Consider the following 55830-nt stretch of genomic DNA (forward strand, 5'->3'; position numbering starts at 1 on the left):
GCGCCCGCCCCCCCCCCCCGGGGGGGCCGGGGGGGGGGGGGGGGGCCCCCCGGGGGGGGGGGGGGGGGGGGGGGGGGGGGGGGGGGGGGGGGCGGGGGGGGGGGGGGGGGGGGGGGGGGGGGGGCCCCCCCCCCCCCCCCCACCACCCCACCCGTGCACAACTCAGGCACCACAGGATTCAGTGGAGGGAGGACGCACCGATGACGGACGTCGAGCGGGTCGGGGTCGTGGGCTGCGGACTGATGGGTTCCGGTATCGCCGAGGTCTGCGCCCGCGCCGGACGGGACGTCGTGGTGGTCGAGACGGGCCGGACGGCCGCGGCCGCCGGCCGGGAGCGGATCGCCCGTTCCCTGGAACGCGCCGCGGCGTCGGGAAAGCTGACGGCCGCCCAACGGGACGCCGCCGTCGGCCGGATCACGGTGAGCACGGAGATGGAGCGGCTGGCGGACCGTGACCTCGTCGTCGAGGCGGTGGCCGAGGACGAGCGGGCGAAGCTGGAGGTCTTCGCCGCGCTCGACCGGACGGTGGAGCGGCGCGACGCCGTCCTGGCGACGAACACCTCCTCCATCCCGGTCATCCGCCTGGCGGCCGCCACCTCGCGGCCGGCGCAGGTCGTCGGCCTCCACTTCTTCAATCCGGTGCCGGTGCTTCCCCTGGTCGAGCTGGTGCCGTCCCTGCTCACCGGCGAGGAGACGGTCCGGCGGGCGCGGACGTTCGCCGTCGAGGTCCTGGGCAAGGAGGTCGTCCGCGCCCAGGACCGGGCGGGGTTCGTCGTGAACGCCCTCCTCGTGCCGTATCTGCTGGCCGCCGTACGCATGGCCGAGTGCGGGACGGCGTCGGCCGAGGACATCGACCGCGGCATGACCCTGGGCTGCGCGCATCCCCTGGGTCCGCTCGCCCTGGCCGATCTCATCGGTCTGGACACGGTGCAGGCCATCGCGCGGTCGATGTACGCGGAGTACCGGGAACACCTCTACGCCCCGCCGCCGCTCCTCGCCCGCATGGTCGACGCCGGCCTGCTGGGCCGCAAGACGGGCCGGGGCTTCCACACCTACGGCGGTCCGGGAGGCGCGATGCGCGAGAATGACGGAGTGCCGGCCCGGGCGACCGGGCCCACCCGCCCGGTCCACGGGCACCGACACGGGGAGCAGCCGACGTGACCAAGGCCGATCGCGCACTGGAGACGCGAGAGCGCATCCTCAGGGCCGCGTGCGAAGTCATCGCCGACATCGGCTTCGAGAACGTCAGCATGCGCAAGGTCGCCGAGCACGCCGGAGTCTCGAAGGCCCTGCTGCACTATCACTTCGACACGCGGGAGAAGCTCTTCGCCGACGCGATGACGCACTCCTTCGCCCAGACCGGTACGGAGGCCGACGACGAAGCCGACACGGTCCCGGCGGCCGTCGCCCTGGCCCGCATCCTGCGGAGCATGCTGCCGACGGACGCGGAGCTGCGCCAGGACTGGAAGCTCTGGCAGGAGCTGTGGGTACGGTCCCTGCGCGACACGGCGGCGCGCGATCTGGCCGTCGACCTGTACGACCAGCTGCACGTGTGGGTGGGCGGGGCGGTGCAACGGGGCGTCGAGTCCGGAGAGTTCGCCGACTGCGACGTCGACGCGCTGAGCACCCAGGTGCTGGCCCTCTGCGACGGCCTCGGCATCCGTCTGATGCTGGACGACCCCCGCGTGGACCTCGCGACGGCCCGCTCGACGATCTGGGGCACGATCGCCCCGACGCTCGGCATCGACCCCGCGTTCCCGGAGGTCTGACGGTTCAGCCCGCCGGGTCGGTAGTGAGGGCGGCCGGGTCGGTCGTGAGGGCCGGGTCGGTCGTGAGGGCCGGGTCGGTGGTGAGGGCGGCCGCCGCCGCGAAGAGGCGGGCGCAGCGGCGGGTCATGGCCTCGGGGGACTCGTCGGGGTGCTTGACCCACCAGCGCACGAGGGTGGCGACCAGGTCGCGCCAGACGTACCGGAGCGCGTCCGCGTCGAGCGGGTCGGTCGATCCGGCCGCGCGCAGCAGGTCGGCGGTGCCGCCGGCCGCGAGCCGGTCGATGGCCGTCCAGTACTCGGCGGCCCGGCGCGCCGCCGCGCCGCCGGGCGGCAGTGAGGTGTCGTAGAGCACGAACCACGCCTCCCGCTGTCCTTCCAGCGCGGCGAAGATGCTCTCCAGCACGCGCAGGGGCGTCCGCCCGGTGGTGCCGTGCTCTCCCATCGCGGTGCGGATGGTGTCCAGGAGCCGGTCCCCGACCGGTACGAGACAGGCGAGGTACAGGTCCTCCTTCGTACCGAAGTACTGGTGCAGCAGCGTCTTCGTGACGCCGACGCGCTCCGCGATCGCGGCGAGCGAGGCTGCCGCGTAGCCGCGCGTGCCGAACTCCTCCGTGGCGGCGTCCAGCATCTGCTGCTGACGGTGGTGCCGCGGAACTCCCTTGGTGCCTGCCTTCGAGCGAGGGGTTGCCATGCGCCGATATTATCAGTAAGTAATTTACCGCTAGGTAAATTCACCCCGCGACCTCGGGAGCGCACCCATGTCCGGCACGACGACGCAGCCTGTTCCTCACCCGCGCACCCGCTCCTGGTGGGGGTGGGGGTGGGAGGACGCGCATCCCGACGACGCGGAGTGCGCCGCGATGGGCGCCCTGCTCCCCGGCACCCTCGCCCGCCCGCTCCCCGTTCCGCGCGTCGGTGACCTGCGCATCGAGGACCCTGCCGTCGAGCCGCCCGCGAGCCTCGCCCACCTGATCGACACCGACCCCCGGCAGCGCGCGTCGCACGCCATGGGCAAGGCGTACCGCGATGTCGCACGCACCCTGCGCGGGCGCCCCGGCCGCATCCCCGACCTCGTCGCCCGCCCGACGGACGACCGGGAGGTGGCCGACCTGCTGGACTGGGCCGGCGAGCGGCAGGTCGCGGTCGTCCCGTACGGCGGCGGGTCCTCCGTCTCGGGCGGTGTGGAGTACCGCGGTGACGCCCACCGCGCCGTGATGTCCCTCGATCTGACCGCCATGGACCGCGTCCTGGAGGTCGACGCCCGGGGCCGGGCCGCACGCATCCAGGCCGGCACCCTCGGTCCGAGCCTGGAGGACCAGTTGCGGCCGCACGGCCTGACGTTGCGGCACTTCCCGCAGAGCTTCGAGTTCTCGACCCTGGGCGGCTGGCTCGCCACCCGGGCCGGCGGCCACTACGCGACCGGCCGCACGCACATCGACGACTTCGTCCAGTCCCTGCGCGTGGTCACCCCCGCGGGCACCGGCACCTCCTGGCGGCTGCCCGCGTCGGGCGCCGGGCCCTCCCCCGACCGGCTGTTCCTCGGCTCCGAGGGAGCGCTCGGCGTCATCACGGAGGCGTGGGTGCGGCTGCAGGAGCGCCCCGCCCACAAGGCGTCCGCGTCGCTCTCGTTCACCGACTTCCACGCCGCCCTCGAAGCCGTACGCGCCCTTGCCCAGTCGGACCTCGCCCCGGCCAACTGCCGGCTCCTGGACTCCGGTGAGGCCGCGCTGTCCGGGGCCGCGCACGACGGCTCCGCCGTACTCGTCCTGGGATTCGAGTCGGCGGACGGACCGGTCACCTCCCGTCTGGAACAGGCCGTCGACCTCGCCCGCTCCCACGGCGGCCGGCGGGCGGCCGCCTCGTCCTCGGCGGACGGCGCGCCCGCCGACGCCGCCGTGAGCGCCTGGCGCGCGGCCTTCCTGCGGATGCCCTATCTCCGCGACGGTCTGGCCAGGATGGGAGCCGTGGCGGAGACCTTCGAGACGGCGGCGACTTGGGACCGGATCCCCGCTCTGATCGAAGCGGTACGCACGGAGGTCGGCGAGGCCGCGCTGAAGGCCACCGGTCACCCGGCCACCGTCAACTGCCGCCTCACCCACGTCTATCCGGACGGCGCGGCACCGTACTTCACCGTCCTGGCCGCCGGCCGCCCCGGCGACGAGGTCGCCTTCTGGGACGACCTGAAGGCCGTGGCGAGCGATGTGCTGCACCGCCACCACGCCACGATCACCCATCACCACGCAGTGGGCCGCGACCACCGGCCGGGCTACGACCGCCAGCGTCCGGAGCCCTTCGCCCTCGCGCTGCGTGCCGCGAAGGGAGCGCTGGACCCCCGGGGCATCCTCAACCCCGGCGTGCTCGTCGACTGAGCGCCGCGGGGAAAAGATGACCGAACCGCTCGGGGTGAGGTACGAAGTGCTCTGTGAACGATCAGAACCATTCCTCGACCATTCGGGTGTTCGTCGCGCTCGCCCCTCCGGACGACGCCAAGGACGAGCTGGCGCGGGCGCTGGGGCCCGCCTACGAGGCGTACCCGGACCTGCGGTGGAACCGGATCGAGGACTGGCACATCACGCTGGCGTTCCTCGGGGAGCTCCCGGCGGCGACCGTGCCGCTCCTGCGGCCGCCGCTGGCCGGACTCGCGGCTGCCCGCCGCCCTCTGGAACTGGCGCTGAGCGGCGGCGGACACTTCGACGAGCGGGTGCTCTGGAGCGGGATCGAAGGGGACCTCGACGGTCTGCACCTGCTCGCCTCCGAGGTACGGGCCGTGGTCCGCTCGTGCGGTGTCGCCTTCGAGGACCGGCCGCTCCGCCCGCACCTCACGCTCGCCCGAGCCCGCCGCAACGAGACCGCTCCCGTGGTGGAGACCGCCGCCGGACTCACCGCGTTCACCGGCCGCCCCTGGGCGGCCGGGCGACTGCACCTGGTCGGCAGCAACTTCGGCCGCGGTCCCGGTCCCATCCACTACCGCGACATCGAGGCCTGGAGCTTCGGCGGCGTCGCTTCGGCGTCGTGACAGGGGACGCCTCCTCATGTGGTCATCCGCGGTCTGGCCGCCGGGCCGCGGGCGCGTGAGAATGCCCCCATGACCGACACCCCAGCTGCCTCGGCCGACCCGGTGGCCCCTGCCGTACGTGTGGAGAGGGACGGGCCGGTGACGACGGTGGTGCTGTCGCGGCCCGCCTCCCGCAACGCGGTGGACGGGCCGACGGCCCGGCAACTCGCCGATGCCTTCCGGGCGTTCGAGACCGACGACGAGGCGTCGGTGGCGGTGCTGTGGGGTGAGGGCGGGACGTTCTGCGCGGGCGCCGACCTCAAGGCCATCGGCACGGACGACGGGAACCGGGTGGAGCCGGACGGCGACGGCCCGATGGGCCCGACCCGCCTGCGCCTGACCAAGCCGGTCATCGCGGCCGTCGCCGGCCATGCCGTGGCCGGCGGGCTCGAACTGGCCCTCTGGTGCGATCTGCGCGTGGTCGAGGAGGACGCGGTCCTCGGGGTGTTCTGCCGGCGATGGGGCGTTCCGCTGATCGACGGCGGTACGGTCCGGCTGCCCCGGCTGATCGGCGAGAGCCGCGCCATGGACCTGATCCTGACCGGCCGCCCGGTCCCGGCCACCGAGGCGTACGAGATCGGCCTCGCCAACCGTCTCGTACCCCCGGGGCGGTCCCGACGGGCGGCCGAGGAACTCGCCCGCGAGATCGCCGCGTTCCCGCAGCTCTGTCTGCGCCACGACCGGCTCTCGGTACGGGAACAGCACGGGCTCCCCGAAGCCGAGGCACTGGCGGCCGAGCTGCGTCACGGCATGGTTCCGCTGTCGGCCGGCGAAACGCTCTCGGGCGCCGCACGCTTCGCGCACGGGGCGGGCCGCCACGGGTCCTTCACGGACTGACGGCAGCGGTCCGGTGCATGGCGGGGCCGCGGTCCGGTGCGTGGCGGGCCACGGTCCTGCCCACGGCAAACCGCGGTCCGGTGCGTGGCGGGCCGCGGTCCGGCGTACGGCAGACCGTGCTCGGTCACCCGCGGCGCCGGCCACGGGTGACGCGTTCAGCGCTGGTACGTCCCGAGGAGCGTGCCGGAGGCCAGCTCCCGGCCCTTCAGCGCGCCGTGCACGTCCTCGACGCCCGGGTTGCCCTGGAGGGGAAGCGACTCGGACAGGGCGTACAGGCGGAAGAAGTAGCGGTGGGGACCGTGGCCGGGCGGAGGCATGGGCCCTCCCCACCCCATGCGTCCGAAGCCGTTGGGCCAGGGCAGCCCGCCCTGCGGCTTCGTGTCCTCCGGCACCCCGGTGGTCCCCGGATCGATGCCGGTCACCAGCCAGTGCAGGAACGTCTTCCCCGGTGCGTCCGGGTCCTCGCAGAGAAGCACCAGTTCCGTGGCCTCCTCGGGCACTCCGGACCAGGTCAGGGGCGGCGAGACGTTCTCCCCCTCCCCGCTGTACCGACGGGGGATGGTGGTGTTGTCGTCGAATGCGGTGCTGCTGAGTTCCATTCCGCTCATGCGCGCCGCCCTACCCGCCGTGGCGACCCGGGTACCGGTCCGCGCCCGGAAACCCCCGTTCGGCGGAGGAGCCCGCGTGCCGGCCCGCACCGGGCCCCGCGCTCAGCCCTGCGGCGGGACGACCCGGTGACGGCGGGCTCGCAGCGCGCGCGAGAGGCGCGTGATCCCGTAGCCGAGCAGCCAGGGCAGCACGGTGATGCCGAAGACGTAGACCGCGAGATAGCCGGTGAGGTCCTCCCGCCAGGTCTCCTCCTTCAGGCGGATCAGGCCGGAAATCAGGACGGAGCCCGAGATCCCCACCGGTACGGCCGGCACCAGCACCGACCAGAGGCGCGGAACCCAGCCCGGCCGCCGGGCGCACCACACACCGAAGCCCGCCATGAGGAAGGGCCCGAGCGGCACCCAGAACACCACCGGAACGAACAGCAGCGCCATCCAGTCGTCCGAGTAACCGAACATCATGCGGCATCCCCCCTGACATCAGCCGCCCCGCGGGCTTCCTGCCCCGGTGGCCACGGCCGAACCACGGCCGCCACCCGATGTGCCCGACGTCACGGGGGGCGGACTCGGCCGTCGTCCTCAACCGTCGCGCCCCGCACCGCGTCTGGCTTCCTGGAGGCCCACCCCACGGCCCGTACGCTCCCGGCTCGGACGTACATTGATGCCTCCTCCCGCCCGGGGCGGACCCCGGCCGCCGACCGGCACGGCACGACGACGAGGAGCACGCGTGGCCACCACCACAGAGTCCGCCCCGCCCACCGACCCCGCACCACGGGACCGGTCCGCGAGCGGTGAGCCGGCCGGACCGGCCACGCCCGCCTGGCGCATGCTCCTGGGGTACGTCCGGCCGCACCGCTGGACGCTGCTCCTCGGGGCTGTGCTGTCCCTGGTCACCGGAGCCACCGGACTCGCGCTGCCGCTGGTGGCCAAGTTCCTGATCGACGCGCTCTCCGACGACCGTCCGATCGCCGGCGCGCTGCTGCTGATGTCGGTCCTGGTCGTCGCCAACGCGGCCATCGGCGCGCTCGGCGGGTACGTCCTGCAGCGCACCGCGGAGTCGGTCGTCCTCGGCGCGCGGCGCACCCTGTCGTCGTACCTGCTGCGCCTTCGCATCGCGGCCGTCGACCGCGGTGAGCCCGGCGATCTGATGGCGCGGGTCACCTCGGACACGACCCTGCTGCGCGAGGTCACCACCGATTCGCTGGTGGGTCTCGGAACCGGCGGGCTGACGCTCGTCGCGACGCTGGTGATGATGGGCGTGGTCGACCCGGTGCTGCTCGCGGTCACACTCGGCGTCGTGCTGGGCGCGGGCACGGTGATCGGTGTCTTCGTGCCCCGTATCCACAAGGCCAGCAGGCAGGCGCAGGACGCCGTCGGGGCGATGGGGGCGTCGCTCGAACGCATCCTCGGCGCGCTGCGTACCGTCAAGGCGTCCGGCGCCGAGCACCGTGAGGAGCAGGCCGTGCACGCGGCGGCCGAGGAGTCCTGGCGGCAGAGCCTCCGGGCCGCGAAGTGGTCCGCGCTGGCCGGGAACACCGCCGGCCTCTCCATGCAGATCGCCTTCATCACCGTGCTCGCGGTCGGCGGAGCCCGGGTGGCCACGGGCGCGATCGACGTCGGCACGCTCGTCGCCTTCCTGCTGTACGTCTTCTACCTGATGTCGCCCATCCAGCAGGTCGTCGGCGCCGTCACCCAGTACCAGGCCGGGGCCGGCGCCCTGGCCCGGATCCGCGAGGCCCTGCAGCTCCCGGCCGAGCCCCCGGCCGGGCCCGCGCCACTGCCCGCGCCCGGCGCGGAGCCCGCCGCGCTGGCCTTCGAGGACGTCCGGTTCCGGTACGCCGACGACCTGCCGCACGTCCACCACGGCGTGACCTTCTCCGTACCGCAGCGCGGCATGACCGCCTTCGTCGGCCCGTCCGGCGCGGGCAAGACCACCGTCTTCTCGCTCATCGAGCGGTTCTACGACCCGGAGGCCGGACGGATCACCCTCGACGGCCGCGACCTGGACACCTGGGAGATCCCCCGGCTCCGCGCCGCGATCGGGTACGTGGAGCAGGACGCTCCGGTCCTCTCCGGGACCCTGCGCGACAACCTGCTGCTCGGCAACCCCGACGCCGCCGAGGACGACGTACTGCGGGTGCTCGGGACCACCCGGCTCGACGGTCTCGTCGAACGGCTTCCCAAGGGCCTGGACACCCTCGTGGGCCACCGCGGCACCAAGCTCTCCGGCGGCGAACGCCAGCGCGTCGCGATCGCCCGCGCGCTGCTCCGCCGCCCCCGGCTGCTCCTGCTCGACGAGGCCACGAGCCAGCTCGACGCCGTGAACGAGGCCGCGCTGCGCGACACCGTGGCGGATGTCGCGCGCACCACGACCGTGATGGTCGTCGCCCACCGGCTGTCGACGGTCACCATGGCCGACCGCATCGTCGTCATGGACGCGGGCCGGGTGCGGGCCGTGGGCACGCACCGCGAACTCGTCGCCGTGGACCCGCTGTACGCGGAGCTCGCCGCGACCCAGTTCCTGGCCACGGCCGAGAGCTGAGGTACGGGATTGCCCCTGGGGCCCCCGGTTCCTGTGGGACTCAGGGGGCGCCAACCGCTGTTCCGCGCCAAAAGGAGGGCCGTTCGCAGGGGGATTGTTGGCCGGGCACCCCCCTGCCCCGCCGTACCCGGGCGCCTAGCATTCGACCACCCCCCGCCCACACCGGCGGGGAGCCCCAGGCATGCGTCTGACATGTACATGATAGTTCAACCGTTGCCGGTTGGACCACCCCCGTGGCGCCAGCGAACCACCGGATGGGAGAAATCATGAGAGTCCCCCTGCTCGTGAGCGGAGCGGTCGCCGCTCTGTTCGCCTCGGCCCTGCCGACGCAGGCGAGCCCGTCGTCGATCGTCGATCCGCCCCCGGACAGGATCGTCATCGACATCGCGACGGTGAACGGCTCCGGCTGTCCTCTGGGCACCGCGGCCATCGCCGTATCCGAGGACAACACCGCCTTCACCGTCACGTACAGCGAGTACCTGGCGCAGGTGGGCGGCGACTCCGCGCCCACGGCGGCCCGCAGGAACTGTCAGCTCAACCTCCTGGTGCACGTACCCCAGGGCTTCACCTACGCGATCGCCAGCGCCGACTACCGCGGCTACGCGTCACTCCGGCCCGGCGCGAGCAGCACGGAGAAGGCGTCGTACTACTTCCAGGGCTCGCCGAACACCGCGTCGCGGACCCACACCTTCCGGGGGCCGTACGAGGACAACTGGCAGGCCACCGACAACACCGACTGGGCGCAGCTCGTGTGGGCGCCCTGCGGTGTGCAGCGGAACTTCAACATCAACACCGAGCTCCGGGTGAACGCCGGCACGTCGAACCCTGCCACCACCAGCTACATGACCATGGACTCCACCGACGGCGACATCAGCACCGTCTACCACCTCGCCTGGAAGGAGTGCCCGACGAACTGACACGGTGGAACCCCCGGCCGGGCCCCCCGTCCCGGCCGGGGGCGGCCGCGCTCCCGGTGAACAACTCACGGCTCTTGACGGCCACTTAACTTACTTCTTAAATCATGGAGGCGACTAAGGCATGTCATGCGCATGCCCATCACGGTCTCCACCCGCCCCTGCCCCCACCTCCACCCCCACATCCGACGGAAGTGAGAGCCATGCACTCCTCCCGCCCATCTCGCCGCCCCCTGCGGACGGCCCTGTCCGCCCTGGCGGGCGCCGCTCTGCTGCTCGGCATCGCCGGCACCGTTCCCGGAAGCGCCACCGGAGGCGCCGACGACGGCAGGCGCGCGGTGCCCGCCGCCGAGGCGGCCGCCGCCACCTTCGCGGAGGAGTTCGACGGCCCCGCCGGCTCCGCCGTCAATGCCGGCCGCTGGCAGCTCGAGACCGGCGACAACGTCAACAACCACGAGCGGCAGTACTACACGGCCGGAACCGCCAACGCCGCGCTCGACGGCCAGGGCCATCTCGTGATCACCGCGCGCCGCGAGAACCCCGGCAACTACAGCTGCTGGTACGGCCGGTGCGAGTACACCTCGGCACGGCTCAACACCGCCGGCCGCTTCACCGCCCAGTACGGCCGGGTGGAGGCCCGGATGAAGGTGCCCCGCGGCCAGGGCATGTGGCCGGCGTTCTGGATGCTCGGCAACGACCTCGGCCAGGTCGGATGGCCGAACTCGGGCGAGATCGACGTCATGGAGAACGTGGGCTTCGAGCCCTCCACCGTCCACGGCACCCTCCACGGTCCGGGCTACTCCGGCTCGGGCGGCATCGGCGCCGGCTACACGCTGCCCGGCGGGCAGGCGTTCGCCGACGCGTTCCACACGTTCGCCGTCGACTGGGCCCCCGACCGGATCACGTGGTCGGTGGACGGAACCGTGTACCAGACCCGTACACCGGCCGATCTCGGCGGCCGGGCCTGGGTCTTCAACAAGCCCTTCTTCCTCATCCTGAACCTCGCCGTGGGCGGCTACTGGCCCGGCGACCCCGACGGCTCGACCGTCTTCCCGCAGCAGCTCGTCGTGGACCACGTCCGCGTCACCACGGGCGACGGACCGACCACCGGCGGCCGGATCACCGGACTCGGCGGCAAGTGCGTGGACGTCGCCGGCGCGAACACGGCCAACGGCACCCCGGTGCAGCTCTACGACTGCAACGGCAGCGCCGCACAGCAGTGGACGGTCGGTGCGGACGGCACGATCCGCGCCCTGGGCAAGTGCCTCGACGCGGCTTCCGGCGGCACGGCCGACGGCACCCTCGTCCAGCTCTGGGAGTGCAACGGCACCCCGGCCCAACGCTGGGTCGCCAACGCGGCACGGGACATCGTCAACCCCCAGGCGAACAAGTGTCTCGACGCCACCGGCAACAGCTCCGCCAACAACACCCGCCTCCAACTGTGGACGTGCGCCGGAACGGCGAACCAGAAGTGGACGGTCGCCTGAGCAGCGGACCACTCAGCTCCTGGTCGGAGTTCCCTCCGGCGTGAACGAGTGGGCGAAGGCGAACGCGTGCGGCGCGGAGCCGTGATCGTGGAGGTGTTCCAGCCGACGGACCCCGTCCTGCCAGGTGGGTGTCACCCCGTCGGCGACCCACCAGACCACGTGAGTCGGGTGCCCCGCCCTCTCGAACCAGTCGTGACGCCTGTTCAGCGCCCCACGGTGCAGACCGGTGTAGACGGCGTCGAAGGCGGGGCGCAGACCGGTCCAGAGGGAGAGGGTCGTGGCCAGGGCGGTGGTCTCCACCGTCCGGCCCTTGCCGTACCACGCCGGCACGGCGAACTCTCCCCACGCACCCCAGTCCGCCTCGAACAGCACGCCCCGGTCGCCGTCCACCGCTTCAGCCCGCGCGAGGTAGCCGGGCTGCTGACTGATCTTCCGGTAGACGGCCTCACCGATGTCGTAGAACTCGCGCGTGGCAGGTGCGGGATCGGCGAGAGGCGACTTCAGGACGCCGAACGTGTACAGCGCAAGTCGGGGCACGCGTATCTCCCTGGTGCGGTTGCCTGGTCCGGTGACCAGGTGAAGGTAACCGCCTCCAGGGGTCATGTCGAAGTTGCGTTTTCCCTGTTCAAGTGGCCTCTTGACCAACCGGGACGCGCGATCGGAGCGTGTCCCCGAAGGCCGGCGGGTCAGCCGGGCCAGGTTCCGGTCACGCGACGGATCGCGGTGGCTCCGGAGATCATGCCGGTGGCGGCGCCCAGGGCGAGGCCGACCGGCTTGTAGACGACCTTCGAGGCCTTCATCGACGTGCCTTCCTGCGTCGGCGCATCACCGCCACGGCCAGCAGCCCGGCCCCGGCGGCGGCGATCAGCGCGACGCGGTTCTCCCTCGCCTTGTGGGTGGCCTGATCAGCCCGCTGCCTCAAGGGTTCGGGGGCCTTCTCCTGCACCAGGTGCCCTGCGTGGGCGGCCTTGTCCCGCACCTGGTGCCCGGCGTGGGCGGCCTTCTCCTGCACCAAGTGCCCTGCGTGGGCGGCCTTCTCCTGCACCAGGTGCCCGGCGTGGGCGGTCTTGTCCCGCACCTCGGTCGCGACGTGGCCCGCCCGGCCCTTCACGGCGGCAGCCGTGTCGTGCGCCGTCGACCTGATGTCCGCCTTCGCGGCGATCGCGTCGACCGTCGCTCCGAGCTGCTCGCGGGTCTGCTGCACCTTCTCGCGCCGCTTTTCGGTCTCTTCGGCGCCCGTGTCGTGCGGTTCGTGCCGGGACGGGGTCATCGCTTCCACCCTCCTTGTCGATCTGTCCTGCGCGGTCTTCTGCCCTCCTTGTCGCTGCGCGTACCCGGCCTGGCCCGGTCCACACGGCCCGGAACCGTCACGGACAGGCACTCCTGTCGCTCACCACGTACGCTCGAAACAGGCTCCCGAAGGGGATGGCGCGTATGTGTCGCTGGCTCGCGTACTCAGGTACGCCCATGCTGCTCGACACCGTGCTCTACCGTCCCGAACACTCCTTGATCAACCAGAGTCTCCACGCCAGGATGGGTGTCGAGACGACCAACGGCGACGGATGCGGCCTCGGGTGGTACAGCACGGACGGGGACGGGACACCTGCCGTGTTCCGCGATGTCGGGCCGGCCTGGAACAACCGCAACCTGCGCGAACTCGCGGCGCACGTCCGCTCGCCCCTGTTCTTCGCCCATGTCCGGGCCTCGACCGGCTCAGCGGTCCAGCAGACCAACTGCCATCCGTTCCGCCACGGCCGGTGGATGTGGATGCACAACGGAGCCATAGCCGACTTCCCCCGGCTGCAGCGCGATCTCTGCATGGCGGTCGACCCGGCGCTCTTCGCCTCCATCGAGGGATCGACGGACTCCGAAGTGATGTTCTACCTGGCCGTCACCTTCGGCCTCGACCAGGACGTCCCGGGCGCGGTGGCCCGCATGGCGGGCACGGTGGAGCACCTCGGCAGAGAACACGGCGTGCCCGATCCGATGCAGATGACGGTGGCGGTGAGCGACGGGGAGCGCGTCTGGGCGTTCCGGCATTCAAGTCAGGGAAAGTCCCGCTCGCTCTTCTACAGCAGCAGGGCCGAAGCGGTCCGGGGCCTTCACCCTGAGATCCACTATCTCAGCGAGATCTCCGACGACACCCGCATCGTCGTCTCCGAGCCCCTGGGCGATCTGCCGGGCGTGTGGAACGAACTGCCGGAGTCCAGTTATGCCGTGATCCCGTCCGGTCCGGACACCGACTACCTTCCGTTCGTACCGGAACTGCCCTAGGGATCGGCGGCGGCCGTGGGATGCTCCTCGGCCGTCCGTCGACTTGTCCGGCGGTCCGTCGGCTTGTCCGCGGCGGTCCGTGGGCTTGTCCGCGGCCGCGCGGGGCAGACGGGACGCATGACTGTGCCCAAGACCAGTGTCCTCGTCCTCGACAGCAGCGATCCCGAGCCCCTCGCACACTTCTACGCGACCCTGCTGGCCGCCACCGTGGAGCCGGCCGACGGGGATCCCGATCTGCTGCTCGTCTCCGGTGACACCGGAGTGGTCCTCGGGATCCGCCGCGATCTCGGACAGACGCCACCGAGCTGGCCCCGCCCCGAGGACTCGCTCCAGGCCCACCTGCAGTTCTTCGTGGCCCCTGACGCGCTCGACGCGGCGGAGCGCGAGGCAGTGTCGCTCGGTGCCCGGCCGGTCGCGGCGGTGCGCGACGGTACGCGCTCCGACCGGCGCACCGACCTGCGCCGCTACACCGACCCGGCCGGGCACTCCTTCGTCCTGGCCGCCCGATCCGCCGACGGCTCTCGTCAGCCGGTGTGAACTCCCCCTGTCGGTCCGGTGGTTCCGCGCGGCGGACGTGCGGGTCAGAGGCGGACGACGACGAGGGCGATGTCGTCGCGGGCGCCTCCGGCGACTCCCAGCCGTTCGAGCAGTTCGTCGGCCAGCCGCTCCGGGTCAAGGCCGTTGATGTCGCCGAGCGCGGCGGTGAGCCGGTCCAGGCCGTGGTCGATGTCCTCGTCGCGGCGTTCGATCAGCCCGTCCGTGTAGAGGACGAGCGTGTCTCCCGGGCGGTAGGCGGTGCCGGACTGCGGCCGGAGAACGTGCTCCGGCCGGGCTCCCAGCGGCGGGTCCGTGGCCTGATCCAGCAGCTCGCAGGTGCCGTCCGCGTGCAGAAGCACCGGTGGCGGGTGCCCGGCGCTCGAGTAGACGACCAGCTGGGACCGGGTGTCCACGAACGCCATCACCGCGGTGGCGGCGAGCGCCCCCTCGATGGAGCGGGCGTACATCCCCAGCACCTCCAGGGCCTGGGCGGGCCCCGCGACCGACCGGCTGGCGGCGGACAGGGCGCTGCGGAGCATGCCCATGACCGTGGCGGCTTCCAGGCCGTGGCCGACGACGTCGCCCACGGCGACCGTGAAGCGTCCTTCGGCCAGGTCGACGGTGTCGTACCAGTCGCCGCACACGTTCAGCGAGCCGATGGCCGGCAGGTACCGGACGGCGACGTCCGTGTGCCGGGCCAGGTCCGGGGAGTGGAGCATCGCCTCCTGCAACGCGAGCGCGATCTCGCGTTCGCGTGCATGCGCCCGGCGTAGCTCCTCGTTCAGCAGCTGCAGTTCCCGCGCCCGGGCATACAGCTCGGCCTCCACCCCGTCCTCGCTCTGGTTCTCGTTTCCGTTGCCGTTGCCGTTGCCGTTCTCGTTCTCGTCCCCGCTCCCGTTGCCGCCCTCGCCCTCGTCCCCGTCCCCGTTCTCGTTCGCGTTCCGGTGCTCGTTTTCGTTGCCGTTCCCGCTCCCGGGCAGCTGCTCACCCTCGCCGTGACGGGGGAACCGGCGGGCGCGGACGAACGAGGTCACGTCCTCCACCCGGTGAATGATCAAGGCCACCTGCCCGTCCGGGCGGGTGACGGGGGCGTTGACCGGGGACCACCAGCGTTCCTCGAACACTCCGGGCCGCCCGGCCACGGGGATGTCGTACTTCTGCAGCGCCATGATGTCCGTCTGGCCCGTGGCCAGCACCCGCCCCAGCGACGCCCCCAGGTTGCTCACGCCGTCCGCGGTGGGGTCTGCGGGATTGTCGGGGAAGGCCTCGAACAGGGGCTGGCCCAGCAGATCCTCGCGGCTACGTCCCGTCGCCCGCAGATACGCCTCGTTGACATCCACGATCACCAGTTCCGGCGACAGCACCAGGTACGGGCTCGGTGTCGCGGTGAACAACGCCCTGTAATCGATCTCCGGATTCACGGCCCACCGGCTCCTCTTCCCGGGGATGCCTCTGTCGCCAACCTACTCAGCCCTCCGGCCATCCGCGCGCCGGCACAACGTGCCGCCGCAGCTCGTGAAGGTCCCGACACGACCGGTGACGAAACGCTCAGCTGCGGGTCTCCGCGTGGTTCACGGTGGCGAGACGGCGGCTGTACTGGATCACGTCGTACTTCTGGTCCCCGGTGACCACGACCTCCGCGCGCGTGGGTGTGGCGGGGAAGAAGTCGTCGGCGCCCACCGGGGTGCGGGCCGCCACGTACGCCTGCCCCTGGGGGAACGCGTACATGGTGAACCGCGTCTGGTCCGACACGACCACTCCCCGGGGGTACTCGTCGGCGCGGGGGTAGGCCGTCGTGTGGACGGAGACCGACTTCGCCCCGCTCGCCGGGCGGACGATCCGCGCGTCCGGGACGGGACGGGTGTGCGCACCCGCCGGGTTGTGGATCCATCCCTTCTGCCCGCCGAACCAGATGGCCGTCCAGTCCCCTCGCACGTCGGCGACCACGAACTCCTGTCCCCACATCGCGGTGGCTCCCCAGTCGTCGATGCGCTCGGTTCCCGCCGCTCCGTCCGGATGGAGGGCGGGATCGGAGACGAGCGGGGCGTCGACGCGCGGCGCCGTGCGGACGTAGAGGAAGTTCGAAGGCTGTTTCTGGGTACGGCACTTGGGATCGCACACCTGGACCGCCTGCGTGTTCCCGCCGTACTCCGGGGCGATCGCGACCGCTCGCCCGATCTCGATGTTCCCGCCGCCCGCTCCCCCCTCGGCCCCGGGTTCCCCGCGGTCGTCGGTACCGAGGAGAGCCATGAACTTCTCCCAGTCCCAGTAGGGGCCGGGGTCCCAATGGGCGTCGGGCGCGCGGGCCGGACGCGGCGGAAGGACGTTGTCGTGCCCGACGATGTGCTTGCGGTCGAGCGGGACGTCGAAGCGCCGAGCCAGGTAGGACACCAGCGCGGCCGTCGCCCTGTACTGGGCCGGGGTGAACCAGGTGGGCCCCTGCGCTGCGTACCCCTCCATCTCGATGCCGACGCCGTGCAGATTGACCCAGTAGTTCCCTGCGTGGAAGGCGATGTCCTTGGTGGCGACCATCTGGGTCGCCGCGCTGCCGTCGGCCTTCATCACATAGTGCGCGGAGACCCCGCTGGACGGGTCCTGGAACCAGCTGATGCCCGCGTCGTAGGGCCCTTCGATGTCATGAATGACGATGTAGTCGACGTCGATGCCGTTGGAATTCCGCGCGGACACCTGATAGTTCGAGGCGGCGGCAGGGACGAACCGGCAGTTCAGCTCGGTGGGGCACTCCGGCACCGCCGCCGCGGGGAGCGTCCGCAGCCTCAGGGACGCGAGTTGTGACGTCGCCGGCCGAACGGCCGGCCTCTTCGCCAGCGACACCGTCTGGCCGTCCGCGCGCACGCGCTGCCCGCCGTTGCGGATCACGGTGAACACGCCGTCGGCGAACCGGGCGGCCGTCGCGGTGTCGGCGGCCTGGCTGTAGCGCGCCACGGCGCCGTACCAGTTGCCTGGATCCGGTGAGATCTCCCGGGTGATCTGCCGTTGGTACGCGGCGAGGAGGGCAGCACCACCCCGGAGGTTCTGCAGTTCGTCGCTCTTGAGCCTCCGAGGTGCGACGCCGGTCAACGCGGCGGCGGCCTGCACGGTGTGCTCGGAGGGATCGTCGGTGCCGGTGGCGTCCACGGGCCCTTCGCCCGGGCGGTGGGCGTACGTCTTCCCGGACGTCGTGTCCGTCAGGTGCATCGGCCCGTAGCCGCCCTTGGTGCTCGGGCGGCCCTGGTTGCCCTCCCACCAGGAGGACTCGTGGCTGACGCCGAGAAGCACGTCCTTCGGCACACCGAACTCGGCGGCCGCCTGCTCGGCCGCGCGCTCGAAATCCCCCGGCGTCGCATCGGACGGCCGGGCGGTCCCGGCGGCGGCGCCGCCCAGGACAAGTGCCACCGCCACACCCGTTGCGCCGAGACGCCGCTGCCCCCTGTGTCTTCTGGCCACACCACAATCCTTGGGGCGGCAGCCTCCCGTTCCGACCGACACGCCGAACTCGCGCGGGCCCGTCACCGCACCGGAGCAGTTGCCGGCCACGACGTGACGAGTCCCGCGGGGGCGCCGAGGTGGAGCGGGGGGTCAGAGCCCGGCGATGTCCCGCGCCTTCTTGAGTACGGAGTCGAGCGCGTCCACTCCGGCGTTGCGCCGCCGTGCCTCGGCCGCCCGGTCCGCCGGGACGAGCCGCGCGGCGACCTGCACGGCGTGGGCGTCCGGGTCACCGAAGGCGGCCCGCGGGTGTTCTCCCGTCTCCGCGCAGTGCGCCGTCACCTCCTTGACCGCCTGCAGCACGACGGCCCGGTCCACGCCCGGCTGCCTGACCAGCCGGACCTGGAAACGCGCCATCCACTTCTCGCGATCCTTCTCCGCCGCCACGTCCGTCGTCTCGTTCTTCTTCGCCACGTGCTCTCCCGGGTGTGATCGGCAGCCGCCCTTCGCAGGACGAGACGTCAGAACGTCCGGGCGGGTTGCCCGGGCCCCGCCTGTCAGGCGAGGTCCAGGAGCTGCTCGTAGAAGCCTCCGAAACCCTGCTCCCGGTTGACGAAGTGCAGTTCGAGGATCCAGTGACAGGGGCGGCCGGACCGGTCGGTGCGGCGCAGCGGAGTGGTGTTCTCGGGCGTGATGTACGACTCCGCCTTCGCCCCGTCGTTGGTCTCGTGCGGGAACTCGCCGACCAGGTGGCCCGCGTGCCAGATGCCGATCTCCCAGCCCGCGTCGGCGGCCAGGCGCTCGACCTCGGCGTACAGCTGCGCTCCGGTGATGTGCTCGTGCGCCTGGAAGGCGGCGCGGCCGGCGTCGAAGACGCGCGGGAGGTCGGTCAGGAGCCGGTGCTTGTCGGGGTCGTCGCCCAGGACATAGGTGCGGCCGAAGTCGGCTTCGTACTCCTCGAAGATCGGGCCGAAGTCGGCGAAGGCCACGTCGTCCTCGCCGATGACGCGGTCCGGCGGGTTCTCCTGATAGGGCAGGAGGGTGTTGGGCCCGGAGCGGATGATCCGTTTGTGCCAGTGCTTGGTGGTGCCGAACATGTCGTTCGCCAGGTCGCGGATCGCGTCGCTCACCTCCCGCTCGCCACGCCCGGGCGCAACGAGACCACGCGCTTCCACCTCGGCGAACAGCGCGATCGCCTTCTCCTGCGCGGCGATGAGACCGGCGACCCGGGCCTTCTCCTCGTCTGCCATGACCGTCCCCCTCCTGTGGCACATGTGCCAACTCCCTTGATCACCCAGGGTTGCACACCCTCGGACCCCCATGTCGGTCGACTGTGACCTGAAGGGTGTGGCGAGGGTGATCAGGCGGAGGCGAGGGAGATCTCGGTCGACTCGCTGGGCCTGTACCTCGCACTCGCGTCGCCCTGGAACCGCATCAGCAAGACCCCATCACATCCTTGACTTGCAGATGTACACCAAAGGGGCGACTCTCCCTCTTGGATGATCAACTGTACTGACACCCCCGAGCAGTGCCGCTTTCTGTGGCTGGATCCAATCGCCCCGGCGGGGGCAGGCCTGTTTGACTGGCTCGTACCGGCCCGGCGCGGTGGAGTGGCTCTCGCCGCGACGGGGGAACCGGCCAGGAGGGCCCTGCGCGTCGTTCCGCGATGTCGGCGCGCAGGGGCTCGCCGCACACCCACCTCTTCACGCGCGGGTACGCCATCACGTCTCAGCACAGGAGACGGTCTGGCATATGCGAACCACACAGCGCATTCTTGCAACGAATGCCACCTGGAATTCCCAGGATGGGTTGCATGCGAGGAGGTTTCCATGGCAGTGGTCGTGGTGCGGGACCCGGCGACGGAGACTCCAGCCGCCCTGAGCACGGCACTCTCCGACGCCGGTCTGGCCATCCGGTCCGTCACGCCCGCCGCCGGCGGAGCCTCACCCTCCGACCTCGACGGCGTCGAAGGCATCGTCGTCCTGGTCACGCCTCGGGCCGACGCCACGGCCGAGCACGCGCTGCTTCAGGACGCCCTTACGGCGGAGGTACCCCTGCTGGCCCTCGGTCCTGGCACAGAGTTGCTGGCAGAAGCCGATGCGGTCGCCGCGGACCGCGGCCCGTCGCAACCGTCCGGCCCCGGAGAGATCATCCTGACCCCGGCGGCCGACACCGACCCCCTCTTCGCAGGCAGCGCACCCCTTCCGCCGGGCCTGCTCCCGGCCGGCGAACCGTTCGCGCCACCCGCCGAGGCTGTCGTCCTGGCCGCATGCGACGGGCACCCGCAGCAGGCGTTCCGGCTCGGTGCCGGCACCTGGGGCGTACGTTTCCTGACGGGCGCCCGGCTCGACGCCTGGGGGGGAGCGCCTGCTGCGCCGGTTCGCCGCACTGGTGGCCGCCCGGGCCGAACACACCGCCACCCGGGCCTTCTTCACGCACCGCGCAGACGACTGGGAGGAGCGGTTCACCTACCAGGCGCCCGCCTACGGGTCGGCTGTCGCGCGGATGCGACTGGAGCCGGGCAGCCGGGCGCTCGACCTCGGGTGCGGCACCGGGCGGGCCATGCCGGCGCTCCGGTCTCAGGTCGGTCCCGCGGGTCACGTGCGGATCGCGCGGCCGTCACAGCCGAGGCGACCGATCAGATCGCCGACGCGCCGGCCTTCCGTCCGCAATCGCTGTTCCTGCTCACAAGGCGAGGTAAGGCAGATGACGACACGTTCGCACGACGGCAGCGCCGGCGACGTCGACCACGGCGCGACCGGTTCCGGCTCCTCCCGCCACCGCCGACCGGACGGACGCATCGCCCGATGCATGGCCAGGGCCCTGGGAGAAGCACGGACCGTCCTCAACGTCGGCGCGGGCACGGGGTCGTACGAGAATCTCGGCGGCACCGTGACCGCTGTCGAGCCGTCCGCCTCGATGCGCGCTCGACGGCCCCACCGGCTTCCCCGTGCGGTCGACGCCGTCGCCGAAGACCTGCCCTTCGCCGACGGCGAGTTCGACTCGGCGATGACGATGTTCAGCATGCACCAGTGGAGCGACGTGACCGCCGGACTGAAGGAGATGCGGCGCGTGACCCTCGGTCCCGTCGTGGCGCTGACCTGTGATCCCGCACTCGTACGGGACTTCTGGCTGTACCAGTACGCGCCCGAGGTCCTCGACACGGAGGCGCGCCGCTACCCTCCCGTCGACGAGATCTCCGCCGCCCTCGGCGGGACGGTCACGGTCGAGACCGTGCCGATCCCGCTCGACTGTACGGACGGCTTCAACGAGGCGTACTACGGGCGCCCCGAGATGCTTCTCGACCCCAGCGCCCGCCAGGCGTGCTCCGCCTGGAGCTTCGTCGACGACGCCGCCCGCGAACACTTCGACACCACCCTGCGCCGCGACCTGGATTCCGGATCCTGGGACGAGCGATTCGGTCACCTGCGCACACAACCGACGTACGAGGGCTCGCTCGTCATCGTCCGTGCGACTCCCTGACCGCCCCGAGGATGGTTCTCGACATGCCCCTGGGTGCCGCGCCGAGGTGCCGGATGCCAAGGGCGGGCAGGAGTCGAGTCAACGGTCGGCCAGCCGTGGACGCGGGGCCTCACCCGTGGGTTCCGTGTCGGTGTCGTCGGTGCCGACCGGGCCGCGGGGAAGCACCCTGTCCAGCCACTTCGGCAGCCACCAGTTGGCCCGGCCGAGGAGGGTCATGGTCGCCGGTACCAGCACCATGCGGACGACCGTCGCGTCGATGAAGATCGCGGTGGCCAGGCCGAGCCCGAACATTTTGGCGGAGGGGTCATCGGCGACGGCGAAGGACAGGAAGACCGCCACCATGATGAGGGCGGCCGAGGTGATGATCCGGGCGGTGCCCGCGACGCCCTCCACGATCGCCGTGCCGTTGTCGCCGGTGCGCAGGTACTCCTCGCGCACCCGCGAGAGAAGGAACACCTCGTAGTCCATCGACAGGCCGAACAGGATGGCGAAGAGGAACATCGGGATGAACGACACGATCGGAACCGTCGCCTCCAGCCCGATGAGCGCGCCTCCCCAGCCCCACTGGAAGACCGCGACCATGACGCCGTAGGCCGCGCCGATGCTCAGCAGGTTCAGCAGCACCGCCTTGAGCGGGACGACGACCGAGCGGAAGACCAGCATCAGCAGCAGGAACGAGAGCGCCAGCACGGCGGCGACGAACAGCGGCAGGCGGTCGCTGGTGCGCCGGCCCACGTCGGACAGGCTCGCGGCGGCCCCGCCGACGTGCGCCCTGGCCGGGCCTTGTCCGATCGCCGCGGGCAGCACCTCGGCGCGCAGCCGGGCGAGGGTGTCGGCCGTGGCCTCGTCCTGAGGGCTGGTGGTCGGGAACACCACGAGGGTCGCGATGCCGGTGGCCCGGTCGATGCGCGCCGGCGCGACGGACGCGATTCCCGGATCCGCCGCGACCCCCGCGACGAGAAGGTCCACCACTCCCGGATCACCGGCGGGGTCCGCGGCGATGACGAGGGGACCGTTGGTGCCCGGGCCGAATCCCTCGGCGACGAGGTCGTAGGCACGGCGCTCGGTACGGCTCTGCGGCAGTGAGCCGTCGTCGGGCAGGCCGACGCGCAGGCCGAGCACGGGCAGCGTCGCCGTCAACAGCAGCGCCGCGGCGCCGACCGCGTACAGCACCGGGTGCCGGCTGACGTGCCCGAGCCAGCGCCGCCACCCGGCGGCGGGGCCAGCGCCCGCCGCCGTGTCCCGCCGTCGGCCGAGGCGGCCCGGCCGCCCGGCCCGGAGTGCCCGGCCGATCCGGCCGGCCCGGCCCAGCCGCGGGCCCGCCGCGCCGAGGAAGGCCGGCAGCAGCGTCACCGACGCGAGCACCATGATCAGGACGACGATCGAGACGGCAACCCCGCCCACCGTCATGAACGGCACGTTCGCGACCGCCAGGCCGAGGATCGACACGACGACGGTGCCGCCGGCGAAGACCACCGGCCGCCCCGCCGTTGCCACCGCTCGTCCGGCCGCCGCCTGCGGATCGAGCCCGCACGCGAGGTACTCCCGGTGCCTGGCGAGCACGAACAGCGCGTAGTCGATGCCCACTCCGAGCCCGACCATGCTGCCCAGGACCGGTGCGAAGGTGGGGACGTCCGTCACCCCCGCCAGTACCGTCATCGTGGCGACCCCGACGGTCAGCCCGAAGACCGCCATGCCGATCGGCAGCGCGGCGGCGACCAGCGAACCGAACGCCAGGAACAGGATCGCGGCCGCGGCGAGGAGGCCGATCAGCTCGCTCGTGCCGCCGCCGGGGTCGGAGAAGGCGTAGAAGAGGTTCCCGCCCATCTCGATGCGCAGCGGCAGCTCGGGGCGCAGCCGGTCGCCGAGATCGACGAGGGCGTCGAGGTCCTCGGCCGACAGTCGGCTCTGGTCGGGGTACTGCACCCGGACGACCGCGATCCGCCCGTCGGCCGAGACGAGGCCGCCGCGCACGGCGGTGTCCCCGCCCTCGTCGAGCACCCCCGCCGGGTCGCTCGTGCCGAGCACGTGGGGCAGCCGCTCCACCTCGGCCCGCAGCCGCGTGAGAGCGGTGCGCGCGCCGTCGTCGTCGAAGAACGTCGCACCGTCGTCGAGGGGGGCGACGACCACCTGGGCGGTCATCCCCTCCTGGCCGGTGCCTGCCCGCTCGATCAGTTCAGCGGCCCGTCGAGAGTCCAGTCCCGGAGCGGTCATCGAGTCCGCGGTCCGCCCGCCGAAGGCGACCGCGGCGAGGACGGCGAGCGTGGCGGCGATCAGCCATGCCGCGATCACCCGCCAGGGATGGCGGGCGGCGCTTGCGCCCAGGCGCAACAGGGCTTTCGAGAGCATCGGGTCCTCCAACCACCTCGTCGGCCGTCCTTGTACGGCCGCCGATGCCGAGGCTCGTCGCCACGGCGCTCCGCGGCATCGGCCCGCGGGCCGCGGATCCGTCGGCCCCGGGACGGAGTGACGACCCGTCCTTTCGGCCGATGCGCGGCGCGCCGCGGTCCCTAGGCTGAGAACCGTGCTCCGAGACGACCTGCGAACCCTGTGGACCGAACCCCGGCCGCCCGACGCACCCGCCCGGCTGCGGCGGGACTGGGCGCTGCTCGCAGCGGGCCTTGCCGGTGTGGCGCTGGAGGCCACCCTGCGCGAGAACGTCGTGTGGCGGCCGGTGGCGGTGGTGTTCGCCGTATGGCTGTGCCTGCTGCCCCTGTGGCGCCGGACCCGCCCGCTGGCGATGGTGACGCTGGCGTTCGGCTCGGTGATCCTGCTTCAGGCGGCCTCGCTCGTCGCCGCACCGCGCGAGCCCGTCGGCCTGTACACCGGCGCGGTCGTGCTCGTGCTGGTGTACGCGCTGCCCCGGTGGGGATCGGGACGCGAGATCGTGCTGGGCGGCGCGGTGATCCTCGCGGCCGGCGCGCTGTGTTCCGTCACGGACGAGACCCCCGTCGTCGAGAATGTCGTGGGCTTGGCCTTCCTGCTGCTGCCCGGCGTGGTCGGGGCTGCCGTGCGGTTCCGGGTGACCGCTCGCGAGCGGCAGTTGGAGCAGGTGCGCTCCCGCGAGCGCGAGCAGCTCGCCCGGGAACTGCACGACACGGTGGCCCACCACGTGTCGGCCATGGTGATCATCGCCCAGGCGGGCCGGGTGCTCGCGGGCACCGAACCGTCCGCCGCCGTCGAGGCGCTGGAGGGGGTCGAGGAGGAAGGGGCGCGCACGCTGGAGGAAATGCGCGCCATGGTCGCCGCGCTGCGCGACCGCGGGGTCGGCGCCGAGCTGGCGCCGCCTGCCGGAGTCGCGGATCTGGAGCGCCTGGTGCGCACCCCGGGTGGTCGTCTCAGGGTCGACCTGGGGCTCGACGGCGAACTGGACGCGCTGCCGCCGGCCGTGGACGCGGCCGTCTACCGGATCGTGCAGGAGTCCGTGACCAATGCGCTGCGCCATGCGGTGGACGCGACCGAGCTCGTCGTCCGGGTCGCCGCGGAACGGCACACGGTACGGGTGAGCGTGCGCGACAACGGCCGGCGCACCGGCTGGGGTCGCGACGGATTCGGACTTACCGGACTGCGCGAGCGCGCGACCCTGCTCGGCGGCACACTACGAGCCGGCCCGGGTACCGACCGGGGCTGGCATGTCGACGCCGAACTGCCGAGAGCGAGGAGCGAGAGCGGTGTCCATTCGCGTCCTCGTCGCTGACGACCAGACGATCATCCGCACCGGGCTGCGGATCATGCTGAACGCCCAGCCCGGCATCGAGGTGGTCGGCGAGGCCGCCGACGGGCGGGAGGCGGTACGTCTGGCCCGCGAACTGCGCCCCGACGTCTGCCTGTTCGACATTCGCATGCCCGTACTCGACGGGCTCGAGGCCACCCGGCTGGTCGCCGGCCCGGGCGTCGCCGACCCGCTGGCCGTGGTCGTCATCACCACGTTCGACCTCGACGAGTACGTCTACGGCTCACTGCGTGCCGGCGCCCGCGGTTTCCTCCTCAAGGACACGGGACCGGACCTTCTGGCCCAGGCCGTACGGTCGGCGTCCGACGGTGAGGCGCTCATCGCGCCCAGCGTCACCGTCCGTCTGCTCCAGGCATTCGCGGACCTGCCCGCCGGCCGGCCCGCGGCCCAGCCGGTCTCCCCCGTCACCGCCCGCGAGGAGCAGGTGCTCCTCGCCGTCGCCCGCGGGCTGACCAACACCGAGATCGCCGATGCGCTGCACATCAGCCTCAGCACGGTGAAGACGCATCTGGCCAGCCTGATGGCCAAACTCGGCGCCCGCAACCGGGTCGAGATCGCGATGTGGGCCTACGAGACGCGCCGTATCCTCCCCGGAACCTGAGCCGGGTGCCGGGCCGTGTCCCATGAGTCCCCGGCCGGACATCAGTGCACCGGTCGGCTCACGTCGGCTCCACGTGCCTCACCCGCCCCAGAGGGCACGGCCCCACGGCTCCACCAGCCGCAGGGTGCTGCAGGACGGGCTGAGCGGCGCGCGGGCCGCACTCGCATGCGGCTGAAGCGGCAGCGTCCCTGCCTCCGTCATCGGCGAAGAGGGGGCCGGGGCGTCGCCGATGCGGCAGCCGGACACCAGCCGCTAGGTTGTCCGGCATGAGCAACCTTGACCGCGAGGCAGTGCCCAACGTCTGCGGCGGCCGCGGCTTCGTCGTCGCCGAGCCCGTGCGCGAACTACTCAGCCCCCGCCGCGTACAGCTCGGCGAGTCCACCGAAGTCCGTCGCCTCCTGCCGAATCTGGGGCGCCGCATGATCGGCGCATGGGCGTTCGTTGATCACTACGGCCCCGACGACATCGCGGACGAGCCCGGAATGCAGGTCCCGCCGCACCCGCACATGGGACTGCAGACGGTCAGCTGGCTGCACCAGGGCGAGGTGCTGCACCGGGACTCGACGGGCAGTCTGCAGACGATCCGCCCCAGGGAACTCGGCCTGATGACGTCGGGCCGAGCGATCTCGCACTCGGAGGAGAGCCCCCGCTCACACGCGCGTTACCTGCACGGCGCCCAACTGTGGGTCGCTCTCCCCGACACGCATCGGCACGTCGACCCGCACTTCGAGCACCACGCCGACCTGCCTCAGGTGACAGCCCCCGGGCTCAGCGCGACCGTCATCCTCGGATCCCTCGACGGCACCGCCTCGCCCGGTACGACGTACACCCCGATCGTCGGGGCCGATCTCGCCCTCGCGGCCGGCGCCGACGTACGACTGCCCCTTGAGCCCGACTTCGAGTACGGCGTGCTCTCGATGTCCGGCGAGGTTCACGTCGACGGCGTCCCGGTCACGCCCGGGTCGATGCTGTACCTCGGCTGCGGCCGGAGCGAGCTGCCACTGAGGGCGTCGTCGGACGCCGGGGTGCTGCTGCTCGGCGGTGAGCCGTTCGAGGAAGAGCTCATCATGTGGTGGAACTTCATCGGCCGTACGCAGGCGGAGATCGAGGAGGCCCGCGAGGACTGGACGGCGGGCAGCCGCTTCGGCGAGGTCAAGGGGTACGACGGCGCTCCGCTGTCGGCGCCCACGCTGCCCGTGACGCCCCTGAAGCCTCGCGGCCGGACGCGGTAGTACGCCGTAGTACGCGGTAGTACGTCACGATCGCACGCCCCTTGCGCAGGGACGGGGCACGTCGCTGACAGAGGCCGCCTGCTTCTCCTCGCGAGGCGGGCGGCCACAGGATGACTGCCGCCCAGAGTAGTGGAATGTTCAATCATCTTGCGATGTTGACCACGACGGCACCACCCCACCGGGTGGCAGGGGACGAACGCCACGAGGGAGCGCGAGTGAACGACACCTACTACGAGTTCGGCACGGCCGGCGAGCGCTGGGACCGCGCCCAGTTCTTCTTCGAGGCCAAGGAGTACCAGACCGCTGCGCGCATCCTGCGCGGTCTCGTCGCCGAGCACCCCGAGCAGACCGCCCAGCGCCTGCTCCTGGCCCGCGCCTACTACCACTCCGCCCAGCTCTCCCGCGCCGAGACCGAGCTCCGCGCCGTCCTCGACCGCGACCCGGTGGAGCACTACGCCCGGCTCATGCTCGGCCGCACCCTGCAGCGGCAGGGCCGCCCCGCCGAGGCCGCCCCGCACCTCCGGCTCGCCGCCGCCATGAGCGGCGACCTTCCGGAGTAGGCCCCTTGAACCGGTCCCGCGGCAGCCTTCGGTAGGGTCGTCGCGGGAGGTTCAGCCGTGCGTACGGGACGAGTGGGACAGAGCCGCATGCGAGCGGGAGGTGCCGTCGCGCACCTGCTGCTCGTCGTGGTGCTCGCCCTCGGCGTCTTCGTGATGCACGCGGTCGGCCACCCGGAGAGCGCCTCGGACACGGGGACGGACGGCATGTCGCACGCCGCCGCCCCCGTGCACCCCGCGGGAACCGAGGCTCCCGGCGACCCGTCGCACGACTCCGGCATGGCGATGGACATGACCACGCTCTGCGTGGCCGTCCTCGGCGTCTGGGCTCTCGCCCGGCTCGTCCTCGCCGCCCTCGGGCGGCGTCCCGACTGGCTGGTCCGGCTCCTCGGCCGGCTCACCCGGTCGCTCGCCCCCAACGCCCCGCCGCCCATATCTCCCGACCTCGCTCAGCTGTCGATCCTGCGGATATAGGCCGAAACGCCACCGCGGGCGCGCCTCGCGCTGCCCGCACGCGCCCCTTCGACCTTTCCGAACCTTCACAGCACACGAGGTGTGACAGACATGCGTACGTTCGACGACCCCACCGTCCGGAAGCTCAGGCTGACCGGCGCCGCCGCCGTCGCGGCCCTTCTGCTCGCCGGCTGCGGCTCCGCCACCGACTCCGCGAACGGCGCGGCGGGCGGGACAAAGCCGGGCGCAGCGGCCTCGGTCTCCGGCTCCCCCGCCGCCGGCGCGTTCAACGACGCCGACGTGGCGTTCGCCCAGGCGATGATCCCGCACCACCAGCAGGCCCTGGAGATGGCGAAGCTCGCCGACGGCAGGGCGGAGGACGCCGGCGTGAAGAGGATCGTCGCCGACGTCGAGAAGGCCCAGGACCCGGAGATCCGCACGATGAGGTCCTGGCTCAAGGCCTGGGGCAAGCCCGAGTCGGCGGGTCAAAGCGGTCACGGCGGCGGACACGGCAGTGGCCACGCCATGGCCGGGATGATGTCCGAGCAGGACATGAAGGCACTGGAGTCCCTCCGGGGCAAGGCGTTCGACCGGAAGTTCGCCGAGCTGATGATCGCCCATCACGAGGGGGCGGTCGAGATGGCGAAGACCGAGCAGAGGGACGGTCGCGACGCCACGGCGAAGAAGCTCGCCGGCGACGTCGTACGGACCCAGTCAGCCGAGATCGCCGAGCTGAGGAAGATCCTCGACCGGCTCTGACCGCGGCCCGAGCCGGCGGCCCCGCACTCCGGGGGCCGCCGGCCCCGGGGCTCAGTCGCCCGCGCGCGTGTGGACGATGTCGCCGCCCACGACGACGGTCTCGGCCACCGTCCCCGGAATCTCCTCGGGGTCGACGCGGAGGATGTCGCGGGAGAGGACGACGAAGTCGGCGAGCTTGCCGACGGTCAGCGAACCCCGCTCGTCCTCCAGGAAGTTGGCGTAGGCGGATCCCATGGTGTAGCCCTCGACGGCGGTCTCGACGTCGATCGTCTCCTCCGGCGTCCAGGGCTCTCCCCCGCCGTGCAGCGGACGGCGGGTGACGGCGGTGTAGATACCGACCATGGGGTCCATCTCGGCGACGTTCCAGTCGCTGGAGAGGGCGAGGACGGCCCCGGCGGCGTGGAGGCTGCGCAGCGGCCACGCCTTGTGCCAGCGGTCGGGGCCGATGTTCTCCGCCCAGTCCTGGCCCGGGCCCGCGATGTCGGGTGCGGCGTGGCGGGGCTGCATGCAGGCGACGACCCCGAGTTCGGCGAAGCGCGGGGTGTCGGCCGGGTCGAGGCACTCGACGTGGACGACCTGGTGGCGGGCGTCGCGCGGCCCGTTGGCGGCGCGGGCACGGGCGACGGCGTCGAGGACCGTACGGATGCCGCGGTCTCCGGTGGCGTGGACGAAGCACTGGAAGCCGCGCGCGTCGAGCCCGGTGAGCAGCTCGGCGAACTCCTCCGGCGGGTAGAAGGTGTCGCCGCGGTGGTGCCCACAGCCGGCGTACGGCTCCAGGAGCGCGGCCGTGCGGGGTTCGACGACGTCGTCGATGTAGAGCTTGAGCGGTCCCACGCGCAGCCGGTCGTCGGCGAACTTCTGTGCGGCGGCGGCGAATTCGTCCAGTTCGGCGTCGGTGGTGCCGCGCGGGTGGAAGAGTGCGGCGACGATCCGGGAACGGAGCCGGCCCTCGGCGCGGGCGCGCTCGAAGAGGGCGAGGTCGTCCAGGGAGTTCTGCGGTTCGACGACGGTGGTGATGCCGTACGCGGCGGCGTCGTCGAGGCTCTTGGCGAGCCGGCCGTACTGGCGGTCGGGCGAGGCCCACGGGACGCCGAGCTCCCGCAGCGCGCGGTGGCCCTCGCGGGAGAGACCCTTGATCGCGAAGTCCTTGACGAAGCCCGTCGGTTCGCCGGTACCGGGGTCGGTGACGGCGGTGCCGAACGGCAGGTCGGTGCGGTCGCGGGTGACGTCGAGCGCGCGCAGGGCGGCGGTGTTGAGCCAGGCGGTGTGCACGTCGTAGCTGAGCACGAGGGCGGGCGTGTCGCCGGTGACGGGGTCGAGGTCGGCGGCGGTGGGCATGCGCCCGCCGGGTATCGCGGAGTAGTCGAACGCCTCGGCCTCGATCCAGGCGGCCTCGGGGTGGGCGGCGCGCCAGGTGGCGATGCGCTCGTGGATCGCGGCGAGGGTACGGGCGCCGGCCAGCTGGACGCAGGCGTCGTCGGAGCCGAGGCGTACGTGGTTGTGGGCGTCGATGAAGCCGGGCAGGACGAGGCGGCCGGCGGCGTCGAGGACGGTGGTGCCGGGCCCCGTCCAGCGCGCGGCGTCGGCGTCCGCGCCGAGCCAGACGATGCGTCCGTCGCGTACGGCGAGCGCCTCGGCCTCGGGCAGCCGGGGGTCGACGGTGTGGATGCGGGCCCCGGTGAGGACGAGGTCGGCGGGGGTTGCGCTGTTCATGAGGGGGTGAACTCCAGTTCCTGGCAGAGGTGTTACGGCTGTACGGGTGTCACGGTGCGGCGCGCGAGGAGGACGTACACGAGCGCGGAGACGAGGGCGCCGAGGAGGGTGAGGTCGGAGCCACCGAGCGGGGCGACGAGGGGGCCGGTCCAGAGTTCGGAGTCGCAGGTGAGGGCGGCGAAGACCATGCCGGCGAGCAGGGCGGTCGTGCCGGCGGGGCTCCATCCGGAGCGGTACCAGTAGCCACCGCGTTCGCCGGCGTGCAGGGCGTCGGAGTCGTAGGTGCAGCGGCGCAGGACCATGTCGGCGAGGAAGACCCCGCCCCAGGGGGCGAAGACGATGATCAGGAGGGAGAGGAAGGCGAGCAGGGAGGTGGTGAAGTCGGTGAGGAAGAGGGCGCCGAGGGACCCGACCGCGGTGACGGCGGCGCTGATCACGATGGCGCGCGAGCGGCTCCAGGGGATGCCGAGGACCTGGAGGTTCAGGCTGGAGGAGTAGAGCGTGATGATCGAGTTGGTGACCGAACCGCCGAGGATCAGGGCGAGGAAGAGCGGCTGGAACCAGTTCGGGAGCAGCCCTTCGGCCCCGGCGACCGCGTCGGTCATGTCGGCCTGGGTCGCGGCGGCGACTCCGGCGACGCCGAGGGCGACGGAGGAGAGGAAGCCGCCGAGCCCGCCGCTCCAGGCGAGGGCCTTGAGGGAGGTGGTGCGCGGCAGGTAGCGGGTGTAGTCGGCGGGCATCGGGACGTACGAGATGGGGCCGGCGAGCACGACGACGAAGGCGAGGCTCCAGCCGGCGGCGCCGGGGCCTTCGGCGGGGGCGGCGGTGTCGGCGCCGGGCAGGACGAAGACGAGCAGTGCGGCGAACCCGAGCGCGAGGGCGTAGGCCATCCAGCGTTCGGCGAACTGGACGGTGGCATGACCCCACAGGGCGACGGCGAAGGTCATCGCGAGTGTCACGAGCAGGGCGATCGCGCGGGCGGTGTGGCCGCCCGCGGCCCAGCCGAGGTCGGCGAGGAGGGCTTCGAGGGCGAGGGTGCCGACGACCGTGTTGACGATGGTGTAGCCGATGCTGACGATCCAGTTGAGGAGGCCGGCGGGCCAGTTGCCTCGTACGCCGAAGGCCGCGCGGGAGATCACGAGGGTGGCGGTGCCGGTGCGGACGCCGCTGAGCCCGGCGGCGCTGATCGCGAAGAAGGAGAGGCCGCCGACGACGACGGCCGCGGTGGCCTGCCAGAAGGAGAGGCCGAAGGCGACGGCGAGGGCTCCGTTGATCACGTAGGTGAAGGTGAGGTTGGAGCCGAACCAGAGCCAGAACAGGTCCTTGGCGCCGCCATGGCGCTCGGCGTCCGGAATGGAGTCGATGCCGTGGCCCTCGACCTGGAAGACCTCGTCGCGGCCGGCGTCCGCCGTTCTCTCCTGGTGCAGCATGCCCACTCCCAGACTTTGAATGGTGTTCTAGAATTTAGAACAGCATTCAAGATGTGGGAGAGGTGACGGCCGCGTCAAGGCCTTGCAGACCTGCGGTTAAAGTCGTGACCTGGCGGGTCACGGGGATGGAGGCGGCACGGGTGGCAGGGTCAGCACGACGGCGCGACGGGCACATCGCCCAGGAGCGGATGCTCGAAGAGGCCATGGCGGCCATCGCCGAGAACGGTCTCGCGACGCTCACCATGTCGGCGCTGGCCGAGCGCCTGGGGACCAGCGGCGGCCACATCCTGTACTACTTCGGCAGCAAGGACCTGCTGCTGCTCGCCGCGTTGCGCTGGAGCGAGGCGGCGCTGACCGAGGAGCGGCGGGCGCTGCTCGGCCGGCGGCTGACCGCGGAGCGCAAGCTCGACCTGTTCCTGCGGCTCTATCTGCCGCAGGGTCCCCGCGATCCCCGGTGGATGCTCTGGATCGAACTCTGGGCGCGCACCCAGGGCAACGACACGCTGCGCGAGGCGCAGCAGGAGCTGGACCGGGGCTGGCAGGAGGACCTGGAGGCCCTGCTCACCAAGGGCGTGGCCCAGTCCCGGTTCGCGCCCATGGACGCGCCCGAGGTGACCGAGCGCGCCTCCGAACTCCTCGCGCTCCTCGACGGTCTGAGCACCCGCGTGGTGCTCGGCCAGGAGTACGGTCCCGACCCGCGCCCGGCGATCGACGCGGCTCGGGCGGCGGCCGCGCGGCTGATCCCGCGGGGCTGAGCGGACCCTAGGCGGGGCCGTCGGCCGGCGGGTCCTCCCAGGGGAGCGGCTCGACGGCGCTGTACGGCCACTCCAGGGCGTCGGGATGGCGCTTCATCTGGTCGGCGTACCAGCGGATCTGCTCGGCGTGGAGCGCGGGCCGGGACAGCTTGGCGACGGCGGGATAGGAGTCCGCGATCAGCTGGGCGAGGGCGAGGGACGCCTCGGCGTCGGAGGCCGCGTCTCCGGGGCGTGCGTGCGGGACGCCGTACCACGCGGTGACGGCGCGCAGGGAGCGGCTGCCGGGGCGGTAGCGGTCGGCGTGGCGGTCCAGGACGAGCGGGTCGCAGACGGGGGCCACTCCGTGCGGGAGCCGCGCGGTGAGGGGGGCCAGGTCATGGCGCCGGAGTTCGGCGTGGAAGGTGGTCAGGACGTGGGGGGCGAACCAGACGACCAGCACCTCGTTCGCGGCCAGGTGGTCGGCGAGGACGGTCGCGAGTCCGTCGAGGGCGCGGGCAGCGGGGACTCCTTCGGCGCGGGCGCGTTCGAGGGCGGCACCGAGTCCCGTGCCACCGTCCGGATACGGAAGATCGGATCCAGGATCCATGATCCAATCTCCGGTCACGCCGTCGCTCGTCCGCACCGACGCGGCGAGGATCCGGTCCACGGCCCCTCGGTATCCGGTGGTCACGATGTCCACCGCCATGAGGCGGCGGCGGTGCCAGCCCGGCAGGTCCTGCCGGGCCGGCGGGGCGTCCTCGGGCACGTGCCGCGGATGGAAGACCTCCCAGCCGTCCTTCGGGCCGTGGCCGTGCCGCAGCACCCCCGTCCCCGCAGGCACGACGGCCCCGCAGACCGCGCAGCGGCCGTCGTAGTCGTTGGTGAGGCCGGGGGCGCCGGGGCTCATGCCGTCGTCGCACCGTCCCGGTACGCCTCGAGAAGCCGCAACCACGCCTCGCTCAGCGTCGGATACGCCGGAACGGCGTGCCAGAGGCGGTCGATCGGCACCTCACCCGCGACGGCGACGGTGGCCGAGTGGAGCAGCTCTCCGATGCCGGGCCCGACGAAGGTGACGCCGAGGACGACCTCGCGGTCCAGGTCCACGACCATCCGGGCCCAGCCGCGGTAGCCGTCGGCGTACAGACCGGCACCCGCCACGGAGGTGAGGTCGAGGTCGACGGCGCGGACCCGGTGACCGGCGCTCTCGGCCTCGGCGAGGGAGAGCCCGACCGCCGCGGCCTCGGGGTCGGTGAAGACGACCTGGGGCACGGCCGCGTGGTCGGCGGTGGCCGCGTGCGCGCCCCATGCGTCGGTCTTCACGGAGGAGCCGTCGGCGGCACGCGCGGCGATGGCCGCACCGGCGATCCGCGCCTGGTACTTGCCCTGATGGGTCATCAGGGCCCGCCGGTTCACGTCGCCGACGGCGTACAGCCAGTCGCTTCCCTCGACCCGGAGGCTGTCGTCCACCGAGAGCCAGGAGCCGGGCTCCAGGCCGACGGTCTCCAGACCGATGTCGTCGGTGCGCGGGCTCCGGCCCGTCGCGAACAGGACCTCGTCGCCCTCGATCCGGTCGCCGCCCTCCAGGACGACGGTGACCGGGCCGGTACCTCCGTCGCGTACCACCGCGGCGACCGAGACGCCGGTACGGACGTCCCCGCCGCCCTCGGTCAGCGCGTCCGCGACGTGCTCGCCGACGAAGGACTCCATGCGCGGGAGCAGCCCCTTGCCCCGGACCAGGACGGTCACCCGCGAGCCGAGCGCCTGCCAGGCGGTCGCCATCTCCGCCGCGACCACTCCCCCGCCCACCACGATCAGGTGGCCGGGAACGGTGTGCGAGCTGGTCGCCTCGCGGCTCGTCCAGGGCCGGGCGCCGGTCAGCCCGGGCAGCTCCGGCAGCGCCGCGCGGCTGCCGGTGCAGACGGCGACGGCGTGACGGGCCGAGAGGAGGTGGCGATCGCCCTCGGGACCTTCCACGACGACCTTCCGGGGGCCGCCGAGACGGCCGTGGCCGCGGTAGAGGCGGGCCCCGGTGGACTCCAGCCAGCCGACGGCGCCGTCGTCCTTCCAGTCGGAGACGTAGTAGTCGCGGTGGGCCAGGACCGCCGCCGCGTCGAGCGGCCCCTGCACCAACTGCCGGAGACCGGGGACCTTCCGGGCGTCCGAGCGGGCGATGGCCGGGCGCAGCAGGGTCTTGCTCGGCATGCAGGCCCAGTACGAGCACTCGCCGCCGACCAGTTCGCTCTCGACCACGGCCACGCTCAGACCGGCGGCCCTGGCCCGGTCCACCACGTTCTCGCCCACGGGTCCCGCACCCAGGACCACCACGTCGTACTCGTGCTCCACCTCATGTGTCATGAGCCCCAGTCTGGTGGCAGGTGTGCGCGGTGGCCACAGGGGAAGGCGCGGCCCTGCGCGCCCGCGACGACGGGCGTGCGCAGGAGCGGAACCGCGTGGAATAGCGCGACTCGATACGCGGTTGTGCGGGTCGAGTCCCCAGGGGACCGTGAGGACACCCGCCAGGAGACCCGGAGAGGTAGAAAACATGAGCACTGTTGAGCTCACCAAGGACAACTTCGACCAGATCGTGAGCGACAACGAATTCGTTCTGATCGACTTCTGGGCTTCCTGGTGTGGTCCGTGCCGGCAGTTCGCGCCGGTCTTCGAGGCGGCCTCCGAGCGCCACGAGGACCTGGTCTTCGCCAAGGTGGACACCGAGGCGCAGCAGGAGCTGGCGGCCGCCTTCGAGATCCGCTCGATCCCGACGCTGATGATCGTCCGCGACAACGTGGCCGTGTTCGCCCAGCCGGGCGCGCTGCCGGAGGCGGCCCTCGAGGACGTGATCGGTCAGGCGCGCAAGCTGGACATGGACGAGGTGCGCAAGTCGATCGAGGACGCGCAGCAACAGCAGCAGCAGTAACCGCGCTTCGCGGGGGCGGTACGGGATATCCCGTACCGCCCCCGCGTGCGTGGTCCCGCCGGGGCGACGGCGCTTCACGGCGGTCAGCGCATCAGGGGGGCAACGCTCCCCAGAGGTCAGCGCTCCAGGACCAGCGCGAGGCCCTGGCCGACGCCGATGCACAGGGCCGCGAGTCCGGTGCCCGAGCCGGCCGCCGCCAGCTGGTGCGCCACCGCGCCCGCGAGCCGCGCGCCGGAGGCGCCGAGCGGGTGCCCGATCGCGATGGCGCCGCCGCGCGGGTTGACGACGGCGGGATCCAGATCCGGCCACTCGGCGAGGCAGCCCAGGGACTGGGCGGCGAAGGCCTCGTTGAGCTCGAACGTCGTCAGGTCGGCGAAGGACCGGTCCGCCTTCCCGAGCGCGCGCCGGACCGCTTCCACCGGCCCGAGCCCGAAGAGCTGCGGCTCGATGCCGGTGACGGCGGAGGCACGGATCCGGGCGAGCGGCTCGCGGCCCGTCTCGCGCAGCCCCTCCTCGTCGACCAGGAGCAGCGCGGCGGCGCCGTCGTTGAGCGGCGAGGCGTTGCCCGCCGTGACGGTCCCGCCCTCGCGGCGGAAGGAGGGCTTCAGCTTGGCGAGCGCCTCCAGAGACGTGTTGTCGCGGATGCACTCGTCCCGGTCGAGGTCCACCCCCTCGTACGGCACGACCTCGCCGTCGTACAGCCCCTTCGCCCACGCCTCGGCCGCCTTCTGGTGGCTGGCCAGGGCGAACGCGTCCTGCTGCTCGCGGGTGAGGGCGTGCTTGTCGGCGATCAGCTCCGCGCCCTCGCCGAGGCCGACGGTCCACTCGGCGGGCATCCTCGGGTTGGTCATCCGCCAGCCCAGGGTCGTGGAGTGGAGCTGCTGATGGCCGGCCGGGAACGCGCGCTCGGGCTTCTGCAGGACCCAGGGGGCGCGGGACATCGACTCGACGCCGCCCGCGACGGCCACGGAGGCGTCGCCCACCGCGATGGCGCGCGCGGCCTGGATCACCGCCTCCAGTCCGGAGCCGCAGAGTCGGTTGACGGTGACGCCGGGCACCGAGGTGGGGAGCCCGGCGAGCAGGACGGCCATGCGGGCCACGTCACGGTTGTCCTCGCCCGCGCCGTTGGCGTCACCGAAGTAGACGTCGTCGATCCTGGCCGGATCGAGGTCGGGCGATCGCTTCACGAGCGACGCGACGACGTGGGCGGCGAGGTCGTCGGGGCGTACGGAGGAGAGCGCGCCTCCGAACTTGCCGATCGGGGTGCGGACGGCGTCGACGATGTAGACGTCGCGGATGCTCATCGGTTCTCTCCCACGTGAGCCTCGGGCGGGCGGTTGCGCGCGCGTCGCGTGCGCGTAAGCGTGCTTCGTGCGCGTGCGCGCCGGGCTTCGTTCGCCTGGTGAATTTTCCTTCGTTGACGTGCGCGCCGAGTCTCCGCCCGGCGGCGACTTCTGTCAACGGTGGCGGAGTGTGCGTACGTGGCGCGTAAACCGATACGACGCCACCGCCGCTCAGGACCCCGTCGGGGTCCTGACCAGCGCCGTCAGACCGTAGTCGAGCTCGCGGCCGTCGACGAGCAGCGCCTCGACCGTGCACGTCTCCGGGTCGATGTCGGCGGCGATGCCATGACCCTCGTAGCGCGGGTAGCCCGACGAGCCCGTGTGGCCCGTCGCCTCCACGACCGCGGTCCGGACCGCGCTGTCCTCCACGGACGCGCCGCCCCGGTCCTCCACGTGCTCGGCGACGAGCAGGATCTCGAAGCGCCGCGGAACTGTGCTCATACTTCGACGCTAAGCCGCATCGCCGCACGCCGCCCGGCGCTCGCGCTCAGCTCGACTCACGGGCGACGACGCGCGAAGCCATCAGCTCCTGCGCCATGGGCGTGCTCTCGGGGGCGCGGACCGCGCTGTCGACGAGTTCGGCGAGGTGCCGGCCGATCACCATGTCGATCTGCACCGTCGTCAGCCGCGGCCGCAGCAGCCGCCCGAGCAGCAGGTCGTCCGAGCCCACGACCGCCGTCTCGTCCGGGACGGAGATCCCCGCGTCCTGCAGGGCCCGCATGAGGAGCATCGCGTACTCGTCGTTGTAGGCGAACACCGCGTCCAGACCCAGTTCGCGCCAGCGTCCGGCGAGCTCGTTCGCCGATTCCTCCTCGTACCGCAGCGGCAGCGGCACGACGGTGGCCTCCGTCCCCGCCACCGCCTGCCGTGCGCCTTCGAGCCGCGGCCCGGAGAACATCTCGAGCCCCGGCTCCTCGGGGATCACCACGCCGATCCGGCGCCGGCCGCGCTCCAGGAGGTGCTCGGCGGCGACCCGCCCCACCCGGTCCTGGTCCATGACGAGGGCGTGCGCGCCCTCGACCCGGTGCGGGCCGACGGTGATGACGGCCTTCGCCCCGGACCGCTTGAGGATCTCGACGCCGTGCGGGGACAGCTGGACCTCGCCGAGCGAGACCACGGCGACCGGACGGAGCTCCGCCCAGGCGCGCGCGGCCCCGTCCCCCTCGAGGCCGAGGCTGCCGTACTGCACCACGGTGTAGTCGAGGCGCCGCAGAGCCCACTGCAGCTCGTTGAAGAACCGGCTGTAGAGGGGGCCGATCGGCACGTGGGCGGTGGGCAGCAGCACCATCCGACTGTGACCGGCACGAAGGCTGCGCGCCGCGGCGTGCGGGACGTAGCCCAGCTCCTCCGCCGCCTCCCGGACCCGCTGCCGGGTCGGCTCGCTGATCCGTACGGCAGCGGTGTTGTTCAGGACGTACGAGACGGTCGCTCTGGACACTCCCGCGAGCCGCGCCACATCGGCGCTCGTCGGGACGGGACGTTCGGCGGACTGTTCGGGTGACTGGCTCATCGCTCCGGCATCTTTCCAGACCAATCCGGGCCAGGGTCTTCCGGATGGCCGGATTCGAGTGCTACACAGTGCTGACGCGTGTCACTGACACGTGTCACCACCCGCACATCCGCTCCTCGCCCCCCGCATCGGGCGATCTTCACCAGGAGGGCACCGTGGCCCTTTCCTCCTCCGACACCGGACCCGACACCGGACCCGACGCCGGCACCGGAACCGAGACCGCAGCCGCAGCCGGGCCCGAGGCCGGCTCCCCCGTGGAGCCCCGGCCCACCCGCGGCCTGCTGTCCCTCCTCCTCGCCGGGAACACGGCGATGTACGCGCTCTACGTCGGTGTCCCCGGGCTGCTGCTCGCCCTGCAGATCGAGGACATCGACCCCGCGGACAAGGTGGCCAACTTCGGGCTGGTCTCCGGTGTCTCCGCGATCTTCGCGACGGTGTTCAACCCGGTCGCCGGCGCGCTGTCGGACCGCTCGGGCCGCCGTAACCCATGGATCCTGGCGGGCGGACTGCTCGCGATACCGGTGATGTTCCTGCTGGGCAGCGTGCACACGATCCTGCTCGTGACGATCGCCTGGTGTCTGGGCCAGGCCGTGATGAACGTCTACCAGGCAGCGATCACCTCGGTCGTGCCCGACCGGGTGCCCCTCGCCTCACGCGGCAAGGCCTCGGCCGCCGTCGGGCTGGGCCTGCCCATCGGTTCCACCGTCGGTGCGCTCATCGGCGCCGCGTTCTCGGAGAACTACCGCACCGGCTACCTGGTCTTCGGCGTGATCGTGGCGGCCGCCGCCGTCCTGTTCACCACCTGCGCCCCCGAGCGGCGGATGCCCGCCAAGGCGCCCCTGCCCGTGAAGCAGCAGATCGCCGCCTTCGGCAGCGCGCTGAAGGACCACGACTTCCGCTGGGCGTTCATCGGCCGCGCGCTGCTCGTCCTCGGCTACTTCGCGGTCGCCGGCTTCCAGTTGTACATCCTCAAGGACCACACCGACCTGCCGGGCGGACTCACCCCCGAGGAGGCGGTGGCCATCCTGATGCCGGTCAACTCCGTCGCCATGGTGGTCTCCACCGTCCTGGGCGGCTGGCTCTCGGACCGCTACGACCGCCGCAAGCTCTTCGTCGGCGCCTCGGCCGCGCTGGCCGCCGTCGCACTCGTCATCCCGGCCGTCTCGACGAGCTGGACCGCGATGCTCGCCTTCTCCGTCGTCAACGGGCTCGGCTTCGGCTGCTACATGGCCGTGGACACGGCCCTGGTCACCATGGTGCTGCCGAAGGCGGAGGACGCGGCCCGCGACATGGGCGTGCTCAACGTGGCGAACGCCGGGCCGCAGATCGTCGCCCCGTTCGTGGCCTCGCTCATCGTCTCGCTCAGCGGCGGGTACACGGCCCTCTTCGTGATCGCCGCCGTACTGTCGGTCCTCGGGGCACTCGCCGTGCGCCCGATCCGTACCGTGCGCTGACCGAGAGGGACCGACGTGCGACTGCACACCACCACCTGGGGATCCGGCGACCGGGTCGCGCTGCTGATCCACGGCATCATGTCCGACCACCGCACCTGGCGGCGGGTCGGACCGGCCCTGGCCGAGCAGGGCTACCGGGTGGTGGCGGTGGATCTGCGGGGGCACGGCGCCAGCGGCCGGGCCGCCGGGCCCGAGGAGTACACGCCGGAGAGCTACGCCGGCGATCTCGTCGAAACCCTGTCCACGGGGGCCGAGTTGGCGATCGGGCATTCGCTCGGGGCGCTGGCCCTCGCCACCGCGGTGGAGCGACTGGCCCCGCGTCGAGCGGTCTACGTCGACCCGGCCTGGCATCTGCCGGCGGGGACCGCGAGCACCCGGGCGGAGCTCTTCGCCCACGCCAAGCGGCTCACCCGCGAGCACATCAGGGTCTTCAACCCCCGCTGGGCGGAGGAGGATCTCGACATCGAGATCGACACCGTCGGACTCTGGGACGAGCGCACGGCGCAGAGTCTCGCGGCCCTCGTCGGCCGGGACATGTGGCCCGCGAAACCGGCCGTGCCGTCGCTGGTCGCCCTCGCCGACCCGAGCCTGCTCGTGACCGCGGACGACGCCCGGATGCTCACCGGGCGCGGCTTCGAACTCCGTACGGTCGTCGGCGCGGGGCACACCGTCCACCGCGACGACTTCGACGGGTTCATGACCGCCCTGAAGGGGTGGATCTGACGTACCGTGTGGTCATGGACGACGTCTCGATGGTGGGCATGCTCGGCCGGGTCACCGGCACCGTCGGGCCGGGACTCGTCGGCGAGGTGATCGTCCGGATCCGGGGCGGAGCCGAGCACTTCCTCGCGTACGCGGCCGATGCCAAGGAACGGATCGGTCTCGGAACGGTCGTGATGGTCGTGGAACATCTCCCTCCACGCACCGTCTATGTCACAGCCGCGTACGACGGTTGACCGATCCATTGAGCGCCCGTCCGGCGAGGCGCACACTCCCTTCACCGGATCCGCACGGCTCCGGTGAAGGGGGAGCTGCCCATGGGAATCGGCATCCTGGCGGGCGGCGCTGTCGTCGCCGTCCTCGTCCTCATCGCACTGTTCAAACTCATGTGGCGCGTCGCGGAACCCAACGAGGCGCTGATCATCTCCGGCTCCAACCACAAGATGGAGGGGCTCGGCGAAGGCATGGGCTTCCGGATCGTCACCGGGCGCGGCACGCTCGTGATGCCGGGCGTCCAGGCCGTACGGAAGCTGTCGCTCGATCTCAACGAGACCCAGTTGCAGGTGGAGTGCGTCACCCACCAGGGCATTCCGCTCAAGGTCCGCGGTGTCGTGATCTTCAAGGTGGGCGACGACTTCGTGTCGATCGCCAACGCGGCCCGCCGCTTCCTCGACCAGCAGAAGCTGATGTCGGAGCGGGTGCACATCGTCTTCGCCGGTCATCTCCGCGCCATCGTCGGCGGGTTGACGGTGGAGGACATGATCCGTGACCGCGAGAAGCTGACGGGCCAGGCCCGTTCGGCCTGTGGCACGGAGATGGAGAAGCTCGGCCTGATCGTGGACTCGCTGCAGATCCACGAGATCGAGGACCCGACCGGGTACATCAAGAACCTGGCCGCGCCGCACGCCGCGGCCGTCCAGCGCGACGCCCGGATCGCGCAGGCGGAGGCCAACCGGCGGGCCACCGAGGCCGAGCAGCAGGCCGCGGCCCGGATGTCGGAGGCCACCAGGGACAGCGAGATTCTGCAGGCGGGGTACCAGGCCGAGCGGGACCAGGCCTCGGCGAAGGCGCGGCAGGCCGGTCCGCTGGCCGAGGCGGCGTCGCGCCAGGAGGTCGTCGTCCAGGAGACACGGGTCGCCGAGCTGGAGGGACACCGCAAGGAGCAGCAGCTCCAGGCGGAGGTGCGCAAGCCCGCCGACGCCATGGCGTACGAGACCCGGACGCTGGCCGAGGCCGAGCGCGACGCCCGGATCTCGGCGGCGCAGGCGGAGGCGAAGGAGACCGAGCTGGCGAGCGCGGCCAAGGCCACCGCGACCCGGCTCACCGGTGAGGCGGAGGCCGCGGCCCAGCACGCCAAGGGTCTGGCCGTCGCCGAGGCGACGCGCGCCAAGGGTCTCGCCGAGGCCGAGTCGATCAAGGCGAGGGCCGCGGCGCTGGCCGAGAACCAGGAGGCCGTGGTCGCGCAGCAGCTGGCCGAGAAGTGGCCGGAGATCGTCGAGGCCGGCGCGTCGGCCTTCGGCAATGTGGACCAGATGATCCTGCTGAACGGCGCCGACGGCATGGCGGAGATGTTCGCCAAGGCGCTGACCATGGGTGGGACGGGTCTGGGCCTCGCCCGTCAGCTGCTGTCGACGATGAATCCGGGCGCCCAGGCAGCTGCGGTGCCCTCGGTGAACGGCGCGAGCGCGCCCGCTCCCCGGACGGAGGCGATCCCGGTCGGCGACGACCAGGCGTAGCCGTACGGGAGGGGGACCGGCCGGGGTCCGGCGCCGCACCGGCGTCGGGCCCCGGCCCGGTGTTTGGACGCGCCGAACGAGTAAAGACGACTACCTGACACCGCACTTATCACGCGAGGTAGGAGACGCATCATGGGCATCATCGCTTGGATCCTCATCGGACTGCTCGCCGGTCTCATCGCGAAGGCCCTGATGCCGGGCAAGGACCCGGGCGGCATCATCATCACCATGCTCATCGGCATCGCGGGCGGCCTGCTCGGCGGATGGCTCGGCAAGGTCATACTCGGCGTCGACTCGATCGACGGCTTCTTCGACCTCTCCACCTGGATCGCCGCCATCGTGGGGTCCCTCATCCTGCTTGCGCTGTACCGCCTGTTCACCGGGAACCGACGCTCGCACCGACACGCCTGATCCCTCGCGGGGCGCGGGAGCAGCGTGCCGGGCGGCGCACAGCGCAGCGGGGCACCCCGATGGGTGCCCCGCTGCGCGTGCGCCCCCGTGCCCACAGGGCACGCAAGTCCGTTCGGAAGCTCAGTTGTGACCGAACTTCCGTTCCTTCTTGTGGGAGACCTGCTCGATGATCGGCCGCGGGGTCTCCCGTACGGCCGGAGTCTGTTCCTTCGACGTCGCCTCGGTCCTGTGCTCGTGGCCGCCCGTTCGGGCACCTCGGTTCACCCGGGTCTGTTTCTTGCCCACGATCGTGCCTCCTGTACCGGAACTCGGACGCTGGGGCCGTCTTCAGCCTCGCACGGGCGTACGGACGCCGCATGTCAGAGGCCGTGCGCCGGGCTTTCCGGGGAGACCGGGGCAGCCGGTCGTCAGCCGGACAGCCGGTCAGCCGCCGGTGACGACCCGCTGGAACGCGCCGAGCGTCGTCCGGGCGGCCGTACGGTCGAGGATCGCGAAGACGATCTCGTCGAAGTGGCCTGCGAACCGGCCGCCGTCCATGAGCAGGGCCCTGAACGCGCCCGCGACCTCGGCCGGGTCGTTCTGGAAGACGCCGCAGCCCCAGGCCCCGAGGACGAGCCGCCGGTAGCCCGCCGCCACGGCCGTCTCCAGGACCCGCTCGGCGCGGGCGGCGAGGGCCGCCGGGACGCGGTCGGCGAGGGCGGGCGTCTGCCGGCGGATCACGCCCGCGTTGGGGGCCGGCGAGGTGAGGAATCCGACCGTGAAGGGCTCGTCGAGCAGTCCGCCGCGGTCGTCACGGAAGACGGGGACACCGGGCGAGTGGATCACACGGTCCGTGTAGAAGGCGTCCCGCTCGGCCCGGTGGTGCGCGTAGTACTCGGGGGCGCGCAGGAGCGTCGTGTAGAGGGCGGAGGCCCGGCAGAGGGCCTCTTCCTGGGCCTGGGCGCCGTTCAGATATCCCCCACCGGGGTTACGGGCCGAGGCGAAGTTCAGGACGGCCACCGGCGCGGCCGCATCGTCCCCGGTCAGGCGTCGGGCGGCGACGAGACTGCTCTCGTCGGTGACCTCGACGGAGGTGGTGCGGTCCGTGTCCGGGGTGACGGGCACGGCCTCGGGGCCGTACAGCGTCGTGCCCGCCAGCGCGGCGCGCAGCGTCTCCTCGATGGAGACCGATCGGCCGCCGGGGGCCCGGTACCGGCCCGTCTCGACGATCTCCTCGGTCTGCTTCGCGATCCCCCGCAGTCGTGCGCTCATGAACGCAAGCTTGATCGATTCCGTTGACCCTGAGCAACGGGATATTCACCGTGGGGCCGGTGAGGCGCTCTTGCACGCCCGTCGGTGGTGGCTTTAGGTGGAATCAGCGCCTCAACGGAAGGAGGAGACGACATGTCGTCGAGCGGCATACCGCAGGGCGGTCAGGGCCTCAGTGTGGACGAGGCCGAAGACCTGCTCCGATGTATCTGCTTCAAGACGGGTCCGCCCCGCACGGTGGGGGCGGAAGTGGAATGGCTCGTCCACGAGCTGCGGGATCCGCGGCTTCCCGTCCCGCCCGAACGACTGGCCGCGGCCGTCGACACCGTACGGTCCCTGCCCCTGGCCTCGGCCATCACCTTCGAACCCGGTGGACAGCTGGAGCTCAGCTCGCCGCCCGCCGGGTCCCTCATGAGCTGCGTCGACACCCTCTCGGCCGACCTGCGTGCGGTGCGCGACGCTCTCGCCCCTCTCGGACTCTCCCTCAACGGGTACGGGGTCGATCCCTGGAACGCGCCGCGCGAGCGGATCCTGCGTGAGCCCCGTTACGACGCGATGGAGACCGTTCTCGACCGTACGGGTCCCGCCGGCCGGGCCATGATGCGCGACTCGGCGTCCGTGCAGGTCTGCCTGGACGCCGGTCACGAGGAGCCGGGGCCGCTCGGCTACCACCGCCGCTGGCAGATGGCACATCTGCTGGGTGCGGTGCTGGTGGCGGCGTTCGCCAACTCCCCCGTCCACGGCGGGCGCCGGACCGGCTGGCGGTCGACCCGGCAGGCCCTGTGGACGGATCTCGACCCGGCACGGGCACTCGCCCCGCCGCCGGACGGCGAGCCGCGTGCCGCATGGGCGGCGCATGTGCTGGACACCCCGGTGATGTGCGTACGCGGCGCGGAGACGCCCTGGGACGTTCCGGAGGCGCTGACCTTCCGGGAGTGGCTGCGCACCGGGCGTCCCAGGCCCGCCGACGAGGACGACCTGCGCTATCACCTGACGACCCTCTTCCCGCCGGTGCGGCCGCGAGGGCATCTGGAGCTGCGGATGATCGACGCCCAACCCGGCCCGGACGGCTGGATCGTGCCGGTCGCCGTGACCACGGCGCTCTTCGACGACGCGGAGGCCGCCGAGACGGTCTACCGGGCCGTCAAGCCCCTTGCGGAGCGCGCCGGTTCGCTGGCCGCTCCGCGTAACCAGCTCTGGGTGACGGCGGCGCGGGACGGGCTCACCGACCCCGACCTGCACGCCGCTGCGCTCGTCGCGTTCCCCGCGGCCCTCGAGGCGCTGCCCCGGATCGGGGCGAGCGAGGCGGTCCGGCAGGCGGTGTCCGACTTCCACGAGCGTCATGTACGGACCGGCAGCTGTCCCGCCGACGAGCACCAGGAGGTGGCGTGATGACCGTGACCGACGATCCGACGGCTCTGCGGCGGCGGGCGCTGGACGCGCTCACGACCGCGCGGGCCCGCACCGCGCTGCTCACCTCGTGCGTCGAGGACGACGAACTCACCGCGCAGCACTCCCCGTTGATGTCCCCGCTGGTGTGGGACCTGGCCCATATCGGCAACCAGGAGGAGCAGTGGCTCTGGCGGACGGTGGCCGGGCGTGACGCGCTGCGCCCGGAGATCGACTCGATCTACGACGCCTTCGAGCACCCCCGCGCCTCCCGTCCCACCCTTCCCCTGCTGGCGCCGACCGACGCCCGCGCGTACGCCTCGGACGTCCGGAGCCGGGTCCTGGACATCCTGGAGCGCACCCCGTTGGAGGGGCGGCCGCTGGTGGAGGCGGCGTTCGCCTTCGGGATGATCGCGCAGCACGAACAGCAGCACGACGAAACCATGCTGATCACCCATCAGCTGCGGAAGGGCCCGCAGGCGCTCAGCGCTCCCCCGCCGCCCGTCACGGACATCGGGCCCCTTCCAGCCGAAGTGCTGGTTCCCGGGGGCGCGTTCACGATGGGCACCTCGGACGAGGCCTGGGCCCTGGACAACGAGCGCCCCGCACACACGCGGGTCGTCCCGGCGTTCTTCATCGACACCGTGCCGGTCACCAACGGCGCCTACATGGCGTTCCTGGCGGACGGAGGCTACACCGACGAGCGCTGGTGGCAGGAGGAGGGCTGGGAGCAGATCCGCAGGCACGGCATCGCCGCGCCGTTGTTCTGGCGGCGTGACGGCGGACAGTGGCTGCGCCGCCGCTTCGGCGTGACGGAGCCGGTGCCCGAGGACGAACCGGTGGTGCACGTCAGCTGGTACGAGGCGGACGCCTACGCCCGCTGGGCCGGGCGCAGGCTGCCCACGGAGGCGGAGTGGGAGAAGGCGGCCCGGCACGATCCGGTGACGGGGAGCTCGCGCAGGTATCCGTGGGGCGACGCCGACCCCGAGCCCGGCCACGCCAATCTCGGGCAGCGGCACCTGCGGCCCGCCCCGGCCGGCAGCTATCCCGAGGGCGCCTCGCCGCTCGGCGTCCGGCAGTTGATCGGGGACGTGTGGGAGTGGACGTCGAGCGACTTCCTGCCGTATCCGGGGTTCACGGCCTTCCCGTACAAGGAGTACTCGGAGGTGTTCTTCGGCCCCGCGCACAAGGTGCTGCGCGGCGGGTCGTTCGCGGTGGACGCGGTGGCCTGCCGGGGCACGTTCCGCAACTGGGACCTTCCGGTGCGCCGCCAGATCTTCTCCGGTTTCCGGACCGCACGGGATGCGGAGCTCTCCTGATGTGCCGCCATCTCGCCTTCGTAGGCGATCCGTTGGCGCTCGGCGAGCTGCTGCTGCGGCCGCCGTTCTCGCTGGAGCGGCAGGCCTGGCAGCCGCGTATGCAGACCAGTGGCGTGGTGAACGCGGACGGTTTCGGCGTCGGCTGGTACGCCGACGGCGACCCGGTGCCGGCCCGCTACCGTCGGGCCGCGCCCGTCTGGGGTGACCTCACCCTGGCCGATCTCGGGCGGGTGGTGCGCACGGGCGCGCTGCTCGCGGCGGTCCGGGGCGCCACCCGGCCGGGCGCGGACGGGGAGGCCGCGGCGTCCCCGTTCGCGGCCGGGCCGTGGCTCTTCAGCCACAACGGCGCGGTGGAGGGCTGGCCGGGGTCGCTGACCGGCCCGGCCGCCTCGCTGTCGGCGGCGGAGCTGCTCGCCCTGGAGGCCCGTACGGACTCGGCGCTGGTGTGGGCCCTGGTGCTGCACCGGCTCCGGGCCGGTGACGCGCCGGGGCAGGCGCTCGCCGACACCGTACGGGAGGTCGCCGAGGCCGCCCCCGGGTCCAGGCTCAACCTGCTGCTCACCGACGGTGCGGAGATCACCGCGACGAGCTGGGGGAACTCCCTGTGGCACCTCAGACGTCCCGACCGCGTGGTCGTGGCCTCCGAACCGTACGACGACGATCCCCGCTGGCACGAGGTGCCGGACCGCACGCTGCTGACCGCCACCCGTACCGACGTCACCCTCACTTCGCTCAAGGAGCCGTCCTCGTGAGCCCCTTCCAGCTGACCCGTACCCTTCCCGAGGACGCCACGGAGGCCGATCTGCGCGCCGATGTGCTCCACGGTCTGACCCGCATGCCGAAGGAGCTGCCGCCGAAGTGGTTCTACGACGCGCGCGGCAGCGAACTGTTCGAGGACATCACCCGGCTCTCCGAGTACTACCCGACCCGTGCCGAGCGGGAGATCCTGATCGACCGGGCCCATGAGATCGCGGCGGCGACGGGGGCGCGGACCCTGGTCGAGCTGGGTTCGGGCTCCTCGGAGAAGACCCGTTTCCTGATCGACGCGCTGCTGCCGGAGCTGGACAGCTATGTGCCGGTGGACGTGAGCGAGTCGGCGCTGAAGGGGGCGGCCGAGGCGCTGCTCGCGGAGCGTCCCGGTCTCCACATCCACGCCTTGGTCGCCGATTTCACCCGGGGACTCGCGCTGCCGGGGACGCCGGGGCCGCGCCTGGTGGCGTTCCTCGGAGGCACGATCGGCAATCTGCTGCCCGCCGAGCGCGCGGTCTTCCTGCGCTCGGTACGGACGATGCTGGCGCCGGGCGACGCGCTGCTGCTCGGTACGGATCTGGTGAAGGACGAGGCGACGCTGGTCGCGGCGTACGACGACGCGGCCGGGGTGACGGCAGAGTTCAACAAGAACGTGCTGGCCGTGATCGCCCGTGAGCTCGACGCGGACGTGCGGCCGGACGACTTCGACCATGTGGCGGTCTGGGACCGGGACCGTGAGTGGATCGAGATGAGGCTGCGGGCGCGGCACGCGCTGACGGTGAAGATCCCGGAGCTTGATCTGGTTCTGCCGTTCGAGGAGGGCGAGGAGATCCGGACGGAGGTGTCGGCGAAGTTCCGTCAGGCGGGTGTGCGCGCGGAGCTGGCCGAGGCCGACCTCGAGCTGACCCGCTGGTGGACGGACAAGGAGGGGCGGTTCGCGCTGTCGCTGGCGACGGCTCTCTGAGCCGCCCGGGCGAGTTCGCGACGGTTCGGATACTGGACGCTGGATATCGGATCCAGTATCCGAATCTCCGCGGTGACGCCGCGGGCCGACGCGATCCGCCAGAGGGAGGCGGCCAGCGGATCGTCTCCGACGAAGGCGGCGGGACCGACGGGCCGGTACTCCAGCCGTACCGGCTGGACCGGCGCGGAGGCGTCGAGCGCGGCCTGGAAGGCGGCGTGCCGGAAGGCGCCGCCGCCCCGGCCGCACCAGGTCGACCCCTCCGGGAAGACGACCACCCGGCCGCCGCCCGCCATCGCCCCGGCCATCGTGCGCACGGTCTCGGGCAGGGCCCTCAGCCGGTCGCGGTCGATGAAGAGGGTGCCGCCCCGCGCCGCGAGCGGGCCGAGCACGGGCCAGGCCCTGACCTCCCGCTTCGCGAGCATGCGCCCGGGCAGGACGGCGGCGACGAGCGGGATGTCCAGCCACGAGATGTGGTTGGCGACGACCAGCAGCGGCCCGTCCGCGGGGACGGGGGCGCCGGTGACCTTCATGCGGACACCGAAGGCCAGGATCACCAGCCGGCACCACCGGCGGACGAGCGCCCGCCGGCCGCGGGCGGGCAGCAGCGCCGCCAGGGGTGCGAGCAGCACCCCGGCGAGGACGGCGGTGACGCCCGCGGTCAGCCGGAGCGCGGCCAGGACGGGTCCGGCCGACGGGCCGGCGTGCCGGGCGCAGTCTCCGGGCGCGCACGGCGCCGTCGGCAGCCAGGGGGAGACGGGGCCGGCGGTGGTCACTGCGCCGGGGCGAGGGAGAGGAAGTGGCGGAGGTATCGGGGGTTGGTGTTGCGCAGCGACAGCAGGACGTAGAGGTCGGCGACCCCGAAGTCGACGTCGTGCGCGGGCGCGCCGCAGACCCAGGCGCCGAGCCGGAGGTAGCCGCGGAGCAGCGGGGGGAGCTCGACCCGGCCCTCGGGGCGGGTGACGCCGTCGGGGGTCCAGAGCTTGTGCGGGGTGACCCAGTACTCCTCGGGAGCCAGGTGCTTGGCCTTGACGGTGTCCCAGGTGGCGGCGGCGAGCGTGCCGCCGTCGGCCAGCGGTATCGAGCAGCACCCGGCGAGCCAGTTGTGGCCGGTCCGGGTCATGTAGCGGGCGAGTCCGGCCCAGATGAGGGCGATGACGGCGCCGTTGCGGTGGGCGGGGTGGACGCAGGAGCGGCCGACCTCGACGAGGTCGTCGCGGATGGGGCCGAGGCGGCCGAGGTCGAACTCGCTCTCGGAGTAGAGGCGTCCGGCGATCCGGGCGCGGTCGGGCGGCAGCACGCGGTAGGTGCCGACGACGTCGCCGGTGGCCTCCTCGCGTACGAGCAGGTGGTCGCAGTAGGCGTCGAAGGCGTCGATGTCGAGGCCCGGCTCGGGTCCGTCGAGGTGGGCGCCCATCTCGCCGGCGAAGACCTGGTGGCGGAGCCGCTGCGCGGCGCGGACGTCGTCCTGGTCGCGGGCGAGGCAGACGATGTAGCGCGGCTGCTCCTCGGTGACGCGGTCGGCCGCCAGGGGCTGCGGCTGCGCCGGGACCCCGTGGAGGGGGGCGGTCGTGAGGGTGACTCCGGCGGGGACGGGGACGGCGGGTGCGACAGCGGCTACGGGTGAGGGTGCGGGCATGTCGGGCTCCTCCGGCGTACGGAAGGGGGACGGTGAGGGCCGGACCGGGTGAGCGGTGGTCCGGCTCCTTACTTCTTCCGTGGCCGACTGGATTCGACATGACCGTTCGGGGGCTCGCGGGTGTGTAGGTGCTGAATGCTGGTCGGTGGACCCCGCGTGGCCTGGTTCTTCGGTGTGCCCGGCTATTCGCCGAGCGTCTGGGTGATCTTCTCGGAGGCGGCCCGGGCGGCCTGCTTCGGGTTCTCGCCCTGGAGGACGGCCGTCATGTAGGGCTTGATCGGGTTGGCCGCCTCGACGTCGGCCCACTGCGGGGAGTTCGGTGTGGCACGGCCGCGGGCGGCCGCGCGGGCCATGACGGCGGTGGCCTCCTGGCCCTGGACGACGGAGGCGAGGGAGGTCTTGTTGGGGACGTTGTTCATGGCACGGGCGAGCTCCGTCTGCCACTTCTCGCCGGCGAGCGCCTTGACGACCTCGATGGCGGCGTTCCGCTCGGGCGCGTTCTCCGGGACGATCAGGTCGGAGCCGCCGGTGAAGACCGCGCAGGGCTGTCCGGCCTTCTTGCCGGGTATCGGGAAGAAGCCGAGCTTGTCCGCGAGTCCGGGGTTGGCCTTGGTGATGGCGGCGACGGCACTGGGGGTGGCGATGATCTGGGCGACGTCCCCCCGGGCGAAGACCTCGGCCTGGGGCGGCGTCTGTTCGTCGGCGTCCTTGGGGCCGGAGCCCAGGGACTGGAGGTCCTTGTAGAACTCCATGCCGCGCAGGGCGGCGGGGCTGTCCAGGGAGCCGGTCCAGTCGCCGCCCTTGTCCTCGGCGAGTTCGCCGCCCTCGTCCCAGATGAACCCGGCGAGGGTGTACCAGTCCTGCCCCGCGAGGTAGATGCCCTGGGACCCGGTGCCGTTGAGCTTCTCGGTGTCGTCGAGCCACTGGGCCCGGCTGGTGGGCGGCTTGGTGATGCCGGCCTGCTCGAAGAGGTCCTTGTGGTAGATCACGACGCGGTTGGCGGCGTACCAGGGGATCCCGTACTGGGATCCGCCGATGCGTCCGGGCTCGGCGAGGCCGGGCAGCCAGTCCTCGCTCCCGAGGTCGCGTACGGACTCCAGCGTGAGGTCGTAGAGCTTGTCGGTGTCGGCGTACTGCGCGACCTGGGTGTTGCCCACCTCGATGACGTCGGGTCCGCCCTCGCCGCGGATCGCCTCGGTGACCTTCTTGCCGATGCCCGTCCATTCCTGGATGGTGAATTCGAGCTCGACGCCCTCGTGTTCCGCCTCGTACGCGGCCTCGAAGCGTTGGAGGAAGTCCTCGCTGGCGCTGTCGCGCATCAGCCAGACGTTCACCGTTCGGGTCCCGCCCTCGTCGCCGGGGAGGAGCCCGCAGCCCGCGAGGGCGAGGGCGGTCGCGGCTGCCAGGGGACAGGCCAGGTGGCGGTTCTTCACGTAGGTCACCTTCTGCGTTCCATGAATGGAGTGCGGCATGGGGAGCTGACCCGTCGTGGGGGGACCGAACGGCGTGTTCGTGCGGGTGCGTGGCCTGGATTCTGGTCTGGACCAACGAAGTGGTCAAGCCCAGGGCTGTCCGGTTCCGGGCAGGCGTGCGCGGCACGCCCGCCCGTTACCCCGGGTAGGGCCGGCCGGGACCGTCCGGGATCGCAGCCGCTAGACGGCCGGTACGGAGTCCTCGAAGGCGGTGCCCGCCGTGCGGTAGGCCGCGACCTTGGCCGCCACCTGTGCCGGGGTCAGGACCTGGTCCTTCACGTGCAGGACGTAGTCGACCTTCTGGTCGTAGGACCGGGGTGTGGTCGACGTCTGGCCCTGGAGGTCGATGAGCCACTGGTTGAAGTTGATGGACATGGGGCGCTCGGGCAGATAGCGGGCGTCGTGGCGTCCGAACTCCTGGCCGTCGACGTAGTAGACGATCGTGTTGTCGTCGATGGTCAGGACCAGGTCGTGCCAGCCGGCGTAGCTCGCGCGGACCTCCGAGTGCTGGTTGACCGCCTCCCAGGGGTCGGGCCGGTAGGTCTCCCACGAGGTGGTGTAGAGGATGTTGGCGGGCTCGCCCCAGCCGCCGTTGGGCAGGTACTCGAAGTCGTACTCGGCGTAGTCGTCGGCCATCGGCGCCTTGAGGTCGTTGATGGTGAAGAAGGTCTGGACGAGGCGGTCGCCGTCCGGCCCGGAGACCGGAGCGTCGGAGAAGCGGACCCGTGCGGCGTACGTGCCGTTCCTGAACTTCGTCGAGCGGGTGAGGATCTCGGTCTGCCTGGTCGACTCGGCGGTGCCGGCGGTCGAGGTCCGCAGGTTCATGATCGAGTTGGTGCCCTCCTTGGCGAAGGTCACGTTCTCGGCGGCCCAGGTGGCTCCCGGCACCCCCGGTCCACCGGAGTTGGACCGCACGCTCCATCCGTGGGCGGAGACCGCGGGGTCGGTGTGGCCGGTGTAGTCGAAGTCGTCGAAGAGCGCGGCCCCGCCGGTGGGTGGCGGTGTGGTGGGGTCGGTCGGGGTCGGGGTGGGCTCGTTGCCCGCGGGGGCCGTGCCCCAGACCTGGACACCGCCGACGGTGGCGGTGACCTTGCTCCAGTTCGCGTAGGCCGTCTGCGACGGACCGAAGGAGTAGTCGTCGCTCTGGTTCAGCGGCTGCCAGTTGGAGCGGTGGAAGCGCAGCTGCATGTCTCCGGTGTCCGCGCCGGGGGCGAGACTTCCGGCGCCGGCGGTGAAGCCGACCTCCAGATAGCGGTCGGCGGTGGCGGTGGGATGGGCGAGGGTGCCGAAGGTTCCGGTGAGGTTCGCGCAGCCCTTGACCGCCCAGGAGCAGGCGTAGGTGTACGAGGCTCCCGCGTCGGCCTTGAAGTAGTACCGCACCTTCACCTGGCTCAACGGCACGCTCGACGAGCCGGAGTTGACCACCTTGAACCAGGGCTCGACCTGGTCGCTGCCGGTGGCGCTCTGCCGGTACTGGACGGTGACGGCCTCGCCGGCCGCGGCCGCCGGGAGGGCGGTCAGGGCGGTGGCGCCGAGGCCGGTCACGGCGGCGACGACGAGCGCGGCGCGTACCCGCAGGTTCCTGGTGCTCTTCGGTTCACTCATCGGGTTTCCTCTCCTGAGGGGGTGACGGGGGTGGGGGAAAGGCGGCGCGGCACCCCGAGGGCGTCGAGCCGGGTCCTGTGGTGGCGCAGCCGCGTCAGGAAGGCGCTCCAGTCGCCACGCCCGGCCCAGGCGACCTCCGCGAGGGCGCAGAGCCGCGGGAAGGTCAGGTACTCGGCGTGCGCGGCGGTGGGCACGTACTCGGTCCACAACTGGGCCTGGGCGCCGAGCACCTGGGCGCTCTCGTCGGCGCTCCAGTGGGCGGGCGCCGGATCGGTGCCGTGGACGGCGCGCAGGTCGACGACGGCACCGGGCTGGCCCGGGGGTTCGTCGGAGCGCGCCGACTGCGGATAGTCGAGGTAGGTGGTGCGGTGCGGCGCCATGACGACCCGGTGGCCGCGGCGGGCGGCGGTGCGGCCGTGGGCGGTGTCGCGCCAGGGCATGACGGTGAAGTACGGGGGGAGGTCGGCGCCGGTCTCGGTCCAGCCGAGCGGCCGGCGTCCGGCGTCGAGGAGATGGCGGCCGATCCGTTCCATGAACCAGCCGTGGAGGGCGCCGGGCCCGTCGAGCCCCTCCTCGGCGGCGCGCCGGCGCGCGGCGGCCGAGGCGTGCCATTCGGTGGTCGGGCACTCCTCTCCCCCGACGTGGACGTACGGCGAGGGGAAGACGTCCATCACCTCGTCGAGGACGTCGCGGCAGAAGTCCAGGACCTCGTCGTGGACGCCCAGGACCGTGTCGCACACCCCCCAGCGGTCCCAGACGTCGAGGGCGCGGTCCGGCCGGTTGCCGAGCGCGGGATAGGCGGCGAGCGCGGCCCTGACGTGGCCGGGCATCTCGATCTCGGGGACGACGGTCACTCCGCGCTCGGCGGCGTGCCGCACCAGGGCGGTGAGCTCGGTACGGGTGTAGGCGCCGCCGTGCGCACGGCCGCCGATCTCGGTGAGCCGGGGGTGTGCCGCGACGGGCATGCGCCAGCCCTGGTCGTCGGTGAGGTGGAGGTGGAGGACGTTGAGTTTGTGGAGGGCGAGGAGGTCGACGTACCGGTGGAGGAAGGAGACGGGCCGGAAGGTGCGGGCGACGTCGAGCATGGCTCCACGCCAGGAGAACCGGGGCGTGTCGGTGATCTGCACACAGGGGACGGACCAGGCGACGCCGGGCGAGGGACCGTCGTACAACGCCTGCACGGGCAGGAGTTGACGGAGCGTCTGGACACCGGCGAGGAGCCCTTGGGGGCGGGCGGCGCGCATCAGCACCCCTTCGGTGCCGACCGTCAGGCCGTATCCCTCCTCGCCGAGGCCGGTGAGGGCGGGGTCGAGGGCGAGGACGACCGTGCCGTCGGACCGTTCGGGCAGGGGCAGACCGGTGGCGGGTGCGAGGAGGGTGCGCAGCAGCCGGGCGGCCCCTTCGGCACCACGGGCGGTCTTGAGCGCGGTGGTGTGGTCGAAGGTGAACCTGCCGGGCAGCGGGTGGAGTTGGGTGGGCTGGGGAACGAGTGGGGGCAGGCGCATGGCGTGCTCGTTATCCCTTCACGGCTCCGCCGGTCATCCCGGCGGCGACCCGGCCCTGCAGGACCAGGAACAGGACGAGGACGGGCAGGGCGAAGAGGGTGGAGGCGGCCATGGTGGCGCCCCAGTCGGTACCGAAGACGTTGGAGAAGGACGAGAGCCAGACGGGCAGCGTCCGGTCGTCCTGGTTCTTGATGATCAGCATGTTGGCGAAGGCGAACTCGTTCCAGGCGGTGATGAATCCGAAGAGCGAGGTGGCGAGGAGGCCCGGGGCGAGCAGCGGCAGGGTCACCCGGCGGAACGCCTCCGCCCGGGTGCAGCCGTCGACCTGGGCGGCCTCTTCGAGCTCGGCGGGGACGGCGGCGAGGAAGGAGCGCAGGGTCACGATGGTGAAGGGCAGGGTGATCATGAAGTAGATCAGCGTCAGGGTCGCCAGCCGGTCGAGCAGGTCGGCGTCCCGGGCGATGACGTACATGGGGATCAACAGGGCTTCCCAGGGCGCCACCTGGGCGATGAAGACCATCAGGATGAAGCCCCGGCGGCCGCGCCAGCGCATCCGGGCGACGGCGAACGCGGCGCCGAGCGCCACGACGAGCGCGAGCAGCACGCAGCCGGCGGTGACGAGCAGGCTGTTGCGCCAGAAGAGCCAGAAGCCGTCCGCCTCCACGGCGTGTACGAAGTGCTCCAGCGTGAGGGAGGTGGGCAGGAAGACCGGGGTCTCGGTCTGGATGTCGCGGGTGGGTTTGAAGGCGGTCAGGACCATCCAGTACACGGGGAAGACGGCGAGGACGAAGACGATCGCCGCGGCCGTGTTCAGCGGCAGGCGGCGCAGGGCGCGGGGTGTCACCGGTCGGCCTCCTGCCGGAGCAGCTGACGGAAGTAGGCGATCAGCACGGCGACCAGCAGGAGCACGGTCAGGGTCGAGACGGCCGAGCCGAGGTCGTAGCGGTGCAGGGACTGGGCGACCCGGTAGGCGTACACGGGCAGCGTGGTGGTCGCGTCGCCGGGGCCGCCGCGGGTGACGGCCCAGATCTGGGCGAAGCAGCGGAAGACCCAGATCACTTCGAGGCAGAGGACCAGGCCGAAGAGGGGCCGGAGCAGGGGCAGGGTGATCGCGTGGAAGATCCGCCAGGCCCCGGCCCCGTCCAGCCGGGCCGACTCGTACAGCTCCTCGGGGACGGTCATCAGCGCCGCGTGCAGGGTGATGGCGGCGAACGGGACGGACTGCCAGACCACGAGCAGGACGAGGACGGTGAAGGCGGCCGTGCCGTCGGCGAGCCAGGAGTACCCCTCGTAGGAGCTGAACCCCAGCCGTACGAGCACCCAGTTGACGACACCGAGACGGGAGGCGAAGAGCCACTGGAAGACGGTGGTGGTGGCGATGACCGGGCTGGCCCAGGCCATGACCAGCCCGCTCGTCACCAGGATCCGCATCCGCCGGCTCAGCCTGCGCATCATCAGCGCGACCAGGGTGCCGATCACCATGATCAGGGCGACGTTGATCAGGGTCCACCAGAAGGTGCGCCGGACGACCTCCCAGAACTCGGGGTCGGCCAGGACGGTCCGGTAGTTGCCGAGTCCGACGAACGCCGCGTCTCCCCGGATCAGTTCGCCCATCCCGTAGCGCTGGAGGGAGATCAGCAGGTTGCGGACGAGGGGGTAGCCGAGGAGCAGGGCGCCGCCGAGGACCGTCGGCGCGACGAGGAGGTAG

General features: G+C 72.2%; 55 protein-coding genes (1 of these 55 only partly in view). 28 read left to right on the plus strand and 27 right to left on the minus strand.

Going from position 1 to position 55830, the window contains the following annotated elements; genetic code table 11:
• The first annotated feature begins 200 nt into the window (after positions 1-200).
• Both ACFVGW_RS33570 and ACFVGW_RS33575 read left to right on the plus strand, forming a co-directional pair.
• Complete coding sequence (locus ACFVGW_RS33570) at positions 201-1160, plus strand: 3-hydroxybutyryl-CoA dehydrogenase (RefSeq protein WP_385854619.1); 960 nt, start codon at positions 201-203, stop codon at positions 1158-1160.
• The gene (locus ACFVGW_RS33575; RefSeq protein ID WP_383290345.1) at positions 1157-1768 is read left to right on the plus strand and encodes a TetR/AcrR family transcriptional regulator; all 612 of its coding nucleotides are present in this window, start codon (positions 1157-1159) and stop codon (positions 1766-1768) included. The genes ACFVGW_RS33570 and ACFVGW_RS33575 overlap by 4 nt, the downstream gene beginning before the upstream one ends.
• A 4-nt stretch (positions 1769-1772) precedes the next feature.
• Here the strand turns inward: ACFVGW_RS33575 and ACFVGW_RS33580 are convergent, their stop codons facing one another.
• Positions 1773-2459, minus strand: a complete 687-nt coding sequence (locus ACFVGW_RS33580) for a TetR/AcrR family transcriptional regulator (protein WP_385854620.1) — start codon at positions 2457-2459, stop codon at positions 1773-1775.
• Between the two features lie 67 nt (positions 2460-2526).
• Here ACFVGW_RS33580 and ACFVGW_RS33585 point away from each other — a divergent pair, with 67 nt between their 5' ends.
• The 3 genes from ACFVGW_RS33585 (at position 2527) to ACFVGW_RS33595 (ending at position 5660) form a co-directional block, all read left to right on the plus strand.
• Positions 2527-4137, plus strand: coding sequence for an FAD-binding oxidoreductase (locus ACFVGW_RS33585; RefSeq protein ID WP_385854621.1), 1611 nt, complete (start codon positions 2527-2529; stop codon positions 4135-4137).
• 53 nt (positions 4138-4190) lie between these two features.
• Entirely contained in the window at positions 4191-4784 is a 594-nt protein-coding gene (gene thpR / locus ACFVGW_RS33590) for an RNA 2',3'-cyclic phosphodiesterase (RefSeq protein ID WP_385854622.1), read from the plus strand.
• 69 nt (positions 4785-4853) lie between these two features.
• On the plus strand, positions 4854-5660 hold the full coding sequence (locus ACFVGW_RS33595; RefSeq protein WP_385854623.1) for a crotonase/enoyl-CoA hydratase family protein: 807 nt from the start codon (positions 4854-4856) through the stop codon (positions 5658-5660).
• A 155-nt stretch (positions 5661-5815) separates the two neighbouring features.
• Here the strand turns inward: ACFVGW_RS33595 and ACFVGW_RS33600 are convergent, their stop codons facing one another.
• Both ACFVGW_RS33600 and ACFVGW_RS33605 read right to left on the minus strand, forming a co-directional pair.
• Complete coding sequence (locus ACFVGW_RS33600; RefSeq protein WP_385854624.1) at positions 5816-6268, minus strand: YbhB/YbcL family Raf kinase inhibitor-like protein; 453 nt, start codon at positions 6266-6268, stop codon at positions 5816-5818.
• Between the two features lie 102 nt (positions 6269-6370).
• Positions 6371-6730, minus strand: coding sequence for a hypothetical protein (locus ACFVGW_RS33605; RefSeq protein WP_385854625.1), 360 nt, complete (start codon positions 6728-6730; stop codon positions 6371-6373).
• 364 nt (positions 6731-7094) lie between these two features.
• Here ACFVGW_RS33605 and ACFVGW_RS33610 point away from each other — a divergent pair, with 364 nt between their 5' ends.
• From ACFVGW_RS33610 to ACFVGW_RS33620, 3 genes are all read left to right on the plus strand, one after another.
• Entirely contained in the window at positions 7095-8810 is a 1716-nt protein-coding gene (locus tag ACFVGW_RS33610; protein ID WP_385854705.1) for an ABC transporter ATP-binding protein, read from the plus strand.
• A gap of 266 nt (positions 8811-9076) precedes the next feature.
• The gene (locus ACFVGW_RS33615) at positions 9077-9727 is read left to right on the plus strand and encodes a DUF4360 domain-containing protein (protein ID WP_383220432.1); all 651 of its coding nucleotides are present in this window, start codon (positions 9077-9079) and stop codon (positions 9725-9727) included.
• Between the two features lie 200 nt (positions 9728-9927).
• Positions 9928-11211, plus strand: coding sequence for a ricin-type beta-trefoil lectin domain protein (locus ACFVGW_RS33620; protein WP_385854626.1), 1284 nt, complete (start codon positions 9928-9930; stop codon positions 11209-11211).
• A gap of 12 nt (positions 11212-11223) precedes the next feature.
• Here the strand turns inward: ACFVGW_RS33620 and ACFVGW_RS33625 are convergent, their stop codons facing one another.
• Both ACFVGW_RS33625 and ACFVGW_RS33630 read right to left on the minus strand, forming a co-directional pair.
• Positions 11224-11748, minus strand: a complete 525-nt coding sequence (locus tag ACFVGW_RS33625; RefSeq protein ID WP_385854627.1) for a DUF3291 domain-containing protein — start codon at positions 11746-11748, stop codon at positions 11224-11226.
• A 259-nt stretch (positions 11749-12007) separates the two neighbouring features.
• The gene (locus ACFVGW_RS33630; RefSeq protein ID WP_385854628.1) at positions 12008-12481 is read right to left on the minus strand and encodes a DUF3618 domain-containing protein; all 474 of its coding nucleotides are present in this window, start codon (positions 12479-12481) and stop codon (positions 12008-12010) included.
• Positions 12482-12645: 164 nt separating this feature from the next.
• Here ACFVGW_RS33630 and ACFVGW_RS33635 point away from each other — a divergent pair, with 164 nt between their 5' ends.
• Both ACFVGW_RS33635 and ACFVGW_RS33640 read left to right on the plus strand, forming a co-directional pair.
• Positions 12646-13485 (plus strand): class II glutamine amidotransferase, encoded by an 840-nt coding sequence (locus tag ACFVGW_RS33635; protein ID WP_352189643.1) that lies wholly within the window; start codon positions 12646-12648, stop codon positions 13483-13485.
• A gap of 117 nt (positions 13486-13602) precedes the next feature.
• The gene (locus ACFVGW_RS33640; protein WP_385854629.1) at positions 13603-14022 is read left to right on the plus strand and encodes a VOC family protein; all 420 of its coding nucleotides are present in this window, start codon (positions 13603-13605) and stop codon (positions 14020-14022) included.
• 44 nt (positions 14023-14066) lie between these two features.
• Here the strand turns inward: ACFVGW_RS33640 and ACFVGW_RS33645 are convergent, their stop codons facing one another.
• From ACFVGW_RS33645 to ACFVGW_RS33665, 5 genes are all read right to left on the minus strand, one after another.
• Positions 14067-15443, minus strand: coding sequence for a SpoIIE family protein phosphatase (locus ACFVGW_RS33645; protein WP_385854630.1), 1377 nt, complete (start codon positions 15441-15443; stop codon positions 14067-14069).
• A gap of 127 nt (positions 15444-15570) precedes the next feature.
• Positions 15571-17418 (minus strand): N-acetylmuramoyl-L-alanine amidase, encoded by a 1848-nt coding sequence (locus tag ACFVGW_RS33650; RefSeq protein WP_385854631.1) that lies wholly within the window; start codon positions 17416-17418, stop codon positions 15571-15573.
• A 183-nt stretch (positions 17419-17601) separates the two neighbouring features.
• Positions 17602-17922 carry a hypothetical protein gene (locus ACFVGW_RS33655; RefSeq protein ID WP_385854632.1) on the minus strand — a complete coding sequence of 107 codons (321 nt, stop codon included), beginning with the start codon at positions 17920-17922 and terminating at the stop codon, positions 17602-17604.
• A gap of 83 nt (positions 17923-18005) precedes the next feature.
• Complete coding sequence (locus ACFVGW_RS33660; protein ID WP_385854633.1) at positions 18006-18698, minus strand: M24 family metallopeptidase; 693 nt, start codon at positions 18696-18698, stop codon at positions 18006-18008.
• Positions 18699-19391: 693 nt separating this feature from the next.
• Positions 19392-19577, minus strand: coding sequence for a hypothetical protein (locus ACFVGW_RS33665; RefSeq protein WP_385854634.1), 186 nt, complete (start codon positions 19575-19577; stop codon positions 19392-19394).
• A 577-nt stretch (positions 19578-20154) separates the two neighbouring features.
• On the opposite strand from ACFVGW_RS33665, the gene ACFVGW_RS33670 reads away from it, so the two are divergent.
• Positions 20155-20931, plus strand: a complete 777-nt coding sequence (locus tag ACFVGW_RS33670; protein ID WP_385854635.1) for a class I SAM-dependent methyltransferase — start codon at positions 20155-20157, stop codon at positions 20929-20931.
• A 78-nt stretch (positions 20932-21009) separates the two neighbouring features.
• Here the strand turns inward: ACFVGW_RS33670 and ACFVGW_RS33675 are convergent, their stop codons facing one another.
• Entirely contained in the window at positions 21010-23280 is a 2271-nt protein-coding gene (locus ACFVGW_RS33675; RefSeq protein WP_385854636.1) for an MMPL family transporter, read from the minus strand.
• Positions 23281-23455: 175 nt separating this feature from the next.
• On the opposite strand from ACFVGW_RS33675, the gene ACFVGW_RS33680 reads away from it, so the two are divergent.
• From ACFVGW_RS33680 to ACFVGW_RS33705, 6 genes are all read left to right on the plus strand, one after another.
• A complete protein-coding gene (locus ACFVGW_RS33680; protein ID WP_385854637.1) occupies positions 23456-24628 on the plus strand; it encodes a sensor histidine kinase in 1173 nt (390 codons plus the stop codon).
• The gene (locus ACFVGW_RS33685; RefSeq protein ID WP_147977719.1) at positions 24603-25265 is read left to right on the plus strand and encodes a response regulator transcription factor; all 663 of its coding nucleotides are present in this window, start codon (positions 24603-24605) and stop codon (positions 25263-25265) included. The genes ACFVGW_RS33680 and ACFVGW_RS33685 overlap by 26 nt, the downstream gene beginning before the upstream one ends.
• Before the next feature lie 266 nt (positions 25266-25531).
• Positions 25532-26497: a pirin family protein gene (locus tag ACFVGW_RS33690; RefSeq protein WP_385854638.1), complete on the plus strand. Its 966-nt coding sequence runs from the start codon at positions 25532-25534 to the stop codon at positions 26495-26497.
• A 215-nt stretch (positions 26498-26712) separates the two neighbouring features.
• Entirely contained in the window at positions 26713-27057 is a 345-nt protein-coding gene (locus ACFVGW_RS33695; RefSeq protein WP_385854639.1) for a tetratricopeptide repeat protein, read from the plus strand.
• An 87-nt stretch (positions 27058-27144) separates the two neighbouring features.
• On the plus strand, positions 27145-27528 hold the full coding sequence (locus ACFVGW_RS33700) for a DUF6153 family protein (protein ID WP_385854640.1): 384 nt from the start codon (positions 27145-27147) through the stop codon (positions 27526-27528).
• A gap of 90 nt (positions 27529-27618) precedes the next feature.
• Positions 27619-28266, plus strand: a complete 648-nt coding sequence (locus ACFVGW_RS33705) for a DUF305 domain-containing protein (RefSeq protein ID WP_385854641.1) — start codon at positions 27619-27621, stop codon at positions 28264-28266.
• Between the two features lie 51 nt (positions 28267-28317).
• On the opposite strand, the gene ACFVGW_RS33710 is transcribed toward ACFVGW_RS33705, so the two are convergent.
• Positions 28318-29979, minus strand: coding sequence for an amidohydrolase (locus ACFVGW_RS33710; RefSeq protein ID WP_385854642.1), 1662 nt, complete (start codon positions 29977-29979; stop codon positions 28318-28320).
• Between the two features lie 32 nt (positions 29980-30011).
• On the minus strand, positions 30012-31409 hold the full coding sequence (locus tag ACFVGW_RS33715; RefSeq protein WP_385854643.1) for a purine-cytosine permease family protein: 1398 nt from the start codon (positions 31407-31409) through the stop codon (positions 30012-30014).
• 140 nt (positions 31410-31549) lie between these two features.
• Here ACFVGW_RS33715 and ACFVGW_RS33720 point away from each other — a divergent pair, with 140 nt between their 5' ends.
• Positions 31550-32164: a TetR/AcrR family transcriptional regulator gene (locus ACFVGW_RS33720; protein ID WP_385854644.1), complete on the plus strand. Its 615-nt coding sequence runs from the start codon at positions 31550-31552 to the stop codon at positions 32162-32164.
• A 7-nt stretch (positions 32165-32171) separates the two neighbouring features.
• Here the strand turns inward: ACFVGW_RS33720 and ACFVGW_RS33725 are convergent, their stop codons facing one another.
• Together ACFVGW_RS33725 and ACFVGW_RS33730 are read right to left on the minus strand one after the other, a co-directional pair.
• Entirely contained in the window at positions 32172-33050 is an 879-nt protein-coding gene (locus tag ACFVGW_RS33725) for a 3'-5' exonuclease (RefSeq protein WP_385854645.1), read from the minus strand.
• Positions 33047-34498, minus strand: coding sequence for a dihydrolipoyl dehydrogenase family protein (locus ACFVGW_RS33730; RefSeq protein WP_385854646.1), 1452 nt, complete (start codon positions 34496-34498; stop codon positions 33047-33049). The genes ACFVGW_RS33725 and ACFVGW_RS33730 overlap by 4 nt, the downstream gene beginning before the upstream one ends.
• Positions 34499-34685: 187 nt before the next feature.
• Here ACFVGW_RS33730 and trxA point away from each other — a divergent pair, with 187 nt between their 5' ends.
• Entirely contained in the window at positions 34686-35060 is a 375-nt protein-coding gene (gene trxA / locus ACFVGW_RS33735) for a thioredoxin (protein WP_385854647.1), read from the plus strand.
• 116 nt (positions 35061-35176) lie between these two features.
• Here trxA and ACFVGW_RS33740 read toward each other — a convergent pair whose 3' ends face one another.
• The 3 genes from ACFVGW_RS33740 to ACFVGW_RS33750 all read right to left on the minus strand — a co-directional run bounded on the left by ACFVGW_RS33740 (position 35177) and on the right by ACFVGW_RS33750 (position 37913).
• Positions 35177-36364, minus strand: coding sequence for a thiolase family protein (locus ACFVGW_RS33740; protein ID WP_383220411.1), 1188 nt, complete (start codon positions 36362-36364; stop codon positions 35177-35179).
• A gap of 210 nt (positions 36365-36574) precedes the next feature.
• Positions 36575-36844, minus strand: coding sequence for a hypothetical protein (locus tag ACFVGW_RS33745; protein WP_383220410.1), 270 nt, complete (start codon positions 36842-36844; stop codon positions 36575-36577).
• A 46-nt stretch (positions 36845-36890) separates the two neighbouring features.
• On the minus strand, positions 36891-37913 hold the full coding sequence (locus ACFVGW_RS33750; protein WP_385854648.1) for a LacI family DNA-binding transcriptional regulator: 1023 nt from the start codon (positions 37911-37913) through the stop codon (positions 36891-36893).
• A gap of 155 nt (positions 37914-38068) precedes the next feature.
• Here ACFVGW_RS33750 and ACFVGW_RS33755 point away from each other — a divergent pair, with 155 nt between their 5' ends.
• The 5 genes from ACFVGW_RS33755 to ACFVGW_RS33775 all read left to right on the plus strand — a co-directional run bounded on the left by ACFVGW_RS33755 (position 38069) and on the right by ACFVGW_RS33775 (position 42234).
• Positions 38069-39367, plus strand: a complete 1299-nt coding sequence (locus ACFVGW_RS33755; protein WP_385854649.1) for an MFS transporter — start codon at positions 38069-38071, stop codon at positions 39365-39367.
• 15 nt (positions 39368-39382) lie between these two features.
• Positions 39383-40090 (plus strand): alpha/beta fold hydrolase, encoded by a 708-nt coding sequence (locus tag ACFVGW_RS33760; RefSeq protein ID WP_385854650.1) that lies wholly within the window; start codon positions 39383-39385, stop codon positions 40088-40090.
• 14 nt (positions 40091-40104) lie between these two features.
• Complete coding sequence (locus tag ACFVGW_RS33765) at positions 40105-40323, plus strand: hypothetical protein (RefSeq protein ID WP_361595961.1); 219 nt, start codon at positions 40105-40107, stop codon at positions 40321-40323.
• 81 nt (positions 40324-40404) lie between these two features.
• On the plus strand, positions 40405-41823 hold the full coding sequence (locus tag ACFVGW_RS33770; protein ID WP_385854651.1) for a flotillin family protein: 1419 nt from the start codon (positions 40405-40407) through the stop codon (positions 41821-41823).
• A gap of 132 nt (positions 41824-41955) precedes the next feature.
• On the plus strand, positions 41956-42234 hold the full coding sequence (locus ACFVGW_RS33775; RefSeq protein WP_385854652.1) for a GlsB/YeaQ/YmgE family stress response membrane protein: 279 nt from the start codon (positions 41956-41958) through the stop codon (positions 42232-42234).
• 120 nt (positions 42235-42354) lie between these two features.
• Here the strand turns inward: ACFVGW_RS33775 and ACFVGW_RS33780 are convergent, their stop codons facing one another.
• Together ACFVGW_RS33780 and ACFVGW_RS33785 are read right to left on the minus strand one after the other, a co-directional pair.
• Positions 42355-42519, minus strand: coding sequence for a hypothetical protein (locus tag ACFVGW_RS33780; RefSeq protein WP_352189670.1), 165 nt, complete (start codon positions 42517-42519; stop codon positions 42355-42357).
• 138 nt (positions 42520-42657) lie between these two features.
• Positions 42658-43485: a TIGR02452 family protein gene (locus ACFVGW_RS33785; protein ID WP_385854653.1), complete on the minus strand. Its 828-nt coding sequence runs from the start codon at positions 43483-43485 to the stop codon at positions 42658-42660.
• 132 nt (positions 43486-43617) lie between these two features.
• On the opposite strand from ACFVGW_RS33785, the gene egtA reads away from it, so the two are divergent.
• The 4 genes from egtA to egtD are packed head-to-tail and all read left to right on the plus strand — an operon-like array spanning position 43618 to position 47904.
• The gene (gene egtA, locus ACFVGW_RS33790; RefSeq protein WP_385854654.1) at positions 43618-44874 is read left to right on the plus strand and encodes an ergothioneine biosynthesis glutamate--cysteine ligase EgtA; all 1257 of its coding nucleotides are present in this window, start codon (positions 43618-43620) and stop codon (positions 44872-44874) included.
• A complete protein-coding gene (gene egtB / locus ACFVGW_RS33795; protein ID WP_385854655.1) occupies positions 44874-46190 on the plus strand; it encodes an ergothioneine biosynthesis protein EgtB in 1317 nt (438 codons plus the stop codon). The genes egtA and egtB overlap by 1 nt, the downstream gene beginning before the upstream one ends.
• Positions 46190-46942 carry an ergothioneine biosynthesis protein EgtC gene (gene egtC / locus ACFVGW_RS33800; protein ID WP_352189674.1) on the plus strand — a complete coding sequence of 251 codons (753 nt, stop codon included), beginning with the start codon at positions 46190-46192 and terminating at the stop codon, positions 46940-46942. Before egtB ends, egtC begins: the two co-directional genes overlap by 1 nt.
• Complete coding sequence (egtD, locus tag ACFVGW_RS33805) at positions 46939-47904, plus strand: L-histidine N(alpha)-methyltransferase (protein WP_383220400.1); 966 nt, start codon at positions 46939-46941, stop codon at positions 47902-47904. Before egtC ends, egtD begins: the two co-directional genes overlap by 4 nt.
• Here egtD and ACFVGW_RS33810 read toward each other — a convergent pair.
• The 7 genes from ACFVGW_RS33810 to ACFVGW_RS33840 all read right to left on the minus strand — a co-directional run.
• Positions 47799-48677: a lysophospholipid acyltransferase family protein gene (locus ACFVGW_RS33810; RefSeq protein ID WP_385854656.1), complete on the minus strand. Its 879-nt coding sequence runs from the start codon at positions 48675-48677 to the stop codon at positions 47799-47801. The two genes, egtD and ACFVGW_RS33810, sit on opposite strands and share 106 nt — an antisense overlap.
• Complete coding sequence (locus ACFVGW_RS33815; RefSeq protein ID WP_385854657.1) at positions 48674-49540, minus strand: GNAT family N-acetyltransferase; 867 nt, start codon at positions 49538-49540, stop codon at positions 48674-48676. The genes ACFVGW_RS33810 and ACFVGW_RS33815 overlap by 4 nt, the downstream gene beginning before the upstream one ends.
• Before the next feature lie 182 nt (positions 49541-49722).
• Positions 49723-50973: an extracellular solute-binding protein gene (locus ACFVGW_RS33820; protein WP_385854658.1), complete on the minus strand. Its 1251-nt coding sequence runs from the start codon at positions 50971-50973 to the stop codon at positions 49723-49725.
• Between the two features lie 219 nt (positions 50974-51192).
• Positions 51193-52617 (minus strand): cellulose binding domain-containing protein, encoded by a 1425-nt coding sequence (locus ACFVGW_RS33825; protein WP_385854659.1) that lies wholly within the window; start codon positions 52615-52617, stop codon positions 51193-51195.
• Complete coding sequence (locus tag ACFVGW_RS33830) at positions 52614-54122, minus strand: beta-N-acetylhexosaminidase (RefSeq protein WP_385854660.1); 1509 nt, start codon at positions 54120-54122, stop codon at positions 52614-52616. The genes ACFVGW_RS33825 and ACFVGW_RS33830 overlap by 4 nt, the downstream gene beginning before the upstream one ends.
• Positions 54123-54132: 10 nt before the next feature.
• Entirely contained in the window at positions 54133-54966 is an 834-nt protein-coding gene (locus ACFVGW_RS33835) for a carbohydrate ABC transporter permease (protein WP_385854661.1), read from the minus strand.
• Positions 54963-55830 carry the 3' portion of a carbohydrate ABC transporter permease gene (locus ACFVGW_RS33840; protein ID WP_385854662.1) on the minus strand. Its footprint extends 32 nt past the window's final position, so the window shows 868 of its 900 coding nt (coding positions 33-900); the start codon falls outside the window, past its right edge; the stop codon is at positions 54963-54965. The genes ACFVGW_RS33835 and ACFVGW_RS33840 overlap by 4 nt, the downstream gene beginning before the upstream one ends.

It is taken from the genome of Streptomyces sp. NPDC127129 (genome assembly GCF_042671585.1).
GTDB lineage: Bacteria > Actinomycetota > Actinomycetes > Streptomycetales > Streptomycetaceae > Streptomyces.

Bases quoted from the DNA above. Each gene is read 5' to 3' on its own strand.
- ACFVGW_RS33825 (WP_385854659.1), bottom strand. From the start codon at position 52,617: ATGAGTGAACCGAAGAGCACCAGGAACCTGCGGGTACGCGCCGCGCTC.
- ACFVGW_RS33630 (WP_385854628.1), bottom strand. From the start codon at position 12,481: ATGACCCCGTCCCGGCACGAACCGCACGACACGGGCGCCGAAGAGACC.
- egtA (WP_385854654.1), top strand. From the start codon at position 43,618: ATGTCGTCGAGCGGCATACCGCAGGGCGGTCAGGGCCTCAGTGTGGAC.
- ACFVGW_RS33635 (WP_352189643.1), top strand. From the start codon at position 12,646: ATGTGTCGCTGGCTCGCGTACTCAGGTACGCCCATGCTGCTCGACACC.
- ACFVGW_RS33740 (WP_383220411.1), bottom strand. From the start codon at position 36,364: ATGAGCATCCGCGACGTCTACATCGTCGACGCCGTCCGCACCCCGATC.
- ACFVGW_RS33745 (WP_383220410.1), bottom strand. From the start codon at position 36,844: ATGAGCACAGTTCCGCGGCGCTTCGAGATCCTGCTCGTCGCCGAGCAC.
- ACFVGW_RS33610 (WP_385854705.1), top strand. From the start codon at position 7,095: ATGCTCCTGGGGTACGTCCGGCCGCACCGCTGGACGCTGCTCCTCGGG.
- ACFVGW_RS33815 (WP_385854657.1), bottom strand. From the start codon at position 49,540: ATGCCCGCACCCTCACCCGTAGCCGCTGTCGCACCCGCCGTCCCCGTC.
- ACFVGW_RS33600 (WP_385854624.1), bottom strand. From the start codon at position 6,268: ATGAGCGGAATGGAACTCAGCAGCACCGCATTCGACGACAACACCACC.
- egtC (WP_352189674.1), top strand. From the start codon at position 46,190: ATGTGCCGCCATCTCGCCTTCGTAGGCGATCCGTTGGCGCTCGGCGAG.
- ACFVGW_RS33690 (WP_385854638.1), top strand. From the start codon at position 25,532: ATGAGCAACCTTGACCGCGAGGCAGTGCCCAACGTCTGCGGCGGCCGC.
- ACFVGW_RS33660 (WP_385854633.1), bottom strand. From the start codon at position 18,698: ATGGCAGACGAGGAGAAGGCCCGGGTCGCCGGTCTCATCGCCGCGCAG.
- egtB (WP_385854655.1), top strand. From the start codon at position 44,874: ATGACCGTGACCGACGATCCGACGGCTCTGCGGCGGCGGGCGCTGGAC.
- ACFVGW_RS33715 (WP_385854643.1), bottom strand. From the start codon at position 31,409: ATGCTGCACCAGGAGAGAACGGCGGACGCCGGCCGCGACGAGGTCTTC.
- ACFVGW_RS33640 (WP_385854629.1), top strand. From the start codon at position 13,603: ATGACTGTGCCCAAGACCAGTGTCCTCGTCCTCGACAGCAGCGATCCC.
- ACFVGW_RS33750 (WP_385854648.1), bottom strand. From the start codon at position 37,913: ATGAGCCAGTCACCCGAACAGTCCGCCGAACGTCCCGTCCCGACGAGC.
- ACFVGW_RS33725 (WP_385854645.1), bottom strand. From the start codon at position 33,050: ATGAGCCCCGGCGCCCCCGGCCTCACCAACGACTACGACGGCCGCTGC.
- ACFVGW_RS33765 (WP_361595961.1), top strand. From the start codon at position 40,105: ATGGACGACGTCTCGATGGTGGGCATGCTCGGCCGGGTCACCGGCACC.
- ACFVGW_RS33585 (WP_385854621.1), top strand. From the start codon at position 2,527: ATGTCCGGCACGACGACGCAGCCTGTTCCTCACCCGCGCACCCGCTCC.
- ACFVGW_RS33670 (WP_385854635.1), top strand. From the start codon at position 20,155: ATGACGACACGTTCGCACGACGGCAGCGCCGGCGACGTCGACCACGGC.
- ACFVGW_RS33830 (WP_385854660.1), bottom strand. From the start codon at position 54,122: ATGCGCCTGCCCCCACTCGTTCCCCAGCCCACCCAACTCCACCCGCTG.
- ACFVGW_RS33700 (WP_385854640.1), top strand. From the start codon at position 27,145: ATGCGAGCGGGAGGTGCCGTCGCGCACCTGCTGCTCGTCGTGGTGCTC.
- ACFVGW_RS33615 (WP_383220432.1), top strand. From the start codon at position 9,077: ATGAGAGTCCCCCTGCTCGTGAGCGGAGCGGTCGCCGCTCTGTTCGCC.
- ACFVGW_RS33620 (WP_385854626.1), top strand. From the start codon at position 9,928: ATGCACTCCTCCCGCCCATCTCGCCGCCCCCTGCGGACGGCCCTGTCC.
- ACFVGW_RS33710 (WP_385854642.1), bottom strand. From the start codon at position 29,979: ATGAACAGCGCAACCCCCGCCGACCTCGTCCTCACCGGGGCCCGCATC.
- ACFVGW_RS33775 (WP_385854652.1), top strand. From the start codon at position 41,956: ATGGGCATCATCGCTTGGATCCTCATCGGACTGCTCGCCGGTCTCATC.
- ACFVGW_RS33730 (WP_385854646.1), bottom strand. From the start codon at position 34,498: ATGACACATGAGGTGGAGCACGAGTACGACGTGGTGGTCCTGGGTGCG.
- ACFVGW_RS33580 (WP_385854620.1), bottom strand. From the start codon at position 2,459: ATGGCAACCCCTCGCTCGAAGGCAGGCACCAAGGGAGTTCCGCGGCAC.
- ACFVGW_RS33570 (WP_385854619.1), top strand. From the start codon at position 201: ATGACGGACGTCGAGCGGGTCGGGGTCGTGGGCTGCGGACTGATGGGT.
- ACFVGW_RS33705 (WP_385854641.1), top strand. From the start codon at position 27,619: ATGCGTACGTTCGACGACCCCACCGTCCGGAAGCTCAGGCTGACCGGC.
- ACFVGW_RS33605 (WP_385854625.1), bottom strand. From the start codon at position 6,730: ATGATGTTCGGTTACTCGGACGACTGGATGGCGCTGCTGTTCGTTCCG.
- trxA (WP_385854647.1), top strand. From the start codon at position 34,686: ATGAGCACTGTTGAGCTCACCAAGGACAACTTCGACCAGATCGTGAGC.
- ACFVGW_RS33675 (WP_385854636.1), bottom strand. From the start codon at position 23,280: ATGCTCTCGAAAGCCCTGTTGCGCCTGGGCGCAAGCGCCGCCCGCCAT.
- ACFVGW_RS33770 (WP_385854651.1), top strand. From the start codon at position 40,405: ATGGGAATCGGCATCCTGGCGGGCGGCGCTGTCGTCGCCGTCCTCGTC.
- ACFVGW_RS33595 (WP_385854623.1), top strand. From the start codon at position 4,854: ATGACCGACACCCCAGCTGCCTCGGCCGACCCGGTGGCCCCTGCCGTA.
- ACFVGW_RS33785 (WP_385854653.1), bottom strand. From the start codon at position 43,485: ATGAGCGCACGACTGCGGGGGATCGCGAAGCAGACCGAGGAGATCGTC.